The organism is Xanthobacter aminoxidans (genome assembly GCF_023571765.1).
Taxonomy (GTDB): domain Bacteria; phylum Pseudomonadota; class Alphaproteobacteria; order Rhizobiales; family Xanthobacteraceae; genus Xanthobacter; species Xanthobacter aminoxidans.
On the sequence record NZ_JAMJXC010000021.1, the window covers coordinates 1 to 55,914 of the forward strand.

Here is a 55,914-nt window from a genome sequence, read left to right on the forward strand (position 1 = left end):
CCGCAGGAAAACCACCAAAGCTCGCACTCGTCGCCATCGCCAGACGCATCGTCGTCACCGCAAACGCCCTCCTACGCGACAACGTCACCTTCCAAACCTGACCAGCCCTCAACACAGTTGCCGGCTCTCCTTCCACTGCGCTCCCGCTCCGTTCCAGTCGGCCGGGGCGCGAGGGAGAACATGGTCTTGTCCCACGCCATCACCCGGCTGCCCGACGAGCAGATCGCCCCGCTGATCGCCCATTACGATGCGGCGGTGCGGGCGCGGCGGCGGCATACGCTGATCATGTTCGGCGTGATCGCCGTGTGCACCGTGCTCGCCGCCTGGATGGGCGAGGTGAAGCCGGACGTGTTCTTCGCCCACGCGGACCGGTTGCCCAACTATTTCTGGAGCATCACGCCGGTCCTGCACTGGAACACCCTCGGCGCCGATCTGTCCGAGTGGTACTGGAACCTCGACCACTGGCTGAAGCTGCTGCTGGATACGATCCTGATCGCCTATCTCGGCACGCTCATCGGCGCCATCGGCGGCTTCTGCCTGTGCTTCCTCGCCAGCGCCAATCTGGTGAAGAGCCCGTGGATCCGCCTCGGCGCCCGCCGCTTCCTGGAATTCTGCCGCACGGTGCCGGAGCTGGTGTTCGCGCTGCTGTTCGTGGTCGCCTTCGGGCTCGGCCCGCTGCCGGGCGTGCTGGCGCTGGCCATCCACACCATGGGCGCGCTGGGCAAGCTGTTCGCCGAGGTGGTGGAGAACATCGACATGAAGCCGGTGGAAGGCGCCACCGCCTCCGGCGCCTCCTGGCTCACCACCGTGCGCTTCGCCGTGGTGCCGCAGGTGCTCTCCAACTTCGCCTCCTACGGCCTGCTGCGCTTCGAGATCAACGTGCGCGAAGCCTCCATCATGGGCTTCGTCGGTGCCGGCGGCATCGGACAGGACCTCGTGGAGGCCATCCGCAAGTTCTATTACTCCGATGTCTCCGCCATCCTCCTCCTCATCATCGCGGCGGTGATGATCATCGATCTCGTCACCGAGCAGGTCCGCCACCGCCTCCTCGGCTTCGGAGCGCAGCGATGAGCCGGGCCCGCATCCACCTTTCCGGAGACGAGCGCGCACGCCTTGCCGCCGCCCATCCGCACCTCGTCGCGCCGCCCATCAACACGCGGGTCCGCGTCGGCATGATCATCGCGGTGTTCGCCGGCATCGCGGCCTTCGGCTTCTGGCAGCTCGGCTTCAATTTCGATCGGCTTGGCAGCGGCATCGCGCAGCTCGCGCATTTCGTCACGCTGATGATGCCGCCCGATCCCGGCACGCAGCTGCCGCTCTACATGCACGCGCTCGGCGAGACGCTGGCCATCGCCTTCCTCGGCACGCTGGGCGGCGCCATCGTCGCCTTTCCCTTCGGCTTCCTCGCCGCGAAGAACGTCATTCCCAACATCTTCGCCCATTTCGCCGTCCGCCGCGTGCTGGACACCGTGCGCGGCGTGGACCGGCTGATCTGGGCGCTGATCTATGTGACGGTGGTGGGCCTCGGCCCATTCGCCGGCATCCTCGCCATCGCCACCGCGAGCTTCGCCGAGCTGGGCAAATTGTTCTCGGAGGCCGTGGAGGCGCTGGACCGGAAGCCCGTGGAGGGCGTCGTCTCCACCGGCGGCTCACCCGTGGAGGCGGTGCGCTTCGGCATGCTGCCGCAGGTGCTGCCGGTGCTGGCGAGCCAGCTGCTCTATTACTTCGAATCCAACGCCCGCCAGTCCACCATCGTCGGCATCGTCGGCGCCGGCGGCCTCGGCCTGCACCTCGCCGAGCAGATCCGCGTGCTGGAATGGCAGAAGGTGTCGTTCCTCGTCCTGATGATGCTCATCATGGTGGCGGTGATCGACTTCATCTCCTCCCGCCTGCGCTTCGCCATCATCGGCAAATCCCGCATCGGGTGAACGCGCGGGCAGATCGCCTTGGGACGGACCCGGGCCCTTTGCTCCGCTCCCCCGCCCTCTCCGCAGTCATCCCCCGCCTTGTGCGGGGGATCCACTTTGCAGCCGAAGCGGTGTGCGGTTGTTCAGACACCCGGCTCGGCGGAGGGGTGGATGCCCCGGACAAGCCGGGGCATGACAACCTGACAAGAAGCGGCGGCGCCTCAGTACAGAATCTCCCGATAGCGCGCGACCATCTGCTCCTGGCTCTCCGGCGCCTCAATTGCGAAGGACGAGGCGGCGCCGGCGGCGTCCTTGGCGGCGATCTGGTCGCGCAGCATCTCGCCCATGGTGGGCAGTTGGGTGCGCTCCACCTGCGCCTCCGGCTCCCACAGGCGCGAGCGCATGAAGGCCTTGGCGCAGTGCAGATAGGCCTCCTTCACCTCCACCCGCAGCACCGTGCGCGGCGCCTTGCCGCCGACGGTGAAGAGGCGCGTCAGCTCCTCGTCGTCATGGATGAAGGCATTGCCGTTCACCCGCAGCGTCTCGTCCACGCCGGGAATGAGGAAGAGCAGGCCGACCTGCCCGGTGGCGAGGATGTTGGTGAGGGAATCCAGCCGGTTGTTGCCCGGCCGGTCGGGAATGAGCAGGTCGCGCTCGCGCGCCGCCACGAAGCCCGGCACATCGCCGCGCGGCGAGACATCGGCAGCGCCGGAGGCATCGGCCGTAGCGATGAGCACGAACGGGCTCAGCGAGATGAAGTGCCGGCAGTGCCGGTCCAGCCGGTCCAGCTGCTTGGCGACGCTGCGTCCGGCAGCAGCACCATAGAGACGGCGCAGGGCAGCTTCATCGGCGACGACGGCCATGGGGCAGAACCTCCTTCGGATACCTATTTCTCGCGCAAACGATTGGGCTGACGCAAGCACCTAGGGCTTGAAAACCAGCTGCACCCGGTCGGCGGCGAAGGAGGAACGGCCCCATTGCAGCGGCGCGCCGTTGGCCTCCACGTCGAGCCGCTCCAGCACCATCACCGCGCGTCCGGGGGCGAGGGAGAGAATGTCCATCTCGCGCGGATTGGCGGGGCGGGCGGTGATGCGGGTCTCGCGGCGGCGGAAATCCTCGATGCCCAGTGTCGCCAGCGCCCGCGTCAGCGATCCGGTGGCTTCATAGATGAGATCGAGGTCGCGGCAGCGGGCGGCGGGAAACCAGGCCGAGCCGCAGGAGATGGGCACGCCGTCCGCCTCGTGGGTGGTCTCGATGCGCAGCACCGGCGTGCCGATGGCGAGCTGCAGCTCGCGCGCCACGTCCGCATCCGCCGCCTCCACCGTGGAGCCGCGGAACCGGCCGGACGGCTCGCGCCCGCCCGCCGCCACGATCTCGGAGAAGCGGGTGCGCGCGCCGATGGGATAGCGCAGCGGCGGCTCCTTCACGAAGGTGCCCCGCCCCGCCGTCGCCTCGATGAGCCCGGCCTCGGAGAGATGGGAGAGCGCGCGGCGCAGGGTGTGGCGATTGACGCCGAAGCGCTCGGCCAGCTCGGCCTCCACCGGCAGGCGCACGCCGGGCGCGAGCGTGCCGGCGAGGATGTCCGCCTCCAGCTTCTCGGCGATCTGCCGCCACAAAGTGACTCCGCTGCCCCGCGCGACCGAGGGCACGGCTGGCGATGCCTCGTCCTCCGTCATCGGGCTGTGACCATCGGCGGCGAGACTGCGCGGCGCACCAGACATTCCTGCCTCTCCACGTCCGCCCCAGGAAGTCACCGAGGGCGCAGATACCTTCTTGCGCATTTGTATAGACTATTATACAAATCATGTCCAGCAAGGCCCCGCGGCAGGGTTCGCCCGTTTGCGCCAGGGTCAGGGACATCTGGAGACCGCCCGTGAGGTCCGAACCGCCGCACATCACCGAGCCGCAAATCGCCGCCGTTCCCGACCCCGCCGCCGAGCAGGCCGCGCGGGAGGTGATGATGGGCCTTTATGCCCGCGCCACCCGCGCCGAGCTTCAGGCCGCCGTGGAGCGCTTCCAGCCGTTGCCGCAGCTGAAAAGGCTGCGCCCGGCGGAGGCCGGCCTCATCATGGTGCAGGGCCGTACCGGCGGCGACGGCGCCCCCTTCAATCTGGGCGAGGCGACCGTGACGCGTGCCGCCGTGCAGCTCGCGGGCGGTGCCACCGGCGTCTCCTATCTGCTCGGCCGCGACCCGGCGAAGGCGGAGGCCGCCGCCATCCTCGACGCTTTGTGGCAGGACGCGGCGCTGCGCCTCGCCGTCACCGACGCGCTTACCCCCGTGCGGCGCCGCCTCGCGGTGGAAGCGGCGCGGGCGGCGGAGGAGACGGAGGCCACCAAGGTCAATTTCTTCACCATGGCGCGGGGAGAAGACTGATGGCCATCCCTGCCCTCGCCGTCCCCGCCCTCGCCGCCGGCTTCGCCGATCCGGTGCACGACGCCCAGCGCAGCTTTGCGGCCGTGATGCGCGCCATGTCCGAGCCGGGCCTTCCCGTGCCGCTGGCGAGCGACCTCGACCCGCCCGCGCCGCTCTCCCGCGAGGCCGCCGCCTGCGCCCTCGCGCTGCTCGATTACGAGACGCCCGTCTTCCTTGACGCGGCGCTCTCCGCCGCGCCGGCCGTGGCCGCCTTCCTGCGCTTCCACACCGGCGCGCCGGTGGTGGATGACCCCGCCGCCGCCCGCTTCGCGTTCATCGCCGACGCGGCGGCGCTGCCCGATTTCGGCGCCTTCGCGCAGGGCGAACCGGACTATCCCGATCGCTCGGCGACGCTCATCGTGCAGGTCAGCGATTTCGGCACCGGCGCGATCGTCCTCGAAGGCCCCGGCATCAAGGGCCGCCGGAGCTTTTCCGCTGCGCCGCTGCCGTCCGACCTGCCGGCGCGGCTTGCCGCCAACCGGGCGCTGTACCCGCTCGGCATCGACCTCATCCTCACTGCGCCGGGGGGCGTTCTGGGCCTGCCGCGCACGGTGAAGCCCGTGATGGAGGACTGATCCATGTACGTGGCCGTCAAGGGCGGCGAGGCCGCCATCCGCAATGCCCACGCATTGCTCGCCAAGAAGCGGCGCGGCGAGGAAAGCGTGCCGGAGATCGGGCTCGACCAGATCGCCGGCCAGCTCTCCCTCGCCGTGGACCGGGTGATGGCCGAGGGCTCCCTCTATGACCGGGAGCTGGCGGCCCTCGCCATCAAGCAGGCGCGGGGCGACCTGATCGAGGCCATCTTCCTCGCCCGCGCCTTCCGCACCACCCTGCCCCGCTTCGGCGCTTCGGTGCCGGTGGATACGGGCGCCATGCGCATCGAACGGCGCATCTCCGCCACCTTCAAGGACCTGCCCGGCGGGCAGGTGCTCGGCCCCACCTTCGACTACACCCACCGCCTGATGGACGAGCGGCTGGCGACACACGCGAGCGATGCCGACGCGCCGCGCCAGCTCGCCCCCTCTCCCCGCGCGGGAGAGGGCTGGGGTAAGGGGGAGGAGCGCCGGGAAGCCGACGCCACTCCGGCCGCTCCCATGCCCCGCGTCACCGATCTGCTCGGCGGCGAAGGCCTCATCGAGCCCTCCCCGGCCGATGACGGCACGCCCCCGCGCGACCTCACCCGCGAGCCGCTCTCCTTCCCCGCCGACCGGCCGCTGCGCCTGCAGGCGCTGGCGCGGGGCGACGAGGGTTTCCTGCTGGCGCTCGGCTATTCCACCCAGCGCGGCTATGCCCGCACCCATCCCTTCGTGGGCGAGATCCGCTTCGGCACGGTGGAGGTGAGCCTTCCCGTGGAAGAGCTGGGCTTTGCGGTGCCGCTGGGTGACATCGCCGTCACCGAGTGCCAGAGCGTGAACCAGTTCAAGGGCTCGGCCACCGAGCCGCCCCAGTTCACCCGCGGCTATGGCCTCGTGTTCGGCCAGTCCGAGCGCAAGGCCATGTCCATGGCGCTGGTGGACCGCGCGCTGCGCTTCAAGGAGCTGGGCGAGGAGAAGAGCGCCCCGTCGCAGGACGAGGAATTCGTCCTCTCCCATTGCGACAACGTGCAGGCCACCGGCTTCGTGGAGCACCTGAAGCTGCCCCACTACGTGGACTTCCAGGCCGAACTCGACCTCATCCGCCGCATGCGCGCGGAGGCCGAAGCCCCTGACGAGATGAAGGAGGCCGCCGAATGAACGCGCCCGTCACCGCCTCTTCCATGCCGGCCATCACCTACAATTTCGCCTATCTCGACGAGCAGACGAAACGGATGATCCGCCGGGCCATCCTGAAGGCCATCGCCATTCCCGGCTATCAGGTGCCCTTCGCCTCGCGCGAGATGCCCATGCCCTACGGCTGGGGCACCGGCGGCGTGCAGGTGACGGCGGCCATCCTCGGCGCGGACGACGTGCTGAAGGTGATCGACCAGGGCTCGGACGACACCACCAATGCGGTGGCCATCCGCACCTTCTTCGAGACCACGGCCGGCGTCGCCACCACCACGCGCACGCAGGACGCCACCATCATCCAGACCCGCCACCGCATCCCGGAGGCGGAGCTGAAGGCGGGGCAGACCATCGTCTTCCAGGTGCCCATCCCCGAGCCGCTGCGCTATTTGGAGCCGCGAGAGACCGAGACGCGCCGCCTGCATGCGCTGGCCGATTACGGCCTGATGCAGGTGAAGCTCTACGAGGACATCGCCCGCCACGGCCACATCGCCACCACCTATGCCTATCCGGTGAAGGTGGAGGGCCGCTACGTGATGGACCCCTCCCCCATCCCGAAGTTCGACAATCCCAAGATGAACGACAGCCCGGCCCTGCAATTGTTCGGCGCCGGGCGCGAGAAGCGCATCTATGCCATCCCGCCCCACACGCAGGTGGTCTCGCTGGATTTCGAGGACCATCCCTTCAAGGTGCAGGCCTTCAAGGAACCCTGCGCCTTGTGCGGGGCAACCGGCGTCTATCTCGACGAGGTGATCCTCGACGACAAGGGCGGGCGCATGTTCGTCTGCTCCGACACCGACCATTGCTCCACCCGGCAGGCGGAAGGGCACACGGGGACCATGAGCGCGCCTTACCAGGAGGCTGCCCATGACTGACGCGCCGCTTCTCACCGCCCGCGGCCTCGCCAAATATTACGGCCACCGCCTCGGCTGCCGCGACGTGGACCTGACCCTGCACGAGGGCGAGGTGCTCGCCATCGTCGGGGAAAGCGGCTCCGGCAAGTCCACCCTGCTCGGCCTCCTCTCCACCGAGCTGGCCCCCTCCGCCGGCAGCGTCACCTACCGGATGCGGGACGGCGCCACGCGTGATCTCGCCTCCCTCTCGGAGGCCGAGCGCCGGCTGCTGCTGCGCACCGACTGGGGCTTCGTGCGCCAGCATGCCGAGCAGGGGCTGCGCATGGCGGTCTCGGCCGGCGGAAACGTGGGCGAGCGGCTGATGGCCGTGGGCTGGCGCCATTATGAGAACATCCGCAGCGAGGCCACCGACTGGCTTTCGCGCGTGGAAATCGCCGCCGAGCGCATCGACGACGACCCGCGCACCTTCTCCGGCGGCATGCGCCAGCGCCTGCAGATCGCCCGCAACCTCGTCACCCGCCCCCGCCTCGTCTTCATGGACGAGCCGACCTCGGGCCTCGACGTCTCGGTGCAGGCGCGCCTGCTCGATCTCATTCGCCAGCTGGTGGAGGAATTCGGCCTCGCGGTGGTCATCGTCACCCATGATCTCGCGGTGGCGCGGCTGCTCTCCCACCGCATCATGGTGATGAAGTCCGGCCGCGTGATCGAACAGGGCCTCACCGACCAGGTGCTCGACGACCCGCGCGAGCCCTACACCCAGCTCCTCGTCTCCTCGGTGCTTGCGGCATGATGAACGAGACTTCCGTGTCCCGGCCAAGTGCAGCGCCACCTGTGGCGCGGAACGCGAGCCGAGACCCAGCGCAACATTCCGCCGAAGGCGCTTCCATGCCAACCACCGCTCAAGCTTTGCCTGCTGCGCAGGAGTCCTGCGCTGGGTCCCGGCTCGGCGCTCCGGCTACGCCGTCGCTGGTCCGGGACACGCAGGACCTCCTCCTCCGCGTCGAAAACCTCGCCAAGAGCTTCACCCTGCACCTGCGCGGCGGGCTCACCCTTCCCGTGGTCTCCGGCGTCACCTTCGACGTCCACGCCGGCGAGTGCGTGGCGCTGGGCGGGCCATCGGGGGCGGGGAAAAGCTCCATCCTCAAGATGGTCTATGGCAATTACCGCATCGACACCGGCTCCGTGCGCATCGCCGATGGCGACGCGTTCGCCGAGGTGGCCGACGCCGCGCCGCGACAGATGCTGGCACTCCGGCGTGCCCGCGTCGGCTATGTCAGCCAGTTCCTGCGGGTCATCCCCCGCGTCCCCACCCTCGACGTGGTGGCGGCGCCCCTGCGGGCCGAGGGCGTGGACGAAGAGACCGCCAAGGCCCGTGCCGGCACGCTCCTCGCCCGCCTGAACCTGCCGGAGCGCCTGTGGTCGCTGCCGCCGGCCACCTTCTCCGGCGGCGAGCAGCAGCGCGTGAACGTGGCGCGCGGCTTCATCGGCTCCCAGCCGCTTCTGCTGCTGGACGAGCCCACCGCCTCGCTGGACGCCGCCAACCGGCAGGTGGTCATCGACCTCATCCGCGAGAAGAAGGCGGCGGGCGTTGGCCTGCTCGGCATTTTCCACGATGCCGAGACCCGCGAGGCCGTCGCCGACCGGGTGGTGGACGTCACCCGCTTCGAAGCCTGATCCACACGCCCGCGAGCCCGGCTCGCGGGTCGAGCCCGCGCGGCGCCTGAGCGCCCCCTCGGCGCCGGTCCAAGACCGGGGCCGCTGGACTGATCCCGGAGCCCCTTTCATGAGACAGGTTTTCGCCAACGCCCGCCTCGTCCTCGCCGACGAGATCGTGTCCGGCCACGTGAGTGTCACGGACGGCGTCATCTCCGCCATCGGAAGCGGCGTGGTGCCGGCCGGCGCCGAGGACATGGAGGGCGACTATCTCCTCCCCGGCCTCGTGGAGCTGCACACGGACCATGTGGAGGGCCACCTCGCCCCCCGCCCCAAGGTGCGCTGGAACCCCCTTGCCGCCATGCTGGCCCACGACGCGCAGATCGCCGCCTCGGGCATCACCACCGTGTTCGACTCGCTGCGGGTGTGGCCGGACAAGAAGGCGGTGGGCATGGACGGCGACGCGCCGCTCCTCATCGCCGCCCTGGAGGCGGCCCGCGCCGCCGATGCGCTGCGCGCAGACCATTTCATCCACCTCAGGTGCGAGGTGCCCACCGACACGGTGGTTCAGGACGCCGAAGCGATCCTGAAGAAGACGCCCGTGCACCTGATCTCGCTCATGGACCACACGCCGGGCCAGCGGCAGTTTGCGACCATCGACCAGTTCCGCTCCTATTACATGAAGAAGAGCGGCATCAGCGCCGAGGAGATGGACGTGATCGTCTCATCACGGCTCGACTTCCACGAACGCTACGCCCGCGAGAACCGCGCGGGTCTGGTGGCCCTCGCCCACGCCCACCGCTGCGTGGTCGCAAGCCATGATGACGGCACCCCCGAGCATGTGGCCGAGGCCGTCGGCGACGGCGTCGCCATCGCCGAATTCCCCACCACCGAGGAAGCCGCGCGCCTCTCCCACGAAGCCGGCATCCGCGTGCTGATGGGCGCGCCGAACCTGGTGCGCGGCGGCTCCCACACCGGCAACGTCTCGGCGGAATCGCTGGCGCGGGGCGGGCGGCTGGATATCCTCTCGTCGGACTATGTGCCCTCGTCCCTTCTCTGGGCGGCGTTCGACCTCACCCGCCGGGTGCCCTCCATCCAATTGCCCGAAGCGGTGCGGATGATCACCAAGACCCCGGCCGAGGTGGCGGGCCTTGCCGATCGCGGCGAGATCACGGCTGGCCGCCGCGCCGACCTCGTGCGGGTGGCGCTGGCCGGCGAGATGCCGGTGGTGAAGGGCGTGTGGCGGGAAGGGCGGCGCGTGGCATGACGAAAGATGCGGCCGGCGCAAAGGCTGGCGACACATTCGGCCCCGGCACCCTGCTCCTCGTGGTCGGCCCCTCCGGCGCCGGCAAGGACACCCTCATCGACATCGCCCGCGCGCGCTTTTCCAGCGACCCGCGGGTGCTGTTCGCCCGCCGCCTCGTCACCCGGCCTTCGGGCACGGGAGAGGCGCACGGCACGCTGTCGGAAGCCGAGTTCGACGCGCTGCTCGCCGAGGGGCGCTTTCCCCTGTTCTGGCGGGCGCACGGCCTTTCCTATGCGCTCGGCCCGGAGGTGGCGGAGGTGATCGCCCAGGGCGGCGTCGTGGTGGCCAACGGCTCCCGCGCCACCTTGCCGGAAGCCCGCCGCCGCTTCGCGCGGGTCAGGGTGGTGCATGTGACGGCGCCGGTGCCGGTGCGCGCCGCCCGCCTCGCCATGCGCGGACGCGAAAGCGCCGACGACATCGCCGAACGCCTCGCCCGCGCGCCGGAACTGGACGTGGCCCCTGACCTCAGCATCGACAATGTGGGCACGCCCGCCGAGGGTGGGGCGCGCCTCGTGGACTTCATCGCCGAGGAGCTTGCCGCGGTCGCCTGACCGCGGCCGACTTCCTCACCGCCGCTCGCCGGCCGGCAGATAGGGCTGGAGCGCGTGGGCGAGCTTGGACGGGGTGAGCGACTGGAGCCACACCGTGCCGGGGCCGGCAAGGCGGGCGAGGAAGAGGCCATCGCCTCCGAACAGCATGTTCTTCACGCCCCGCACGGTGGTGATCTCGAAGGAAACGCTGTCCTCGAACATGCCCACATGGCCGGGATGCACCAGAAGATCCTGCCCCGGCTGCAGCGTGTAGCTGACGATCTCCCCGCCCAGCTCGATGAAGGCCGAGCCCTCGCCCGTGAGGTGCTGCAGGATGAAGCCATCGCCGCCGAACACGCCGGCCCCCAGCGTCTGCTGCACCCCGACGCCGAGGGAGAGCGTCGGCGCCCCGGCGAGGAAACCGTGGCGGTGGACGAGATAGCCGCGCCCCGGCGCCACCTGCATCTCGAAGATGCTGCCGGGCACCGTGGCGGCGAACGCCACCAGCGCCTCCCCGCCCTCGGCCGTGAACTCCGTCATGAACAGCCCGCCGCCGCCCAATGCGCGGCCGATGGCACCGAAGAAGCCGGTGGAGCCGCCGGTGGCCGTGGTGGTGCGCATGGCGACGTTGGACGTCATCCAGGAGAGGCGGTCCGTCTCGGCCAGCACGGTCTCGCCCGGCGCCAGCGTGAAGGTGAGCACGGGCAGCGTTGTTCCGGAAATCTCGTGGCGCATGTTATCTCTCCCGGTAAGGCCGCACCGAGATTAGGGTGAGGAAAGGCCCACGCAAGCAAGCCTTCCGGCCAAGCCTGAAACAAGCTGAGGAAAAGCCCATGCGCGCCGCAACGCTCCTTCTCCTCTCGCTGATTGCGACCCCCGCTCTCGCGCAGCAGCCCGCCGTCCTGCCCTATCTGAACGCCCCGGCCGAGGGCGCGCCCATCCTGCGCCCGCCGACGCTCTCGCTCTCCATCAATGGCGGGCCGGCGCGCCGCGCGATCATGGATACCGGCTCCACCGGCGTGGTGGTCTCGGCCAGCGCCATCCCCGGCTTCGACCAGCTGACGCCCCTCGGCCCGGGCGAACTCACCTACACCTCCTCCGGCCGCATCATGCGCGGGGTGAACGTGATGGTGCCGGTGACGGTGGCCGGGGCGGACGGCACCAGCGTCACCACCCAGCCCATCCCGGTGCTGGCGGTGACGCGGATCGACTGCCTGCGCAATGCCCGCAGATGCCGGCCCATGGATGCGCCGCGCCGCGTCTCCATGCTCGGCATCGGCTTCGCCCGCGCCAAGGACCGCCAGCCGGGCGCGGGGCCGGGGCGCAACCCCTTCCTCAACGTGACCGGCATGGGGCAGGCAGGGATGGGCACGGCCGATTTCAAGCGCGGCTATGTGGTGACGCGGCGCGGCGTGCAGGTGGGGCTGGCGAAGGACACCGGCGCGGGCTTTCAGAAGGTGAAGCTCGCCAGCGACCCCGCCACCGGCGACTGGCAGCCCATCACCGCCTGTCTCGCCCTCAACGCCCGCGCCCCCGCCGCCTGCGGCACGCTGCTGCTCGATACCGGGGTGTCCATCATGTACCTGACCCTGCCGCCGGCGCAGACGGACGGCCTCGCCGTGCCGGGCCTGCGCGGCGGGCGCGTGGTGGCGGACGGCGCCAGCCTCGCCATCTCCCCCGGCACGGGCCAGCCGGCCCCGGCCTACAGCTTCACGGTGGGGGATCGCGGCAATCCGGTGACGCCGGAACGCGTCATCCTCGTCGGCCGCGGCGACCGTCCGCCCTTCGTCAACACCACCGTGCGGGCGCTGAACGCCTTCGACTATCTCTTCGATGCAGACGCCGGGGAGGCCGGGTTCCGGACGGTCGGGCGATAGGGGAGCGAACAAAGCCGGAAGACCGGGCGGCGTCCGATTCGGTCACGCCCTGTTCGTGCTGTGTGCGCGGGGTGGGATATCGATCGTCCGATTCTGGGACACATGCACGCGCCGTATCACCGTCATGGCCGGGCTTGTCCCGGCCATCCACGTCGGGCCGAGAGGACACCGTGCGAAGGCAGGTTCCCAGCCGCTCCACGTGGATGCCCGGGACAAGCCCGGGCATGACGGCCTGCAAAGTCAGGAGGTGACAGCCAGCACAGAAAGGGACGAACAAATCCCGAAAACCGGCCGCTGCCTGATTCGGTCATGGCCCGTTCCCGCTCCATCCCTGCCCCGCCGGACGCCCCGTCCCGTTCCGGGACAGGCTCACGGCTTCAGATAGAGCGCGAGCCGCGTGGCGGCGTTGCGCAGGTGCTCCTCGGCGGCCGCGCGGGCGGCGGGGGCGTCCTGCCGCTCGATGGCGGAGAAGATGGCCACGTGCTCGTCCTGAACCGCCTGGGCGAGGCCGCCGAGGCGGGCGGTGTTGGCGCGGGCGGTGCGGATGAAATGGCGCACCCGGTGGTCGAGGAACTGGGACAGGTCGCGGAAATAGGGATTGCCCGTGGCCTCCACGATGGCGCGGTGGAAGGCCATGTCCTCGTCCACCCCCGGCTCGCCGCGAAACACCGCCGCCTGCATGGCGTCGAGCTGGGTCTGGATGCGGCCGAGGTCTTCCTTCGTGCGGCGCACGGCGGCGTGGGCGGTGGCGTTGGCCTCCACCGCCATCAGCAGCTCCACGATGGCACTCATCTCTGCACGGTCGCTGAGATCGGCGATTTCCAGCCGGAAGGAGGAGGCGGCGCCGGGATCGGCGACGAAGGCCCCCGCCCCCTGCCGGCTGGTCACGAGGCCGTCGTGCTTCAGCCGGCCCACCGCCTCGCGGACGATGGGGCGGCTGACGCCATAGGTCTCGGACATCTTGTGCTCGGTGGGCAGCTTCTCGCCGGGCTGGAGACGGCCGGAGGCGATTTCCTCGCGCAGGCGCTGGGCCAGCGTGTCGGCGAGCGAGGGCGCGCGGCCGAGAATGTCGCGGGGCATCGCGCGGGGCGTTTCGCGGGGGTCCGCCATCCTGTGTTCCTCACCTCCGGCGGCCGTGTGTTGTTGTTGCGCCCGCTGCTGGTGCGGCGCCCCACGGCTCAGCTAGCAATATAAAGACCACCGTTCACATGCACTGTCTCGCCTGTGACGAAGCTCGCCCAATCGGACGCGAGAAAGGCGACGACCCGCGCCACCTCCTCCGCCGTGCCCAGCCGCTTCAGCGGCGTACTGGCGAGCAGCGCCCCGCCATTGGCCGCCATCAGCGGGCGCACCATGGGCGTGTCGATGAGGCCGGGCGACACTGCATTCACCCGCACCTTCGGCGCCAGCTCCTGGGCCAGCGTGCGCGAGAAATTCAGCACCGCGCCCTTGGCCGCCGCATAGTCCGCGTGGCCGACGCTGCCCCTGTGCCCGGCCATGGAGGCGACGTTGACGATGGACGCCCCCTCGGCGAAATGCGGGATGGCGGCGCGGCAGGTGTAGAACACCCCGTCCAGATTCACCGCGATGCCGGTCCGCCAATAGTCGTCCGTCATCTCCGCCACCCGCCGCTCGCGGTAGAGGCCGGCCGAGGTGACGAGCACGTCCAGCGTGCCGAACTTTTCCGCCAGCGCCTTGAGCGCGGCATCCGCCTCCTCGGGCTTCGCCGCGTCCTGCCGGAGCGGGAGGACGCGGGCGCCGGTGGGGTCCAGCTCCGCCGCGAAGGCGGAGACGCCCGCATGGTCGAGATCGGTGAGCACGCAATTGGCGCCGAGGTCGAAGAACACCCGCGCGATGGCGCGGGAGATGCCGCCGTTGGCGCCGGTCATCAGCAGGGTCTTGCCGGTGAAGTCGATCATCACGCGCCTCAGGTCATCAGCCAGCCGCCGGCCACGTCCACCACCTGCCCGGTGACGAAAGCGGAGGCGTCGGAGGTGAGGAACACGCAGGTCGCCGCCACCTCCTCCGGCTGGCCGAGACGGCGCAGCGGGGTGGAGAGACGCACCGCCTCGTTGGCGGTGGAGGCGGTGCCGCGCATCATGGGCGTGTCGATGCGCCCGGGGGCGATGGCGTTCACCGTGATGCCGTAGGGGCCGAGCTCGCCCGCCAGATGCTTGGTGAAGCCGATGAGGGCGGCCTTGGAGGCGGCATAGTGGACGCCCACGATGTCGCAATAGGTGCGCCCCGCCACCGAGGCGATGTTGACGATGCGGCCCCGCCCCTGCGCCTTCATGCCGGGCGAGAGCGCCCGCACGCAGTTGAAGGCGCCGGTGAGGTTCACGTCGATCACCCGCCGCCATTCCTCCGGCGGCATCTCCCAGGCTTCGGAGCGGCGGCCGTCCGCCCCGCTCTTGGGCGAGATGCCGGCATTGTTCACCAGCACCTCCACCGGCCCGAGCGCCGCAGTTGCGGCCTCGGCGGCGGCCGCGACGGCGGCATAGTCGGAGACATCGGCGGCAAGGCCGATGGCGGCGATGCCGCGAGCGACGGCGGCTTCCGCGGCCTCGTTCGCCAGCGCCGCATCATGGTCCACATAGGCGACGGCGAGGCCCGCATCGGCCAGCGCATCCGCCTGGGCGCGGCCGATCCCTCGGCCGGCGCCCGTGACGAAAGCAACCCGCGCGCTCACCGGCCGGTCTCCAGCATGATCTTGCCGAGATGCGCGCTCGATTCCATCAGCGCATGGGCCTCGCGCGCCTGCTCCAGCGGGAAGGTGGCGTGGATGAAGGGCTTCACCTTGCCCGCGTCCAGCAGCGGCCATACGTCCCGCATGAGGGCGTCGGCGATGGCCTTCTTCAGCGCCACCGGGCGGGCGCGGAGCGTGGAGCCGGTGAAGGTCAGGCGCTTCAGCATGACAGGCATGAGGTCGATGGTGACTTCGCTCGGCTGGAGGAAGGCGATCTGCACGAGGCGCCCTTCCACCGCGAGGGCCTGGAGGTTGCGCGCCACATAGGGGCCGCCCACCATGTCGAGGATTTCCTCGACGCCCTTGCCGTCGGTGAGCGCCTTCACCTCGGCGACGAAATCCGTGTCGCGATAGTTGATGGCCGCGTCGGCCCCCAGCGAGAGGCAGAAGTCGCACTTCTCCTTGGAGCCCGCGGTGGCGATGACGCGCGCGCCGGCATGGTGCGCGAGCTGGATGGCGGTGGAACCGATGCCGCTCGATCCGCCATGGATGAGGATGGTCTCACCCGCCTTCAGCCCGCCGCGGGTGAAGACGTTGTCGTAGACGGTGTAATAGTTCTCCGGCAGTCCGGCGGCTTCCAGAAGCGACAGTGGCTTCGGGATCGGCAGGCAGAGCGGCGCTTCGGCGATGCAGTATTCCGCATAGCCGCCGGAGATCACCAGCGCGCAGATCTCGTCGCCGATCTTCGGCGAGGTGACGCCCTCGCCCAGCGCAACCACGCGGCCCGCGATCTCAAGGCCGGGCACGTCAGTGGCACCGGGGGGCGGGGGATAATTGCCGGCGCGCTGCAGGCAGTCGGGGCGATTCACGCCCGCCGCCACCACTTCCACCAGCACCTGCCCGGGGCCGGGACGCGGCACGTCCGCCGTCTCGACCGTCACCACCTCGGGACCGCCAGCGCCCGCAAAACGGACCTGTCGCATGGTCTTGGAAATCTCTGCCACCGGCTTCCTCCCTTGCGCCTTCTGCGAGGCTTTCCGGCACCTGTCGGCGGCGGTCCTTGCGGCCGCGCCCGGTCCCGGCGGCGCCCTCATCACGGCGCGTTCTGGTCGGCGAGGAAAATACATAGGTCGTACTTGTCAGGCAACTTGGTTATCTGCATTATCCGCCTCGCCAGACGGACCGGCCACCACGCCGGACCGCAGCCGAAGGGCACGAAAACCGTGCCCGAGCAACGGTTTGAATCGCCCGGCCCGAACCGGGGTCGGCGGAGGGAGGAAACCATGAAGTTGTTTGCGCGGGCGGCGATCGCCGCCGCAATGCTTGCTGCCGTGCCGCTGGCTGCGACCCAGCCCGCAGCGGCCCAGGGCACCGTGAAGTTCGGCGCTCTCTATCCCTTCTCCGGCACCCTCGCGCTGCTCGGCGACGAGAGCTTCCGCGGCTTCGAGCTGGCGGTGGAAGAGCGCAACGCGGCCGGCGGCCTCAACGGCCAGAAGATCGAGTTCATCAAGGGCGACGCGGTTGATCCCAACCAGGCGGTCGGCGAGGCGCGGCGCCTCACCTCGGTGGACAAGGTCTCGGCCATCTTCGGCACCTATTCCTCGTCTTTGTCGCTGGCGGCGACGCAGGTGACGGAACTCGCCAACATTCCCTATTTCGAGCTGGGCGCGATCTCCGATCCCATCACCGAGCGCGGCTTCAAGTACGTGTTCCGCACCAACGCCACGGCGCGCGACTTCGCCAACCGCATGGTCGATTCGATCATCGAGGCCATCGCCCCGGCACTCAACACCAAGCCCGGCGATCTCAAGATCGGCATCATCCACGAGGACAGCCTCTACGGCCAGACCGTCTCCGGCTATCAGAAGGCCCGCGCCAAGGAGAAGGGCCTCAACGTGGTCGAGGTGCTGCCCTATTCGGCGAAGTCGGTGGACCTCACCCCGGTCATCCTGCGCCTGAAGTCCGCGGGTGCCGACGTGGTGCTCCAGACCTCCTACCAGAACGACACCGTGCTGTTCTTCCGCCAGATGAAGGACCAGGGCTACAAGCCCAAGGCGGTGATGGGCGCCGGCGGCGGCTATTCCACCCGTGACACCATGCAGGCCGTGGGCGCGGAGAACATGGAAGGCGCCCTCGACGTGGACTTCACCCAGTACAACACCAACCCCAAGGCGGCGCCCGGCATCACCGAGTTCGCGGCGAAGTACAAGGCCAAGTACGGCATCGATCCGCGCTCCGGCCACTCGCTCGCCAACTACATGGGCGCCAAGGTGTTCTTCGACGCCATCGCCAGCGCCAAGAGCACGGATGCCGACAAGGTGCGCGCCGCCGTCCTCGCGGTGGACATCCCGGTGGGCCAGACCGCGACCGGCTGGGGCGCCAAGTTCTCCGAGCAGGGCCAGAACACCCGCGCCGTGCCCTTCCTGATGCAGTGGCAGGGCGGCAACCTCGTCACCGTGTTCCCGACCGACGCCGCTGTCGCCAAGATGAAGACCGGCATCGGCGCCAACTGAGCATCAAACTGAGGCGGCGGACCTCCCGCGCCGCCCTGCCCCGCCCGGTCTGGCTCCGGGCGGGGCCCTTCGACACCGGACCGGCGCAGCCCGCTGCGCCCTCGGCCGAAGCCGCGCCCCTGCCCCGGCGCGGCGCCGGTTCGCTGCGCCCCGACGGCACGCCTCACCCACCTGCGCACTGGAGCCAAGCGCGATGGACGTTCTTATCCAGCTGGTGCTCAACGGCATATTGCTCGGCAGCATGTATGCCATCATCAGCGTCGGCCTCACCCTGATCTTCGGCATCGTGCGGGTGGTGAACTTCGCCCATGGCGAGTTCCTGATGGTGGGCATGTATGCCGCCTATCTGCTGGCCGCGAAGTTCGGCCTGCACCCCTATGCCGCCGCGGTGCCCATCGTGATCCTGCTGTTCGCCATCGGCGCGGCGGTGCAGCGTTTCCTCATCCAGCCGCTGCTGGGGGCCGAGGAGCACATCCAGATCTTCGCCACCGTCGGCCTCTCCACCGCGCTGGTGAACCTCGCGCTGCTGGTGTTCGGCGCCGACCTCTATTCCATCCCCCCGTCGGCCGCGCAGGGCTCGGTGATGGTAGGCGGCTTCTCCCTGGTGAAGGGACAGCTCGTGATGTTCGTGTGCGCCCTGGCGCTGGTCGCCGGGCTGCACCTGTTCATGCAGTCCACCGCGCTCGGCCGCGCCATCCGCGCCACCGCGCAGAACCGCAATGCGGCGCTGCTGATGGGCGTGAAGGTGGACCAGATCTACGTCATCGCCTTCGGCATCGGCGCCGGCTGCGTGGGCCTCGCCGCGGCGCTGGTGATGCCGCTCTATCCGGTGACGCCCACCATCGGCACCTACTTCGTGCTCACCGCCTTCGTGGTGGTGGTGCTGGGCGGCATGCGGTCCATGTACGGCGCCTTCTTCGGCGCCATGATCATCGGCCTCGTGGACAGCCTCTCCGGCTACTACATCGCCCCCGACCTGAAGGAAGTCGTCTATTTCGCGCTCTTCCTCGCCATTCTCATCTTCAAGCCCACCGGCCTGTTCGGCCTCGGCCGCGGCACGGAGTGATCCGATGAGCCTTCAAGACTCCTCGCCCGCCTCCACCGCCGGGAAGTCCTCGCCGGCGGCCTCCGGCGGCCCTTCCCTGCTCGCGCGTCTCGCCAATCCGCGGGTCTATTGCGCGCTCCTCGCGCTCTCCCTGCTGGTCATCATCCCGGCCTGGTCGGGCTCGACCTTCGTGATCCACGTCTTCGTCACCATCTGCGTGTTCGGGGCGCTGGCGACCGCGTGGAACATCCTCGGCGGCTATGCCGGCCAGCTCTCGCTGGGCCACACGGTGTTCTACGGCATCGGCGGCTATACGGCGGCGCTGCTTTTGGACAGCTTCGGCCTCTCGCCCTGGATCGGCATGATCGGCGGCGCGGCGCTGGCGGCGCTGGTCTCCGTCGGCATCGGCTATCCCTGCTTCCGGCTGCGCGGGCCGTTCTTCTCGCTGGCGACCATCGCCTTCCTTGAGGTGGTGCGGCTGCTCGCCATCCATTTCAACGGCCTCACCGGCGGCTCGGCCGGCCTCGTGGTGCCGCTCCAGATCGGCTGGCCGTGGATGATCTTCCGCGAGAAGATCAACTATCTCTACATCGCCTTCGGCCTGCTGCTCCTGTCGCTCGCGGTCAGCTACGCCATCCGCAACTCGCGGCTCGGCTATGCCCTCACCGCCGTGCGCGAACGCGACAGCGCGGCCCAGGCGGCGGGCATCAACATCAACGGCGTCAAGCTGTGGGCCATCGCCATCTCGGCAGCGCTCACGGCGACGGTCGGCACCTTCCACGCCATGTACATGACGTTCCTGGAGCCGGCGACGCTGTTCTCTCTCGCCACCGCCATCGAGATCGCCATGTTCGCCCTGATCGGCGGCCTCGGGACGGTGGCGGGGCCACTCCTCGGGACGGTTCTCGTCGTACCATTGGCGGAACTCGCCCGCGGCTGGCTCGGGGCCTCGGCCAACGGCCTGCACGGCTTCGTCTACGGCACCGTGCTGGTCGTCATCACCCTGACCCTGCCCGGCGGGCTGGTGGGCACCTTCGGCCCGTTCGTCACCCGTCTCATCGACCGGCTGCCCGGCGGCGGGCGAACCCGGCCGGAGACCGTCGCTCCCGCGGCCAAGCTGGTGGGCGGCACGGTCGGCGAGCCGGTGCTGAAGGCGACCAACCTCGTGAAGCGCTTCGGCGGTCTGGTGGCCACCGACAACGTGTCCCTCACCCTGAAGCGCGGCGAGATCCTCGGTGTCATCGGCCCCAACGGCGCCGGCAAGACCACCGTCTTCGCCCAGCTCTCCGGCTTCCTCGCGCCCAATGCGGGCACGGTGGAACTCTTGGGACAGGACGGCAAATGGCACCAGCCGAAGACGCCGGACGCCTTCGCCCGCCTCGGCATAGGCCGCACCTTCCAGATCGTCCAGCCGTTCGGCAAGCTGACGGTGCTGGAGAACATCATGATCGGCGCCTTCCTGCGCCACCGCTCGGTGGATGACGCCCGCGCCGTGGCGCTGCGCGTGGCCCGCACCGTCGGGCTCTACGAACTGAAGGACGTGGAAGCGGGCACCCTGCCCATCGGCGGCCTGAAGCGGCTGGAAGTGGCGCGCACGCTCGCCACCGAACCCACCATCCTCCTCCTCGATGAGGTGATGGCCGGCCAGAGCCAGTCCGACACGCTGAAGATGGTGGAGCTGGTGCGCGCCATCCGCGACAGCGGCGTGAGCGTGATCGCCATCGAGCACAACATGCAGGCCATCATGAGCCTCTCGGACCGCATCGTCGTCATCGACAGCGGCAAGGTGATCGCCGAGGGCGCGCCGGAGACCGTCGTGCGCGAGCGCCGGGTGATCGAGGCCTATCTCGGGGAGGATTTCGTCCATGCTCAAGGTCTCTGACGTGACCGCCGGCTACGGCCGGACCGTCATCCTCCAGGGCCTCTCGCTGAACGTGGGGCGGGGCGAGGTGGTCACCATCATCGGCTCCAACGGCGCCGGCAAGACGACGCTCCTGCGCACCATCTCCGGCCTGGTGAAGCCCACCTCCGGCTCCATCGAGTTCGACGGCAAGCGCATCGACCGCATGAGCCCGGACGAGATCGTCGGCTCCGGCCTCATCATGGTGCCGGAGGCGCGCCAGCTCTTCCCTGTCATGACCGTGCGCGACAACGTGCTGATGGGCGGCTACCACCCGAACGTCCGCGCCGGGATGATGGAGCGCTTCGAGGAAGTGTTGGACATCTTCCCCCGCGTCCGCGAGCGCCTCTCCCAGCTCGCCGGCTCCCTCTCCGGCGGCGAGCAGCAGATGGTGGCCATCGCCCGCGGGCTGATGGCGAAGCCGAAGCTCCTGATGCTGGACGAGCCCTCCCTCGGCCTCGCGCCCATCATCGTCGGGCAGATGTTCGACGTCATCGACCGCATCTGCAAGAGCGGCACCACGGTTCTCCTCGTGGAGCAGAAGGCGTTCCACGCGCTGAAGATCGCCGACCGCGCCTATGTGATCGAGAACGGCGAGATCGCCATCGAGAACACCGGCGCGGGCCTGCTCGCCGACCCGCACATCAAGACCGCCTATCTCGGCATCTGAGACCGGACCTTTGCCCATGACCGCGTCGACCACCGCCCCGACATCCCGCGAGATTTCCGGCCTCACCAAGGTCTACGGCATCCTCGCGGACCCCATCCATCACGTGAAGACACCGCAGATGCTCAACGCGCTCATGGCGCGCGAGGGCCGCGACGGCGTGATGGTGCCGTTCCACGTCTCCTCCGAGGAACTGCCCCGCCTCGTGGACGGGCTGAAGGCCATGAAGAGCCTCGGCGGCTTCGTGGTGACGGTGCCGCACAAGACCGCCATCGTGGACCTTCTGGACGAGGTCTCCGACAGCGCCCGCCGCATCGGCGCCTGCAACGTGGTGCGCCGGGAGGAAGACGGGCGGCTCATCGGCGACATGCTGGACGGCAAGGGCTTCGTCGGCGGGCTCATCGCGGCCGGTATCGATCCGAAGGGCAAGAGCGTCTATCTCGCCGGCGCCGGCGGGGCGGCCAATGCCATCGCCTTCGCCTTCGTGGAAGCCGGCGTCGCCCGCCTCACCATCGCCAACCGTACGCGGGCGAAGGCGGAAGACCTCGCCCAGCGCCTCGCCGAGGCCTTCCCAGGCGCCCCGGTGGAGATCGGCACCGCCGACCCCTCGGGTCACGACATCGTCGCCAACGCCACCTCGCTGGGGCTGAAGGCGGGCGATGCCCTGCCCCTTGATGCGTCCCGGCTGACGAGCGACCAGATCGTCGCCGAGGTCATCATGCAGCCGGAGGAAACCGCCATCCTCGCCGCCGCCAAAGCGAAGGGCTGCCGCACCCATCCCGGCAAGCCCATGCTGGTGTGCCAGCTCGATCTGATGGCCGACTTCCTCGGCATGCGCGCGCTCATCTCGCATTCCTCGGGAGCAGCCTCGTGACCGGCGCGCTGGCGGGCCGCTGTGCCCTCATCACCGGCGGCGCCTCGGGCATCGGCCTTGCCGTGGCGCGGGCCTTCCGGGCGGAGGGCGCCTCCCTCGTATTGCTCGACCTCGATCCCGCCGCCGCGTCCGTCGCGGAAGAGCTGGGCGAGACCCTCGCCGTCAAGGGCTCGGTGACGCGCAAGGCCGATATCGTGGCCGCTTTCGACGCCGCCGAGGTGCGGTTCGGGCCGGTGGACATCTGCCTCGCCAATGCCGGCGTCTCGCAGAATGCCCCCACCCTCTCGGTGAGCGAGGAGGAGTGGGAGCGGGTCATCTCCATCAACCTCACCGGCGTGTTCCTCACCGCGCAGGAAGCTGGCCGGCGGATGATCGCCCAGGGCGGCGGCTCGCTGCTGCTCATGGCCTCCATGTACGGCATCGTCGCCGCGCCGGAGCGCATCGGCTACTGCGCCTCCAAGGCCGGCGTTGCCATGATGGCCAAGGCGCTCTCCTGCGAATGGGCACGCGAGGGCGTGCGGGTGAATGCCCTCGCCCCCGGCTACGTGCGCACCCCCTTCCTCGACGACCTCGCGCAGCGCGGCCGCCTCGACCTCGACAGGCTCAAGGCTCGCACCCCCATGGGCCGGCTGATCGAGACCGAGGAGGTGGCCCGCATGGCCGTTTTCCTCGCCTCTGACCAGGCAAGCGCCGTGACCGGTCAGGTCATGGCCGTCGATGGCGGCTGGACCGCCTACGGCTACCTCTGAACACGTCTGCGGCGGGTGCCGCAGGCGTACTGAACACAGCTCCCGGCAGGTGCCGGAAGCATCGAAATGAAACGTTTTAATTGACGGTCCCGACGCCACTCCGAGCGCAGGAGGACGCCGCGGCACGGAGACAAGATATGCCCGAGACCATTGCCCTTCATCCCGCCGCGCCCTGGGTCGAACTGAAGTCCACGGAGGCCGATTGGGCCGCCGCCGACCCGGCTTTGCTGAAGGAGCTGCTGGCACAGATGGCGCTCATCCGCGCCTTCGAGGAGAAGGTGCTTGAGCTGGCCGGCGAAGGCCTCGTGCACGGCCCGGCCCATTCCTCCATCGGCCAGGAGGGCGGCGCGGCCGGCTCCATCGTGGGCCTGCGCCCCACCGATCAGGTCAACGGCTCCCATCGCGGCCATCACCAGTTCCTCGCCAAGGCGCTTGCTTATGTGGCGCCCGGGCTCGATCCCACCGCGCCGCTCAGCGACGACACCCACGCCCTGTTCCACCGCTCGCTCGCCGAGATCCTCGGCCTCGAGCCCGGCTTCGGCCACGGGCGCGGCGGCTCCATGCATCTGCGCTGGGGTGAGGCGGGGGCCATCGGCACCAATGCCATCGTCGGCGGCGGCGTGCCGCTGGCGGCGGGTGCCGCCTTCGCCCACAAGCGCGCGGGCACGGGGGATGTGGCCATCTCCTATTTCGGCGACGGCGCGGTGAACATCGGCGCGGTTCTGGAGACCATGAATCTCGCCGCCGCGTGGGATTTGCCGCTGCTCTTCTTCATCGAGAACAACGGCTACGCGGTCGCCACCACCGTGGAGGAGGCGACCCGCGAGACGCGCCTCTCCGGTCGCGGCACCGGCTTCGGCATTCCCTCCTGGAAGGTGGACGGCATGGACCCGCTGGCGGTCCATCTCGCCACGCAGGAAGCGCTGAAGATCATGCGCGCGGGCAAGGGCCCGGCGGTGATCGAGGCAGACGTCTACCGCTATTTCCACCAGAACGGCGCCTTGCCCGGCTCCGCCTTCGGCTATCGCACCAAGGAGGAAGAGGCTTCCTGGCGCGCCCGCGATCCCATCAAGCGCACCGGCGCGGCGCTGGTGGCGCGCGGCGTGCTCACGCAGGATGATCTCGACGCCCTCACCGAACGCGCGCAGGCCGCCATGGCGGACGCCGCCGCGCAGCTCGTCGAGACCGTGGGCAACAAGCGCCGGGTGATGCCCGGCATGTGGCCGGACGTGTCCTTCGTGGACGAGGGCATCCGCGGTGATCTCTCCGAACTCTCGGGCAAGCGCGCCGAGGAGGAGGCGACCTATCGCGGCCGCCTTTCCGAGCGCAAGTTCGTGGACGCCATCGCCGACGTGCTCCACCGCCGCTTCGAGACGGACGAGCGCTTCGTCATCATGGGCGAGGACATCCACAAGCTGAAGGGCGGCACCAACGGCGCCACGCGCGGCCTCGCCGCCGCCTTCCCGGACCGCTGCCTCGGCACGCCCATCTCCGAAGGCGCGTTCGCGGGCCTTGCCGGCGGCATCGCCATGGACCGGCGCTACCGGCCCATCATCGAGTTCATGTATCCCGACTTCATGTGGGTCGCCGCCGACCCGGTGTTCAACCAGATCGGCAAGGCGCGGCACATGTTCGGGGCAGATGTTCCGGTGCCGCTGGTGCTGCGCACCAAGATCGCCATGGGCACGGGCTACGGCTCCCAGCATTCGCTGGACCCGGCGGGCGTGTTCGCCACCTCCCCCGGCTGGCGCATCGTGGCGCCCTCCACCCCGTTTGACTACGTGGGCCTGATGAATGCCGCGCTGACCTGCGAGGACCCCGTGCTCGTGATCGAGCATGTGGACCTCTACCAGACCTCCGGCGCCATTCCCGACGGCGACCTCGACTACATCATCCCCTTCGGCAAGGCGAAGGTGGTGCGGCCCGGGGCCGAACTCACCATCCTCACCTATTCCGCCATGGTCCACCGCAGCCGCGAGGCGGTGGAGGAACTGGGGCTCGACGCCGAGATCATCGACCTGCGCTCTCTCGACCGGGCCGGGCTCGACTGGGACACCATCGGCGAGAGCATCCGCAAAACCAACAACGTGCTGATCGTGGAGCAGGGCTCCCTCTCCACCTCCTACGGCGGCTTCCTCTCCGACGAGATCCAGCGCCGCTATCTCGACTGGCTTGACCAGCCGGTGCAGCGCGTGACCGGCAAGATCGCCTCGCCCACCATCTCCAAGGTGCTTGAGCGCGCCGCCTTCGCCGGCAAGGAAGAGGTCATCGCGGGCCTCGCCGTCACCATGGCCGCGAAAGGCACGCCGCTGCCGGGGATGCCCGGCGCCGCCCTCTAGTCCCATTCGGATCGAAGACGATGGACAGTTTCGATTACATCGTGGTGGGTGGCGGCACCGCAGGGTGCATCCTCGCCGCCCGGCTCTCGGAAGACCCGCGCCGGCGCGTGCTGCTGCTGGAGGCGGGCGGCACGGACAAGGGCTTCTGGGTGCCCATCCCGGCCGGCTTCTCCAAGCTTTTGTCGGGCAGCGCCTTCAACTGGCGCTTCAACACCGAGCCCGAGCCCAACACCTACGACCGCCCCATCGTGGTGCCGCGCGGCAAGGGGCTCGGCGGCTCCACGCTCATCAACGGCATGATTTTCGTGCGCGGGCAGAAGCAGGATTTCGACGGCTGGGCCCAGCGCGGCGCCACCGGCTGGGGCTATGACGACGTCCTGCCCTATTTCAAGAAGTTCGAGCGCTTCGACGAGCCGGATGCGGACCCCAGCGTGCGCGGCACGGACGGCCCCATCAGCATCGTGCGCGTGACGGAGCGGCCGGTGCTCTCCGAGGCCTTCCTCTCGGCGGCTGAAGAGGCCGGCTTTCCCCGCAATCCCGATTACAACGGGAAGGATCAGGAAGGCTTCGGCTATTATCAGGTGAACCAGCGCGGCGGCCGGCGCTGGACCGTGGTGGACGGCTATCTGCGTCCTGCCCTCTCCCGCCCCAACCTCAAGGTCGTCACCCACGCGCAGGCCCTGCGGCTGGTGCTGGACGGCCGACGGGTGACGGGGGTGGTGTATCGGCGAAATGGGAAGGAAGAGACGGCGTTCACGGCCGGCGAGGTGCTGCTCACCGCAGGCGCGGTGCAGTCACCCCATCTCATGGAACTCTCCGGCATCGGCCATCCGGACGTGCTGAAGGCAGCGGGCATCCCCGTGGTCCATGCGCTGCCGGGCGTCGGCAACAATTATCAGGACCATTTCGCCACCCGCATGAACTGGCGGGTGAAGGAGCCCATCACCCTCAACGAGCAGACGCGCGGCATCGCCCTCGCCAAGGCGGTGGCGCAGTATTTCCTCACCCGCAAGGGCATCCTCACGCTGGGCACAGGCCTCGCCCATGGCTTCGTGAAGACCCGGCCGGGCCTCGCCGGGCCGGACGTGCAGTACTTCTTCATGCACGCGAGCTACGCCAACGCCGCCGACCGGGCGCTGGACCATCTGCCGGGCATGACCATCGGCGTCACCCAGTTGCGGCCCCACTCGGTGGGCTCGATCCATGCGAAGAGCGCCGACCCGCTGACGCCGCCGGCCATCCGGCCGAACTTCCTCGCCGTGGAGGAAGACCGCGCCTGTCTTGCCGCAGGCATGCGGATCGCCCGCGACATCGTCGGGCAGACGGCGATGGACCCTTACCGCGCCTTCGAGATGAACCCCGGGCCGGACTGCCGGAGCGACGCCGACTTCGTGGAGTTCGCCCGCCGCACCGGGCAGACCATCTACCATCCCGTCGGCACCTGCAGCATGGGCACCGGGCCGCAGGCGGTGGTGGACCCGCACCTGCGCGTCGTCGGCCTTTCCGGCCTGCGCGTGGTGGACGCCTCGGTGATGCCGACGCTGGTCTCCGCCAACACGGCGGCGGCGGTGATGATGGTCGCGGAGAAGGCGGCCGATCTCATCAAGGCCGACGGCAGGGCCTAGTCAGCGGCTGCGCTACGTCAAACGCCAAAAGCCGGCGCGGGGATTTTCCCCGGCCGGCGCCGAACGCCCTGTCCGCGATCCCGAGGGATCAGCGGCGGCGGAAATTCTGCTGACGGCGTGCGCCGGGCGGCGGGGCGTTGCCCTCGGCCTTGTGGCGGAAGTTGATCCGGCCGCGATCGAGATCGTAAGGCGACATCTCCACCACCACGCGGTCGCCCTCGATGGTGCGGATGCGGTTCTTCTTCATCTTGCCGGCCGCATAGGCCAGGATCTGGTGGTCGTTGTCGAGCCGGACCCGGAAATTGCCGTCCGGCAGCACTTCGGTCACAGTCCCCTCGAACTCCAGCAGTTCTTCCTTCGCCATATAGTCGTCTCCAGCTGTCCCGCGACGCGGGACGAATTTGGCGGGCTTATCTCACAAAATCGCCCGATTTCCCATAGGTGGGACACGCCGGCCCGGGAAAAAGACCCGGCGTGTCCTGTTCAACGCAGTGTGACGCGCGAGCGGATGCTCAGTTCACAGGCCGCTTGGCACCGGCGGGGCGGCCCGCAGGACGCTCGCCCCGGTTGGACACCGCTTTCATGAAGCCGAGGCCGCCGAGATCGTTGCCGGGACGCGAACCACGCTCACCGCCACGATCGCCCGCCCGCTCGCCGCCACGGCCTTCGCCCTGGGGACGCGCGCCACGGCCTTCACCGCTGCGGTTCTGGCCGTCGCGACGGCCGGCGCCGTTGCCGGCTCCCTGGGCGTTGCGATGACCCTCGGCGGCACGCTCGGCACGCGGCTGGGCGGCACGGGCCGGACGGCCCTCGCCGGCCGGACGCTCACCGCGCGGCTCACGCTGCTCGCGACCTTCGGCGCGCTGGCCCTGGCCACGACCGCCCTCGGGACGCGGACCGCGCGAACGCTGGGGACCACGCTGGCCGGGACGGCCGCCGCGACCACCGATGAAATCGTTGCGCTCGGCGGTCTCGTCACGCTCCTCCAGCTCGATCGGCGGCGCATCGGGAATGTTGAAGCGCATGCCTGCGCCACGACGGTCGGTGGCCGGGATCTGCAGCTTGATGAGCCGCTCGATGGACTTGAGATACGCCCTCTCCTCGTGATCGCAGAAGGAGATGGCGATGCCCTCGCGGCCGGCGCGCGCGGTGCGGCCGATGCGGTGCACGTAGCTCTCGGGCACGTTGGGCAGGTCGTAATTGATGACGTGGCTGACGCCGGTCACGTCGATGCCGCGGGCGGCGATGTCCGTGGCGATCAGGGTGCGGATCTTGCCTTCGCGGAAGGCGAGGAGCACGCGGTCGCGCTGGTTCTGCGACTTGTTGCCGTGGATCGCCTCGGCGGCGATGCCGCACTTGGCGAGCACGCGCACCACCTTGTCCGCGCCGTGCTTGGTGCGGGCGAAGACGAGGGCGCGGTCGATATCCTCGGTGGACAGCACCTCGGCGAGAAGCTGGCCCTTGTTGGGCTTGTCCACGTGGATGACGCGCTGCTCCACCCGGTCGGCGGTCTTGGCCACCGGGGTGACGGCGACGCGCACGGGATCATGCAGCATGCCGCCCGCCAGCTCGGCGATGGCCGGCGGCATGGTGGCGGAGAAGAACAGCGAGTGCCGCTTGTGCGGCAGCCGGCGCACGATGGCGCGGATGGCATGGACGAAGCCCATGTCCAGCATCTGGTCGGCCTCGTCGAGGACGAGCACCTCGACCTGATCCAGCTTCACCGCGTGGTTTTCCACGAGGTCCATGAGCCGGCCGGGGGTGGCCACAAGCACGTCGACGCCGCGGGCGAGGGCCCGGATCTGCCGGCCCATGGGCACGCCGCCGATGGCGAGCGTGACCGAGATGTTGGCGTGGCGGCCGAACTTCTCGAAATTGTCCACGATCTGGCCGGACAATTCGCGGGTCGGCGAGAGCACCAGCGCACGGACGGACTTGGGGTCCGGACGGCGGGGATGGCGTACGAGGCGATCGAGGATGGGAAGGGCGAAGGCAGCGGTCTTGCCGGTGCCGGTCTGGGCGATGCCGATCAGGTCGCGGCCGTTGAGGACCTGCGGGATGGCTTCAGCCTGGATGGGGGTGGGAGTGACGTGATTCGCTTCGGTAAGGGCGCGAACGATGGGCTCGGCAAGGCCGAGGCTCGAAAAAGAGGTCAAGCTCTGACTTTCATATGCGAGCGGCACCGGCGCAGCCTTTTGGGCGCGGCGCGGCTCGCGGGATTTCGACATCCCGCGTGGCCAGGGGTGTCCAGGGCAAAAGATGATATCGGGCAAAGCCGCTTGCGATGCCTCACCGACGAAACGCCATGTCACGGCGTCGTCCAGATCGAAGCTCCAGCGGTCTCCGCTACGCGGCCCGAGCGCGCTAAGGGGAGGAAAGCAACTGCCTCCATCGGCGCGATGCACCGCATATGGACGAGACCCGTGACGATTTCAAGGCGAATGGTTGGGCAGGCGCAGCTTTGTCGGCTGCCGGATGCGCCCCGTGGCGCCATTTCGCCCGAATGTGCGTCCAGAAGGTAAGGAACCAGCAGGCGCCGCGGGAGTAGAATGCGGCGGGGCCTTGGGCCCGGAAGCCGCGACACCGATCCTTGCGGCAGGAGAAGACATGTTCGATCTGTCCGCCATCGTCGCCACCACCACCGCCTTCGTCGAGCAGCACCATTATCTCGCGCCGGCCGTGGTGTTCGGGCTCGCCTTCGGGGAATCGCTGGCGCTGATCTCCTTCTTCATTCCCGCCACCGTTCTGCTGCTCGCCATCGGCGCGCTGATCGAGGCCGCGGGGCTGCACTTCTTCCCCATCTGGCTCGCCGCCGCCGCAGGCGCGGCGCTGGGCGACGCGGTCTCCTACTGGTTCGGCTTCCACTACAAGGAGCGTGCGAAGGACTTCTGGCCGCTCTCGCGCCGGCCGGACCTCGTGGCCCGCGCCGAGGACTTCTTCCAGCGTTTCGGCATTTGGGGCGTCGCCATCGGCCGCTTCTTCGGCCCCCTGCGCGCCGTGGTGCCGCTGATCGCGGGCGTGCTGGCCATGCGCCAGACCCACTTCCAGGTGGCCAACGTCGCGAGCGCCGGCCTGTGGGCCTTCGCCATGCTCGCACCCGGCGCCGCCGCGCTGAAGCTGATGGGCTTCTGAGCGCGCCACGGCCTGTGCGCGGCTTCATGCCGCACTGCAGCAAAGACGATCCCACGCCAGCGCCTTGGCGGTATCCGGAACCGCTTTCGGCCCGTAGGTGCCCCTTCGGGAGGGGCGAGCCTATTGTCTCGCAGCGGCATCCTGTATATCGATGGACATATCACAGGCCCATTGCCGAGGTGCCATTGCCATGTCCGGATTTCCCGCCTCCTTTCTTGCCTCCCGCCGCCTGATCGTTGGTCTCGTCCTCTCGGCGTTTGCCGCCGCGCCGCTGCCCGCGGCCGCGCAGGAGACCGTGACCGTGTTCGCCGCCGCGAGCCTCACCAACGCGATGCAGGACATCGCCAAGGCCTATGAGGCCAAGGGCAGCAAGGACGCCATCAAGTTCTCCTTCGCCGCCTCCTCGGCGCTGGCCAAGCAGATGGAGGCCGGCGCGCCCGCCAACATCTTCGCCTCTGCCGACTTGAAGTGGATGGACTATACCGACGGCAAGGGCCTGACCCTGCCCGCCACCCGCGTGAAGCTGCTCGGCAACGAGCTGGTGCTGGTCGCCCCCGCCGACAAGGCAAAGCCGGTGACCATCTCCAAGAGCCTCGACGTGGACGCCCTCCTCGGCCCCAACGGCCGCATCGCCACCGGCCTCACCGACAGCGTCCCGGTGGGCGTCTACACCAAGCAGGCCTTCACCAATCTCGGCCTGTGGGACAAGATCGCCCCTCGCATCGTCGGTGCCGAGAGCGTGCGCGCGGCGCTGGCGCTGGTGGAGCGCGGCGAGGTGCCCTACGGCGTCGTCTATGCCACCGATGCCGCCATCGCCAAGAACGTGAAGGTGGTCGCGACCTTCCCGGCCGACAGCTATCCGCCCGTCGATTACCCCTTCGCCCTCGTGAAGGGCCAGGACACCCCCGCCGCCAAGGCCTTCTTCGCCTTCATCCAGAGCCCCGAGGCCAAGGCCATCTTCAAGAAGTACGGCTTCTCGGTGAACTGATCCGCCCGGCGCGCGGCAGCGCGCAGCGGAACGGGAATTGCTTATTGGGGGCAAAAGACCGAGCCTGATCTGGAGCGAGGCGAGGCCTTTTCGCAGGCGGATTTGTTCGAGATGTTGCTCACTCCCGAAGAATGGACGGCCGTGCGGCTGAGCCTGGAGGTGGCCTTCTGGGCCACCCTCTGCAGCCTGCCGCCGGCCATTCTCATTGGCTGGGTGCTCGCCCGGTTCGAATTCCCCGGCAAGGGCATCTTCGACGGCATCGTTCATTTGCCCCTCGTGCTGCCCAAGGTGGTGGTGGGCTATCTGCTGCTCATCGTCCTCGGCAATCGCGGCTATCTCGGCCAGTATCTCCACGAGTGGTTCGGCATCTCGCTGATCTTCTCCACCGCCGGCGCCACCGTGGCGGCGGCGGTGGTGAGCTTCCCGCTCACGGTCAACGCCATCCGCCTCGCCATCGGCGGCATCGACAAGGGCATCGAGACCGCGGCGCGCACGCTGGGCGCCACCAGGCTCGATGCCTTCTTCACCGTGACCTTGCCGCTGATGATGCCCGGCGTGCTCTCCGGCTGCCTGATCTCGCTGGCCTCGGCACTGGGCGAGTTCGGCGCCACCATCACCTTCGTCTCCAATGTGGAAGGCCAGACGCGGACCATCCCGCTCGCCATCTACAGCGCCACCCACATGCCCGACGGCGACGCCATGGCCCTGCGCCTCACCGTGGTGTCGGTGATCCTCGCCCTCGGCTCCCTCATGCTGGCGGAGATGGCGGACAAGCGCATCCGCGTGGCGCTGGGCCAGATATGATCGAGATCGACGTTTCCCTCGCCCGCTCCACCGGCTTTCACCTGAAGGCGGATCTCCGGGCGCCCGAGAGGGGCGTGACGGCCCTCTTCGGCCGCTCCGGCTGTGGCAAGACCACGATCATCCAGATGGTCGCCGGCTCGCTGACGCCGGACAGCGGGCACATCCGCGTCGGCGACACGGTGTTCTACGACCGGCAGGCGGGCATCAACCTGCCCATGGAGCAGCGCGCAGTCGGCTACGTGTTCCAGGACGCGCGGCTGTTCCCGCACATGACCATCGAGAACAACCTGCGCTACGGCGAGCGCCGCACCCGGCGGCCGCGCACCATCCAGTTCGATGCCGTGGTGGAGATGCTGGGCGTCGGCCACCTGCTGAAGCGCCGGCCGCACACCCTCTCCGGCGGCGAGAAGCAGCGCATCGCCATCGGCCGCGCGCTCCTGTCCCAGCCCCGCCTCCTGCTGATGGACGAGCCCCTCGCCTCGCTGGACGAGATGCGCAAGGGCGAGATCCTGCCCTATCTGGAGCGGCTTCGGGACGAGCTGAACCTGCCCATCCTCTATGTCAGCCACTCCATCGAGGAGGTGCTGCGCCTCGCGGACGCGGTGGCGGCGCTTTCGGACGGCAAGGTCATCGCCTGCGGCCCCCTCGCCGACGTGCTGTCGCGGCCCGAGCTGCTGCCGGTGATCGGCCGCTTCGACATCGGCACCATCCTCGACTGCACGGTGACGGCGCACGACCCCGACCTCGGCCTCTCCACCGTCTCGTTCGCCGATGGTGAATTGCGGGTGCCGCTGGTGGGCCGCCCGGTGGGGGCACCGGCGCGGGCGCGCATCCGCTCCCGTGACGTGTCCCTGTCCCTGTCGCGGCCCATGGACGTGTCGGTGACGAACCGGATTTCCGGCACCATCTCCGCCATCACCCGGGCGGAAGGCCCGTTCTCCGAGGTGGAACTGGCGCTGTCCGCCGGCCGCCTCAGCTCGCTGGTGACGCAGGAAAGCGTGCTGCGCCTTGGCCTTGAGCCCGGCATGCAGGTATGGGCGATGATCAAGGCGGTGACGGTGGATAGCCGGCCGATGGGCTTCCACTCACCGGGCGCGGAGATCGTCAGCCCGCCTGCTTCACGGCCGGCCCGGCCAGCGGCGAATCCGCCTCAGGATCCCCCGGCTCTGCGTCTGATTTCGGGTGGTAATCCGCCGCAAGTGCAGACGTAAGCTCGTCGAGCGCCCCGCTGGTGGCCTTCGCCGCCTGCCGCTCCATGGCGCGATAGAGCGCGATCACCCGCTCGCCGAAGGCCGTGACCTCGGTGCCGGCGCCCCGGCGACCAGGGAAGGTGACGATCACGCGCTGCTCGAACATGCGGTCCAGTTCGTCCACCAGCAGCCAGGCGCGACGATAGCTCATGCCGATGGCCTTGGCGGCGGCCAGGATAGAGTGGTGCTCGCGGATCGCCTCCAGCAGCTTGATCTTGCCCGGCCCGAGGCGCCGGCCGTCGGCGAAGTCCACGCGCAGGAACAGGCGGGTGCCGTCACGCCCCTGTCCGGCCTTGGCGCGGCTTTCCTTGCTGCTCGTTCCGCCGCTCATGTGCTTCTCCTCGGATGCCGCCCGGCGTTCCGCCTGCGCCGCGTGTCCCGGAGCCCGGAACATCGCGCGTCAGCATACCGGAAGCCGGAGACCGCGGAAACGCCGGCGGGCACCGGAAAGCGCGTCGAGCACTCAGGCGCGGGAAACGTGGCCGCCGGCCGAGCGGCCGGCGCTCTGGCGGCGCGGAGCCGACGCGAGGCGGCCGTTGACGATGGCCGACAGGCCGAGGATGACCGCCACCGTCGCCACATAGGCGATCACCTGCATGCCCGTGGGCTCGGCGCGGTAACCGATGAGCGTGCGCAGCACGCGGCCCAGCGCGCTGTCGTCCGCCAGCAGCCAGCTCGAATTCCACACCGGCTCCGCCAGCGACTGGATGAAGCCGGCATCCTGCAGGATGCCCACCACCTGCGCGGCAAGGCCGGCGGCGAGAAGCGTGATGAGGACGGACGTGACCTTGAACAGATGCTTGAGCGGGATCGCCACGAGGCCGCGATAGAGCAGCAGCGAGAGGGCAGCACCCGCCGCCAGACCGCCAAGACCGCCGAGCACGATCGCACCGGGCGAATCGGCGCCCGTGCTGGCGATGCCATAGAGGAAGAGCACGATCTCCACGCCCTCGCGCAGCACGGCCATGCCGACGACGATGGCCAGCGCGGCGAGCGGCTTGCGCCCCTCCTTCACGTCGCGGCCGACCTCCCGCATCTCCATGACCATGTGCTTGCCGTGGCTCGCCATCCAGACGACCGTCCACACCAGCATGACCACCGCGACGGAAAGGATGGCGGCATTCAGGATGTCCTGCCCGGAGCCGTCGAAGGTGGAGGCGATGGTATCGGCGAAGAGGGCGAGGACCGCAGAGCCGGCGATGCCGCCGAGAATGCCGAGGCTGATCCACAGGCCGCGATGGCGGATGCCCTCGGAGGCGGCGAGCACCACGCCGGTGACGATGCCGGCCTCGAGGACTTCACGAAAAACGATCAGAAGCGCGGCAATCATCGCGGCCTGTCCTTTTTGTCCCCGACGGCCGCTGCCGGCACGCACGAGCGGGCATAAACGCTGCCCTCGTGGCCTTCGCCCTTCGGGAGAGATCGCCGTCGGCGACGAAAACCAATTGAATATGACGAAACCTTATCACCCGCCGGCAGGCCCTGTCACCGCAACGGCAGAGGTTTGGAATTGTTCAAATGAAAAGCTGGGCGCCCGCTCGGTGGCCCTTGAGACTATAGTTCAAGGGCGTCGGCATCCGGCCCGCGAGCCCGTCGTGTCCAGCGTTTGCAGCCGGGCGCGACGAAACGGCCCGAGGACGCACGGATACAGAGTGACGTAACGTCTTCTACTAAGGGGTGCGTCGCTTTGACTTGGGAGAGACAAGTCGAGGCCCCGCACTCTGGACATGGAACAATTCCATTATTGTCTCAAGCGCTTGCCCGCCATCGGCCCGGCTCATACTCTCCGCCGCGATGGGGCAATGGCCCCGGTTCCGGTTTTCGAATTTCAAGGAGAGAAGGTCGATGCGCGCGCATTTTCTCGGCGCCGTCATCGCGTCAGTCGCAGCCTTCGCGAGCCCCGTGCTCGCGGATGCGCCGAAGCCGCGTGATGTGATTGTCCACTACGCCGACCTCGCCGAGGTGATGTACGGCTCGTCCGCCGCCACGGCCAAGGACATGCAGAAGGCCATCGACGCCTTCCTCGCCGCCCCCAGCGCCGACAGCCTGGGCAAGGCGCGCGATGCGTGGAAGGCGGCCCGCGTCTACTACCAGCAGACCGAGGCCTTCCGCTTCGGCAACAAGATCATCGACGAATGGGAAGGCAATGTGAATGCCTGGCCGCTCGACGAAGGCCTCATCGATTACGTGGACAAGAAGAGCTACGGCGAGAAGTCCGACGAGAACCCGCTCTACACCGCCAATGTGATCGCCTCAAAGTCCATCCGCATCGGCAAGAAGACGGTGGACGTCACCAAGATCACGCCCAAGCTGCTGCACGAGCTGAATTCGGCCGGCGGCGTCGAGGCGAACGTGGGCTCCGGCTGGCACGCCATCGAATTCCTGCTGTGGGGCCAGAACCTCCACAATGCGACGCCCAGCCAGGGCCAGCGCCCCTACACCGACTATGACCTGAAGAACTGCACCAACGGCAATTGTGACCGACGCGGCGAGTATCTCAAGGTCGCCACCCAGACGCTGGTCGCCGATCTCGACGAGATGACCGGCCTGTGGGGCGCCAAGGGCAAGGCCCGCGCCGCGCTCATCAAGAAGAACGACAAGGCCGGCCTTGCCACCATCTTCACCGGCCTCGGCTCCCTCTCCTACGGCGAGCTCGCCGGCGAGCGCATGAAGCTCGGCCTCATCCTCCATGATCCGGAGGAGGCGCACGACTGCTTCTCCAACAACACCCAGAACGCGCACTATTACGACGAAGTGGGCATCCGCGACGTCTATTACGGCACCTTCGTGAAGCCGGACGGCTCCAAGGTCACCGGCCCCTCGGTCGCCGACCTCATCCGCGCCGCCGACCCGAAGATCGCCGACGAGATCGACGCCAAGTCGGATGCCGCCCTCGCCGCTCTCAAGGCCCTGAAGGACGTGGCGGATTCCGGCGAGATCACCTACGACAAGATGCTGGAAGAGGGGAATACCAAGGGCGCCAAGCTGATCCAGGACGGCGTGGACGCCCTCGTGGCCCAGGCCCACGCCATCGAGCGCGGCGTCTCGGCCCTCAAGCTCCAGATCAAGATGGAAGGCTCCAAGAGCCTGGACGACCCGAAGAACGTGAAGAAGAAGTGAGACCATGACGATGGGACGGACGCGATGATCTCGCGTCGGGCGCTGCTGGCCGGCGCGGCGGCTGCGGGGGCGGTGGGGTTCGCCCCCTCCGCCCTCGGCCGCGTGCCGGCCTCCGTGGACACCCTGCCGAAGAGCGCGCCGGTGCGCCGGCTCGCCCTCTCGGCGGCGGAAATGGAAATGCCGCTGCTGGGGCCGGGCAAGCCGGTGACGAAGGGCTTCTGCGCCTATAACGGCACGCCCTTCCTCACCCTGCGCGCGCCGGTGGGCACGCGGCTGATGGTGGATTTCGAGAACCGCCTGCCGGACCTCACCACCGTCCACTGGCACGGCGTGCGCGTGCCCTATCTCTCGGATGGCGTCTCGCCCATCACCCAGGCGCCGATCCCCGCGGGCAGCACCTTCACCTACAATGTGCCGCTGCCCGATCCGGGCTTCTATTTCTTCCATCCCCATTGCGACGAGACGGGCCAGGTGGGCCGCGGGCTCGTCGGCCTGCTCGTGGTGGATGATCCGGCCGAGGCGAAGCTCGGCTTCGATGCCGAGCATTTCATCGTGGTCAAGGACTGGCGGCTCGACGAGACCGACGGCCGCTGGCTGGAGATGTTTACCGATGAGGGCGCCTCCACCGCCGGCACCTTCGGCACGGTGCGCGCCACCAACGGCTCCATCATACCGCCCCGCGTCGAGGCGCCGGCCTATGGGGACGTGCGGCTCAGGGTGATCGTCGCCGATTCCACCCGCACCATCGATTTCGGCTGCGAGACGGAAGATGCGGCCATCATCGCCATCGACGGTCAGGCGCTGACACCCCTCCCCTTCTCCAAGCTGCCGAACGAAATCTGGCGCATGGGCCCGGCCATGCGGATCGACGTGCATGTGCGCATGCCCGGTCCCGGCGAGGAGGTGAAGGTCTACGACTATCGCACCGCCGAGCCCTATCTGCTCACCACCTTGGTCGGCGTGGACGCTCCCGGGAGCAAGCCGGGCCGCAAGAAGACCGCCTTCCGCCCCAAGGCGCTGCCCCCCGCCAAGGTGCCGCTGCCGGACGTGAAGCGCGCCAGCCGCATCGACTATCTCGTGCAGACCGCCGCCGGCCCCATCGTAAGCGGCGATCCCCTGCCGCCGGACGATCCGCTGGCCAAGGCGCTGATCGCTTCCGCCTGCGTCGGCAGCAAGACCTTCTGGGCCATCAACCGCAATTCCTGGGGCGCCGGCGCGGACCTACGCTTGCCGCCGCCGCTGGCGACGCTGAAGGACGGGGCGAGCTACATCGTCTCCATCACCAACGTCACCAAGCACGTCCACCCCATGCACCTGCACGGGCACGTCTTCCGCGTGCTGTCCTCCTCCAAGAAGAAGGACATCCCGCCCTATCTCGCCGACACGGTCATGACCGAGCCCAACGAGACGGTGGAGATCGCCTTCCGCGCCACCAGCGGCGACTGGGTGTTCCACTGCCACATCCTGGAGCACATGGATTCCGGTCTCATGGGCTGGATCAGGGTGGTGTGAGGATGCGCGTGCGTCTTCTCCTCGCGCTGCTCGCCGCCCTCTCCGCGACGCCGGCCGCTGCCGAGCCCCTGGACAAGCTGGACCTCGCCATCGGCAAGGCCCTGTTCAAGCGCCCCTGGGTGCCCGCCCCCGCCTCGACGCGTGGCGATGACGGTCTTGGCCCCCTGTTCGATGCCCGCTCCTGCGCCACCTGCCACCCCGCCGACCGCCGCGCCCCCGCGCGTCTGGAGAACGGCACGGCGGAGCGCGGCTTCGTGCTGATGATCGGACGGCCGGACGGCAGCGGTGATCCCGTCTATGGCCGCCGGTTCCAGATCGATGCGGTGCCCGGCATTCCCAGCGAGGGCATGATCGGCGTCACCGACACCCCGCTGCCGGACGGACGCATCGCCCGCAAGCCCCACCCCGAGGCGCTGGGCTATGGCCCGCTCGATCCCGCGAGCGGCCTGTCTCTCCGCGTCGGGCCGGACCTCAAGGGCCGCGGGGCGCTCGCCGCCGTGCCCGATGCCGCCATCCTCGCGGTGGAGCGGGAACAGGCGAAGGGCAAAGACGGCGTGAAGGGCATGGCGCGGCGTGTGGCGCAGGCCGACGGCAGCAAAGCCATCGGCCGCTTCGGCTGGAAGGCCTCGCAGCCGACCCTCGCCGGCCAGTCGGCGGAGGCCTTCTTCCTCGATCTCGGCCTCTCCAACCGCTTCCATCCCGAGCCGTGGGGCGATTGCACGCCCACCCAGACCGCCTGCCGGCAGGCCCTCCACGGCAATGCCAATGCCACCTCCGGGGATGCGGACGACGAACTGGAAATCGGCTCGGCGGTGCTCGACCGGGTGGTGGCCTATGTCGCCTCCCTGCCCCAGCCCGAGCCCGAAGACCTGCCCAGGGCCGAGGCCAAGCGCGGCGCGGCGCTCTTCACCTCCACCGGCTGCGCCCAGTGCCACCGGCCGTCTTTGCCCACTGCCGACGGCGAAGCGCGCATGTACACCGATCTTCTGCTGCACGAGATGGGGCCGGACCTCAGCGATACCATGCCGGAGCCCGGTGTGGGCGCCTCGCAATGGCGCACTGCGCCCCTCGCCGGCCTCTCCGATGCGCTCGCCGCCAACACCGGCCTGCTGCACGATGGCCGCGCGCGGACGGTGGAGGAGGCGATTGCCTGGCACGGCGGCGAGGCGGCCACCGCGCAGCGGCGCTTCGGCGCGCTTCCGCCCAAGGACAGGGCGGCGCTGGTGCGGTACGTTTCGTCCCTGTGATTTTTGCCGGCCGCAGCCGGTGTGGGCCTGATATTGCGGATCGACGTCATGATTGAAGCCACGCGCCGTTCTTCCTTCCGCCTTGCTGGCGCGGCCCTCGCCGCCATGCTCGCTTTTGGGACAGGCCCGGCCGTTGCGGCCGATCCGAAGCTCGATCCCGTGCCGCTCATCGAGGGCTGGCTTTTGCCGCGCTACGATGCGCTCGCCGCCGCCACCGCCGCGCAGGCGAAGGCCTGGGCCGCCTTCTGCCCCGCCCCCTCGGCGGCCGGCGTGGCGCCGCTCAAGGAGGCCTACGGCAAGGCCGCAGATGCGTGGAACGCGGTGGAGTTTGTCACCTTCGGCCCCATCACCCTGTCGCTCCGGGCCGACCGCATCTCCTTCTTCCCGGACCGGCGCAACGGCATCAGCCGCGGGCTGTCCGAGATCATCGCCGACAGCGATCCCGCCCGCCTCGCGCCCGAGCGCTTCATGCAGTCGAGCGCGGCAGTGCAGGGCCTGCCGGCGCTGGAGCGGCTGCTCTATGAGGAAGGCGCCGCCGAGGCGCTGGTCGCAGGCCCCGAGGCGGCACGGCGCTGCGCGCTCGGCACCGCCATCGCCAACAATCTCGCCACCATCACGGGCGAAATCCGCACCGCTTGGGGCGACACATCCACGGGCGCGCTGGGCGCCATCGTCTCCGGCAAGGGCGATCCCGCCCTGTTCCCGGATGTGGGCGCCCTGCCCGGCATGATCCTCACCGACCTGTCCGGCGCCTACCAGCGCGTGACCGACACCAAGCTGCTGCCTGTGCTCGGCGCCGGCCCTGCGGACGCCAAGCCGACGGTCGCAGACAGCTGGCGCTCCGGCCGTTCCGGCCGCGTCGCCGCGAACATGATCCACAGCGCCGACGCCCTCCTCGTCGCCGTGGGCACGCAGATGCCGAGCCGGCCGCAATTCGTGGTCAACAAAGCCGCCACCGCCGCCGATGCCGCCGCCGACAAGCTGCCTGCCGACATCGGCGCCGCAGCCGCCACCGCATCGGGCGCGCAGGGCATCCACGCGACCATCAAGACCTTCAAGGCGGCGCAGCTCGCCGTCTACAAGCCCATCGCTTCCTATTTCGGCATCTCGCTGGGCTTCAACGCCCTCGATGGCGACTGAGGCCATGGCGACGAACATGCGCGCCCGCCTCGACCATCCCCCGCTCATCGGCCGGCGCGGCCTGCTGCTCGGCGGCGCCGCGCTCCTCGCCGCCTCCGCCTTGCCGGGCGGCCTGCGCGCCGCCGAACTGGATGAGGGCTGGCTGGCGACCGCGGGCGTGGGCGAGGGCTTCGCCGCAGTCGGCCTCGACACCAGCTTCGCGGCCACACCGGAGGCCCCCTCCGACGCCCGGCTGCATGGCATCGAGGCGAGCCCCGTCGGCCTGCTCGCGGTGGCGGTGGGGCGGCGGCCGGGGCGCATCGCCCTCGTGTTCGACCGCCGCAAGGGCGGCGTGGTCGCGCGCTTTGGGCCGGGCGAGGGCCGCGTCTTCTCCGGCCATGGCCGCTTCACGGCGGACGGCCGGCTGCTCCTGACCAACGAGATCGAGCATCCCGCGGACGGCGTTCGCGCCATGGGCCGGGGCGTTGTCGCCGTGCGCGCGGTGGATGGCGGCTTTGCCATCCGCGACGAATGGCCGAGCGGCGGCGACGGCCCGCATGATCTCATGCGCTCGGGCGCTGCCCTGGTCATCGCCAATGGCGGCATCGAGCCCAACACGCCGGAGGCGCGCGACGCCGAGGTGACGGGCTCCGGCGTCACCCTCGTCGATCCCACAACCGGCGCGGTGCGCGGCGAAGGCAAGCTCTCCGCCGACCTCGCCAGCCTGTCGCTCCGCCACCTCGCCCGCGATGGCAATGGCGGCACGGTAGTGGCGGCGCAGGACCTCTTGAAGGACGGCGAGGCCCGCCCCCTCCTCTTCCGCATCGCCGCCGATGGCGCGCTCACCCCCTTCGACGCGCCGGACGAGGCGTGGCGGGCGCTGCGCGGCTATGTGGGATCGGTGGCCTATGACCCCTCCGGCCGCTTCGTCGCCTGCGCCACCCCGCGCGGCAACCAGGTCGCCGTCTGGCAGGCGGACGGCCGCTATATCGGCGCGGTGCCCCTCACCGATGGCTGCGGCCTCGCGGCCGGAGCGGAGGCGGGGACGTTCGTGGCTGCGTCCGGCTATGGCGAAGTGATCGTGGTGAAGGCCGCGCCCGAGGGCGTCGCCATCACCGCGCGGCGCACCGGCGGGCCGCGCTACGACAACCACATGGTGCGGATCAGCTGAATTTCACCGGTGGTTTTCACCTGGGCTCACGCAACCTTCCCGGTTTTGCGCCATTATCCCCGGCGAGCCCATGGCGGGCAGCGGGAGAATGGCGATGAACTGGGTCGTGCTTGTCGGCAGCGTTCGCAAGGGGTCCCTCAATGCCGCGCTCGCCCGCGCACTGGCCGGCATCGCGCCGGAGGGGACGACGCTCACGATTCTGCCCTCCATCGCGGAATTCCCCATCTATGACGGGGACATCGAGGCGGAAGGCTTTCCCGCCCAGGTGACGGCCATGGGGGAGACGGTGGCTGCGGCGGATGCGCTGGTGATCGTCACGCCGGAATACAATTACTCGGTTCCGGGCGGCCTCAAGAATGCGATCGACTGGCTCTCGCGCCTGAAGCCGCAGCCGCTCGCCGGCAAGCCCACCCTCATCATGTCGGCCTCGCCCAGCACCATGGGCGGAGGGCGCGCGCAATATCACCTGCGGCAGGTGCTGGTGGCGCTCAACGCCCACGTCATGAACGTGCCGGAGGTGATGGTCGCCCAGGCCCACACCAAGATCGCCGACGGCATCGTCACCGACCAGGGCACGCTGGACTTCGTGAAGAAGCAGCTTGCCGCCTTCGCGACCTTCGTGAAGAAGGCGCAGGCGGGGGATGCGGCGGGCTGAGGCCCGCTCAGCCCTCCGAATATTCCGCGTAGGACATGGGCGTCTCGTAGACCCGCACGGACGCGAGCGTGGGCAGGAGCGGCTTCATCCGCGTCCAGATCCACGCCGCGATGATCTCGGCGGTGGGATTTTCCAGCCCTTCGACGTCGTTGAGGCAATAATGGTCCAGCTGCTTCAGCAGCGGGCCGAAGGCGTTCTCCACATCGAAGAAGTCCACCACGAAGCCGGTCACGGGGTCCACCGGCCCCTCCAGCGCGAGGTCCACGCGATAGGAATGGCCGTGCACGCGCCGGCAGCGGTGGGTTTCCGGCACGTTGGGCAGAAAGTGCGCGGCCTCGAAGGTGAAGCCCTGGGTGATCCGCACGCGGCCGGGCAGCGCCGCCGGGGTGTCAGGGGTGGTCATGGAATTCCGATCATCTTGTGGGTCTGGACGGACAGGCGCCAGCGCGGATTGGCGAGGCAATAGGCCACCGCCGCATCGGTGTTCGCGCGGCGATCCGGCCCGTCCATGGGCTGGAGGAAGAAATTGGCGAAGGGGAGGCCCGCAACCTCGGCGGGATCGAGCCCGGCCTGCGGGAAGACGAGCTTCAGCTCGTGCCCGGCGCGCTGCTTCAGCTCGGTGCCGGCCTTGGGGCTGACGCAGATCCAGTCGAGCCCCTCCGGCGCGGCAACCGTGCCGTTGGTCTCGACGGCGATCTCGAAGCCCCGCGCATGCACCGCCGCGATGGCCGCGGGGTCGAGCTGAAGCAATGGCTCCCCACCGGTGAAGACGACGAACCGGCGCTCGGCGCCGGCCTGCCCCCACACGGAAGCGATGGCGTCCGCAAGGGCCGCGGCATCGGCAAAGCGGCCACCGCCCTCGCCATCCAGGCCGACGAAATCCGTGTCGCAGAAACGGCATTGGGCGGCGGCGCGATCCTCCTCCCGCCCGGACCACAGGTTGCACCCCGCGAACCGGCAGAAGACGGCAGCACGCCCCGCCTGCGCCCCCTCCCCCTGCAGGGTGAGGAACATTTCCTTGACTGAATAGGCCATGAGGCGACGCCTTTAGACCGAACGCGCCCGCGAGGGAAGCGCCGGCCCGGCATGGCACATCCGCGAAAGGCTCGCCGGCCTGGCCCTATTGCGCCGGGGCAGGGGCCGGCTGGGCGGTGGCCGGCAGCGCAGGGCCGGCCGACTGTGCTGCCCGCGCCGGATCGAGCCCGGTGATGCGCACGCCCTGCAATTGCACGGTATCGGCGGTCGCGGTGCCCTTGGCGCCGGCAATGGCGCTCTGCAACTGCGGCGCCATCGCCGCGAGTTGCGCGAACTTGCCGTGGTTGAAGCTGTCGAGTGCCTCCACGTTGGTCATGTCCACCACGACGGCGCCCAGACCAACGAGCTCGGTGTCGTTAGCGTATTCGCCGAGCCGCGGCTTCTTGCCGGCGAGGAAGTCGGAAAAGCCGAGCGCCTTGTCGTCTCGGGAGACGACGACGACGAACGGCTTCGGCGGCTTGCCGAAGCGCCGGAGCTGGGTCTTGAACACGTCCACATCGATGTCCGGCGCGGCGAGGATGATGTCGCCGATCTTGTTGAGCGGCAGGGTCTTGCCGGAGATGCGGATCTGGCGGAGGGCCTCCACCGTCAGCCAGTTGCCCATGGAATGGGCGAGGATGCTCACCTGTTCCGCGCCGCTGCCGAAGGCGAGGCGGATGGTCTCTTCCAGCTGGTCGCGGGCGGCGGTGGCGCTGTTGTTGTCATAGACATAGCCCTCGGTGGTCGCCCGCGAGGCCCAGGTGAAGAGGACGGGAACGGCCGACGCATCGGAATCCGTCGCCATCTGCGCGAGGCGGTAGAGCGCCTCGGAGAACATGGTGTTGTAGCCATGCACGAAGATGAAGACCTTGCGCTTGCCGGCAGGCCGGCGGGCCAGCTCGCTCTTCAGGTCGCGCAGGAACTCGCCTTGCGTGTCGCGATAGACGGCCTCCCGCACCACCATGTCGGTGGCGGGATTGCCGAGGCCGTTCTTGGGCCACTCGATCTCACCCGGCTTGTGCGTGGGCGGAACCGAGAGGTCGATCTTCGCGAAATTGAGCTGGGCGGAGCGCTCGCCGTTGAAGAAGACGCCGGGCCGCGGATCGCGCTCGCGGGTGGAGGCGACGAGGATCACCTGCTCGCGCGCGCCCTCAGCCAGCGGAGCGGAGACCGGGATGAGCGCATCGATACCGGGGCGGTCGGAGCAGCCGGCGACGAGCATCACCACCGTCGCAGCCGCCACGAGGCGCAGAACCAGATTGCGCTGCGTCATGCGCCACATCCCCCGAAATCTGCCGCTCGCAAGTGCATGCCCCCCGCATGGAGGACTTTCTTGGCACAAACAATGAGGCGGATGAACGGCGATCTCGGGAAATGCTGAACACCGGTGAAATGGTGCCATCGCGGCCACGCTCCCGGTTACCACAAATTGCATGAGAGAGGCGACCGAGCCCTATTCCATCCAATCGACTTGCAAATTGGCAAGCCCAGATTGCGCCCGTGGTTCTCGTACCGGAGCGGCTGTCCGCCTATCTCTGGCGCCAGACAGATACGAGGCTCCGCACGCCGGAGGAGGACACCATGCAGAACACCACCGAGACCACCGGGCCGCTCACCGGACTTCACCACGTCACGGCTATCACGGCCGACGCGCCCTACAACCATCGCTTCTACACCCAGACGCTCGGCATGCGCCTCGCGAAGAAGACGGTGAATCAGGACGACGTGTCCGCCTATCACCTCTTCTATGCCGATGGGGAAGCCAACCCCGGCACCGACCTTACCTTCTTCGACTGGCCGGTGCCGCGCGAGCGCCGGGGCAGCCATGCGGCCGTGCGCACCTCGCTGCGGGTGCGGGACGAGGCGGCGCTGGAATACTGGGCCGCGCGCCTCACCGACGCGGGCGTTTCCCATGCCGGCATCGAGACCCGCGACGACCGCCACCAGCTTCCGTTCGAGGACCGCGAAGGCCAGCGCCTCGCCTTGATCGTGGATGACGGCAAGGGGCCGGGCGTGCCCTGGGCGAAGAGCCCGGTGCCTGAGGCGCACCAGATCCGTGGCCTCGGCCCGATCCTGATCTCGGTGCCAGACCTTGCGCCCACCGCCGCCGTGCTTCTCCACGTGATGGGCATGAAGGAAGTGCGCACCTACGCCGCCGAGGACGGCCGCGCCATCCATGTGTTCGAGATGGGCGCGGGCGGCCCCGCCGCCGAGGTGCATGTGAAGGTGGAGCCGGGCCTGTCCCCCGCGGGGCAGGGCGCGGGCGCGGTGCACCATGTGGCTTTCCGCGTCACCACCTTCGACCAGTACGAGGAATGGGCGCGGCGGCTGAAGGAGCTGCGCATCCCCAACAGCGGCATGGTGGATCGCTTCTACTTCCGCTCGCTCTATTTCCGCGAGCCCAACGGTGTGCTGTTCGAACTGGCCACCGACGGTCCGGGATTTGCCGCCGACGAAGACGCCGCCCATCTGGGCGAACGCCTCGCCCTGCCGCCCTTCCTGGAAGGCCGCCGCAGCGCCATCGAGGCCGGCCTCAAGCCGCTCTGAGGGCAGCTCCAAACGCAAAAAAGGCCGGCCGGACGGGGAGATCCCGTCCGGCCGGCCTTTTGTTTGCGTCTCAGGCGGGCGTCAGGCCCGCTCTTCCAGCGGGTGCGTGCGCAGCCGCATGGGATCGTAGAAGGGGGTGCGCACCACGTTGGCCTCGAAGCTCTCGTCCCCGTCCACCACGGTGAGCGCGGTGCCGAGCGCGGTGACGTCGGGCCGCAGCGAGACCAGCGCCAGCGACTTCATGAGGTGGCGGCTGTAGGTGGTGGAATTCACCACGCCCACCTCGGCGCCATCCTTGAAGATCTTCGCGCCGGGCGTGATCGCCTTGGCCGCCAGCACCTCGAGGCCGGCCTGGTGGGTGCGCTCCGTGCCCTTGCGGGCGAGGAGGGCCGCCTTGCCGCGGAAGTCCGGCTTGGAGAGGTCCACGGACCAGTCCATCAGCACCTCGAAGGGCGTGGTGTCCTTGTGCGGCATGTCGAAGGGGAAGAACAGCAGGGAGCCTTCCACCCGCACGATGTCGAGGCAATCCCACGACACGGGCATGGCGCCGAAGGGCTTTCCGACCTCGAGGATCTTGTCCCAGAGGAACACCGCATCCTTCGCCGCGCAGAAGACTTCATAGCCGCGCTCGGCCGAGTAGCCGCCGCGCGCCAGCGACACCGGGATGCCGAACAGGGTGGTCTTGCCATGCCCGAAATAGGGCAGGTCCTTCAGCACCATGGGGGTGTGGGGGGAGAGGATGTCGAGGGCGAGGGGGCCCTGCAGGGAGAGGATGTGGACGTCGTTGTCGCGGGAGAACGTGACATCAAAGCCCTGCGCCACCACCGGCAGCGCCTCTTCCAGCGCGCCGCCGCCGTGGGAGAGGCGGAACTTGCCGTCGCCGTCCACATAGACGAGCACGTCGTCGATAAGCCCGCCTTCATCGTCGACGATGGACGAGATCATGGAGCGGCCGGCCGGGATCTTGGAGATATCGGCGGTGAGAAGCTTGTTGAGGAAGGCGAGAGAGTCCGGCCCCGAGAGGTCGATGATCTTCAGCGCGGACACATCGAAGAGGCCGGCGCGGGTCCGCACCGTCTCCGTCTCCATATAGGGATCGGTCGCGTAGTGCTGGGGGATCGCCATGTCGTTCCAGGATTCCTCGAGCTTGGAGCCGAGTTCCCGGTGACGGTCGTTGAGGATCGATTGGCGCAGAATGGTCGCGCTGGTCATGTGCCCTCTCTTGAAGGATGCCGGCCCGTAGCCGGGCCCGTCGTTAAGGCGGGCGGCTCAGGCGGCCTCAAGGCCAGCCATGCGCGCCGCGACGACCGCATCCTGATGGCGGGCCAACACTCCTGTCAATTACTTTTCCTCAGAAGAAATTTCTTTGGTAGCATGGCGCGAAAGGCGGCAAAGGAAAGCGAGGTGGACCCATGCGTCGCCCAGATCGTGGTCATCCTGCGGGCCTCAAACGCCCAACTAATGGGCTTGCACCAAAACTGGCCCGTGGCACTCTCGTTTCTACCGCGTCAAAAAAGTTCACTGAGGGGAACAGGCGCGCCACCGCGTGATCGCAAATGGCAGGGACGGCCGCGGGGACTGCCCGCGCGCCGGCCCGGGCGGAGCTTGAGACATGTCCGAGACGAAGATGTGGGGCAAGGAAGAGTTCTGGGGGCTCGGCTTCGAGTGGGACCCCCAGTGGCTGCTGAGCGCCGAGCAGAAGGATCTGCAGGCAAAGCTCATCGCCTTGTGCGAGACCACGCTGCGCGCGAACGCCGTGGAGAGCGATGCCAACTACATCTACCCCCGCAAGAATTTCGAGGCGCTGGCCACCCTCGGCCTGCTCTCGCTGAACGTGCCGAAGGAATTGGGCGGCCTCGGCCAGAACCATGTCTGCGCCGCCATGGTCGTGGAGACCATCGCCCGCTACGGCTGCCCCTCCACCGCCATGTGCTACACCATGCACCTTGGCGCCGTGGCCGCCGCGCTGCTGCGGCACCACGACAATCCGCTGCTCACCGACATCCTGAAGCGGCTGGACAAGGACGTGCTCATCGGCACCCTCTCCTATTCCGATCCCGAGACCGGCTCGCACTTCTGGTATCCCATCTCCTCCAAGGCCGAGGCCCATGGAGAAGGCTGGAAGGTCACCAAGAAGGCCTCCTGGACCACCTCCGGCGGCTTCGCCGACTGGTACATCGTCCAGACCACCAGCCCCGGCTTCTCCGGCGATTATTCCGACCTCTCCTGCTTCCTCGTCACCAAGGACGAGGTGAAGGCCAACCCCTCCGAGTGGGACGGCCTCGGCCTGCGCGGCAACCAGTCCGGCCCCATCGTGGTGGAGAATGCGGTGCTGCCGAAGGAGGCCCTCGTCGGCCCCATCGGCGACGGCGCCAAGTCCAACGACGAGGTGGTGGACCCCTTCTTCCTCACCTGCTCGTCGGCCTGCTGGAACGGCATCTCGCTGGCGGTCATCGACATCGCCAAGCGCCACACCACCCGCAAGACCCACAATGACGTGGGCATGCGCGTCGCCGACTACCCCACCATCCAGGACTATGTGGGCGAGGCGATCATGGACACCAATTCCTGCCGCGCCTTCGACTACCAGATGGCGCAGGCGCTGGATTCGGTGACCAACAATTGCGACTGGTCGATCCACAAGGACATCGATGCCCTGCCCCGTTCCTCCCTGCTCCACTGGCTGTGGCAGGTGAAGTTCGAGGCGGCCAAGAACGTCGCCCACGTGGTGGACAAGATGCTCCACGCCACCGGCGGCACGGGCTTCCGCCCAGCGCTCCAGATCGAGCGCTATCTGCGCGACGGCAAGGCCGGCTGGGTGATGGGCCCCACCAACGAGGTGCTGCGCCAGTTCGTGGGCAAGGCCGCGCTGCTCGGCTTCGGCTCGCTGGACTACTGGAACAAGTCGATCAACGAGCGCGTGCTCAACAACGAGATCAAGAAGATGGACGAGGCGGAGAAGCGCGCCTTCGCCGAAAAGCTGCTGGCCGAGCTTCAGCCGGCCAAGGTGGCGTGAAGCGGGACGCCACCACGCGGAGCCTTCGTCCCTCTCCGTCGCTCAGGAGAGGGGCGAAGGCCCGCGCGCCCGCCATCGAAGGGGATTATCATGGACGGGCTGTCGCATTTCAGGAAGTACCTTGCCATGACGACCATTGATCTCGACGCCCGTTTTGATCCGCGCGAACTGCGCAACGCCCTCGGCCGCTTCGCCACCGGCATCGCCGTGGTGATGGCGCAGGACGAGGACGGCCCCATCGGCGTGACGGTGAATTCCTTCTCCTCCGTCTCGCTGGACCCGCCACTGATTCTCTTCTCCATGGCCCGCTCGCTGCACTCGCTGGCGCGGCTGGAGAAGGCCAAGGCCTATTCGGTCAACATCCTCATGGAGAGCCAGCAGGACATCTCCAACCGCTTCGCCCGTGCCGGCGAGGACAAGTTCTCCGCCACGCCCTGGGAGGTCGGTCCCTCCGGTGCGCCGCGCCTCGTGCCTGCCCATGCCACCTTTGAATGCGTGCCCTATGCCCATTACGACGGCGGCGACCATGTGATCTTCGTCGGCCGCGTGGTGCACCTGCACGCCGAGGGCGAGGGCGATCCGCTGCTTTATTACCGCGGCAGCTACCGTCTGCTCGCCTCCATCGCTCAAGAGGGGTGAATGGACGCCTCCCTGCTTCCGCCCGGTCCTTCCCCGACCACCGCCGCCCGAGAGCGGGTGGTGGTGCGCGGCGGCGGCATGGCCGCCGTCACGCTCGGCGCCGGGGACCGGCTGACCGTGCTGGACCCGGAAGGGCTCCAGCCGGCGCTGGTCTTCGTCACCGATGGAGATGCGGTGGAGGATTGGGAGGGCGCCGGCGTGGAGACGCTGCCGGCGTTGCTGGACCAGGGGGGAGAGGGCAGCGCAGAGGTCGCCCGGCTGCTGGCGGAAAACGGCTGCGCGCCGGCCTCGCTGGCGGGACGGGCGTTGCTGTCGCGGGACGGCGGCGCGGGCGCGACGGCGGAGATCGCGGCGCGGGCCGATGTGCTCGTGGTGGTCGCAGCCCCCGGCGGCCCCATGTCGCCGGATGCGCAGGACGCACCCACCGACCTCATCGTGACTGTGACCCGCGCCCGGGGCCGCGGCCGGCCCCTTCCCGCCCCGCTCGCGCCGCCGAAGCTCGATGTGCGCGTGCCCGCGGCCGAGGCCCGCGCCTATACGGTGAAGGCGGGCGACTACATCCAGATCATCGACGTGGACGGCCGCCAGTGCGCGGACTTCCTCGCCTTCGACGCCGCCGCGCTCGAGGCCGGCGAGGAGTTCGGCCTCGACGCCACCACCACCCGCACCCTCATGGGCGCCGCCTATCCGGGGCCGGGGCTCCATTCCAAATATTACGACGAGCGCCAGCTGCCGCTGGTGGAGGTGATCCGCGACACGGTGGGCCGCCACGACACCTTCGCCCTCGCCTGCTCGGCGAAATATTACGAGGACATGGGCTATCCCGGCCACGCCAATTGCACGGACAATTTCAACGCCGTGCTCTCACCTTACGGCATAAGGGAGCGGGCCGGCTGGCCGGCCATCAATTTCTTCTACAATACGGCCGTGGACCACACCAACGCGATCACCATGGACGAGCCATGGTCGCGGCCCGGCGACTATGTGCTGCTGCGGGCGCTCACCGATCTCGTATGCGCCACGTCCTCCTGCGCCGACGACATCGACCCCGCCAATGGCTGGGAGCCCACCGACATCCATGTGCGCGTCTATGACGGTGCCGAAAACTTCTCCAAGGGGATCGCGTTCCGCATGAGTGCCGACGCCGAACCGCGCCTGACGCGCGAGAGCGCCTTCCACCAGAGCCTTGCCGCCCACACGCGCAACGTCGTGGAGTATCGCGGCTTCTGGCTGCCCACCTGCTTCACCGGCGAGGGGCCGATTGCCGAATACTGGGCCTGCCGCGAAAAGGCGGCAGTGATGGACCTGTCTCCCCTGCGCAAGTTCGAGGTGACAGGGCCGGACGCCGAGATCCTGCTCCAGCGCACGGTGACGCGCGACATGCGCAAGCTGGCGGTGGGCCAGGTGGTCTATACCGCGCTCTGCTACGACCACGGCGGCATGATCGACGATGCCACCATCTTCCGCCTGTCGCCGACCAATTTCCGGGTGGTGTGCGGCGAGGAATTCACCGGCGCCTGGCTGCGCACCAAGGCGGCGGAGTGGGGCCTCAACGTGCATGTGCGATCGTCCACGGACCAGTTGCACAACATCGCCGTGCAGGGGCCGCTGTCGCGGGAGATTCTCGCCGAGGTGATCTGGACCGGGGCCACCCAGCCCGCCATCACCGAGCTGAAGTGGTTCCGCTTCGCGGTCGCGCGCCTCGGGGGGCCGACCGGGCCGGCGCTGGTCGTCTCGCGAACCGGCTATACGGGCGAACTGGGTTTCGAGATCTGGTGCCATCCCAAGGATGGAAAGGCGCTGTTTGATGCGGTGTGGGCGGCGGGCGCGCCAAAGGGCATGAAGCCGCTCGGGCTTTCCGCGCTGGACATGCTGCGCATCGAGGCCGGGCTGGTCTTCGCCGGCTACGACTTCTGCGACCAGACCGACCCCTTTGAGGCCGGCATCGGCTTCGCCGTGGCGGAAAAGGACGAGGATTTCGTGGGGAAGGCGGCGCTGGCGCGGCGCAAGGCGAACCCGGCGCGGAAGCTCGTGGGGCTCGTGATCGAGGGCAACGACGCGGTGGGCCATGGCGACCCGCTCTTCGTCGGCCGGGCGCAGGTGGGTGTCGTCACCAGCGCCACGCGCTCGCCCATCCTGAAAGCCCAGATCGCCCTTGCCCGCATCGATGTCGCCCATGCCGCGACCGGCACGGGCATCGAGATCGGCAAGCTGGACGGGCACAGGAAGCGCATCGGCGCCGAGATCGTGCCCTTCCCCCATTTCGACCCGCAGAAGACGAGGGTGAGAGCCTGACCTGTCATCGCCCTGCGATGGCGCCTTGGTCCTTGTAGAAACAGCCCGGCCCCGCGCGTTGCGCCGCGGGGCCGAAGGCATTTCTTTCCCTAACGACAGAATGCTCATGCATTGGGCGGGGGATGCGTGCAAATTGAGCCGCTTTTACCGTCCAGTCGGCCAATTTATACATTGACAAAAAAGTTTCTTCTCCGGAAACTCCCCTCATAATTCGAGGGGAAAAACAATGAGTATCGCAGCAACCAACGAGGCGGTCGCCGCGCCTGAGGCCGGCTCGCTTCAACGCAAGATCAGCTGGACCGGCGCCTTCTGGATCGCGAGCGGCGTGCCCGCCCTCGTGCTCTTCTCCATCGGCGCCATCGGAGCCACCGTGGGCGCGCCGGCCTGGTTCGTGTGGATCCTGTCCATCATCTTCGGTTTCATCCAGGCCTTTTCCTACGCCGAAATCGCCGGCCTGTTCCCGCACAAGTCGGGCGGCGCCTCGGTCTATGGAGCCATCGCCTGGGTGCGCTACGGCAAGCTGCTCGCGCCGTTCTCGGTGTGGTGCAACTGGCTGGCGTGGTCGCCGGTGCTGTCCATCGGCTCCGGCCTCGCGGCGGGCTACGTGCTCTCCATCCTTTTCGCGCCGGATGCCGCCATCAACACCTGGCAGCTCACGCTGGTGGATCTCGGCTGGCTGAAGGCGGGCCTCGCGCTGCGCATCAACGCCACCTTCGTCCTCGGCGCCGTGCTGCTGCTCATCGCCTTCGCCATCCAGCATCGCGGCATCAGCCAGACCGCCAAGGTGCAGGTCATCCTCGGTGTCGTGGCGCTGCTGCCGCTGATCCTCATCGGCCTCGTGCCGCTGTTCACCGGCGACGTGCTCGCCGCCCATCTCGGGCCGTTTGCCCCGCTCGCCAAGGACGAGGCCGGCCGGGTGATCGCCGGCGAATGGAACATGGCGGGCCTCACCCTGATGGCCGGCGGCCTGTTCATCGCCGCGTGGTCCACCTACGGCTTCGAGACCGCCGTCTGCTACACGCGCGAGTTCCGCGACCCGAAGAAGGATACCTTCAAGGCCATCCTCTATTCCGGGCTCCTGTGCATCTTCGTCTTCACCATCGTGCCCATCTCCTTCCAGGGCGTGCTCGGCCTCGGCCAGCTCGTGACCCCGGCGGTGGTGGACGCCTCCGGCACCGTGACCACGCCGGCGGTCTACGACGGCATCCTCTCCGCCGACATCTATTCCGGCATGGGCGTCGCCAGCGCCATGGCGGGTATGCTCAAGGGCGGCCCGCTGGTGCACAACATCATCGTGGTGATGCTGATCCTCGCGCTCATGCTCGCCATCATCACCTCCATGGCCGGCTCCTCGCGCACGCTCTACCAGGCCTCGGTGGACGGCTGGTTGCCCAAGTACCTCAGCCACGTGAACGAGAACGGCGCCCCCACCCGCGCCATGTGGACGGACCTTGGCTTCAACCTCATCCTGCTGATGATGTCGGACTATGTGTTCATCCTCGCCATCTCCAACGTCTGCTACATCCTCTTCAACTTCCTGAACCTCAATTCCGCCTGGATGCACCGCATCGACCGTCCGGCCTGGGATCGCCCCTTCAAGGCCCCCATCTGGCTCATCGGCATGGGTACGGTGCTGGCCTACGTGAACCTGTTCCTGCTCGGCATGGGTGCCGACATCTGGGGCGCGGGCACGCTGGTCACCGGGCTCATCGTATCGGCCGCCATCATCCCGGTGTTCCTGTTCCGGCACTATGTGACGGACAAGGGTCAGTTCCCGGCGGCGATGATGGAGGACATGCACCTCAAGGCCGAACCCGGTGCCGGCACGCGAGCGGGGATGCTGCCCTACCTCGCTCTCGTGCTTGGCGCCGTTGTCATCATCGTGGCCCGCAGCATTGCGGTCTATTGAACGGAGACGAAATGAGCGACCAGGGTATGAAGAGCCGCCCGACGTACGCCCCGCTGGCCCCGGACCCGTCCGGACGGCACCACCTGCTGGTGGTCGAGGCGGCCGAGGTTCCGGCTGAGGCACTGGCGGAGGGGGTTGTCCCCTCCGCCTTCGAGGTCTGGACGGTGGCCCGGCGCAGCGCCGTGCCCTCCGCCCCGGCCATGGAGGAGGCGCCGGGCAGCGTCGCCATCTTCCGGTCCGTGACGCACCTCTTCTCCGCGCTGGAGGAGCGGCTCGCCCGCGAGACCATGGGGCTGCGCCTCTATGCGGCGGGTGCCGAGCCGTTCCTGTGGGACGTGTGGGGCCGCGCCGAGAAGGCCGGCCTCAGCCGGCAGGAGACGGCGTTCGCCGAGGTCGGCCCGAAGGCGCGGCGCATTTATTGCGTCCACTGCCGGACGGTGACCGAGGGTGTCACCACCTCCATCTTCACCTGCCCGGGCTGCGGCGCATCCTTGTTCGTGCGCGATCATTTCTCACGGCGGCTCGCCGCCTTCATGGGCGTCCAGGTGGATGCCGAGGTGCCGGGTGAGGTGCCTGAGGCCGAGGAGCTCTACGCATGACCGCCGCCCAGCCCTTCAATGTGCGCGTGCGCGAAATCGTCGAGCTCGCGCCGAGCCTCAAGCGCTTCTCCTTCGAGCCCGTCCATGGCGGCGTGTTCCCCACCCCGCCGGCGGGCGGGCATGTCCTCCTCACCCTGCGCGACGGCGCCCGGGTGATGAAGAACGCCTATTCCCTCGTCTCCCCGCCCTCCGAGCGGAGCCGCTACGACATCATCGTGCGCCTCGTCGCCCAGTCGCGCGGCGGCTCCTCCCATCTCCACCGCAAGGTCGCCCCCGGCGACGTGCTGGAGATGGCCAATCCGGTGAGCCTCTTCCCGCTCATTTCCACCGCGAAGAAGCACCTGCTCATCGGCGGCGGCATCGGCATCACGCCGATGCTCTCCTTCCTGCCGGAGCTGAAGGCGCGCGGGGCCCGCTTCGAGCTGCACCAGCTTGCGACGCTGGAGGAAGTCCCGGTGTTCGAGCGCCTGCTCGCGCCTTATGCGGCGGGTGAGGAAATCCGCGTGCATGGCGGCGGTCGAGCCGCCTTCGATCTCGCCGGCCTGCTGGCGCGCCAGCCGCTCGGCACCCATGTCTATGTCTGCGGGCCGCACAGCCTGATGGAGGCGGTCGCCTCCACCGCCGCGGCCCTCGGCTGGCCCAAGACCAAGGTGCACAAGGAGAGCTTCGGCGGTGACATCACCGGCCTGCCCTTCCGCGCCGTGCTCCGCAAGTCCGGCATCGAGGTGGAAGTGGGCGAGAGCCAGAGCCTGCTCGAGGCCATCGAGGCGGCCGGCGTCGAGGCCCCGTGCCTGTGCCGTGGCGGAGCCTGCGGCCAGTGCGCCACCCCCCTCGTCGAGGGCGAGGCGGAACACCGCGACGACTTCCTCTCCGCGGAGGAGAAGGCGGCCGGCACCCTCATCATGACCTGCGTGTCGCGCGCCCGCGGCCCGCGCATCGTCATCGACCTGTGATCCCGGGAGGTCCCATGACCGTTCAGTTCAAGCCCGCAGAGACCTTCCGCGACACCTTCACCTACAAGAAGTCGCCCGAGGATCTCCTGCGCTTCCCCTTCCCGTTCCCCGAAGACAGCTACATGTACTCGGTGAACATCGAGCCGCACGTGCGCGGTGGCCCCACGGCCGCCTTCCAGGCGCAGTTCGACGTCGACGAGCACTATATCGCCGAATGCAAGGAGCGCGCCCGCATCCTCGCCGAGGACCCCAAGCGCTGTCAGGTGCTGCCGCACATGATGACGGCGGAGTGGGACAGCCTCGAGATGATCATGGAGAACCTCGCGGCCGACTATCCCGAGCACTTCACCCTGTCGAAGGACGGCGACGCCTGGACCTGGGTGAACCGGCCGCTCGGCATCCAGCAGAGCTTCATCTTCGGCAAGGCGGAGACGCTGCCCTGCGGGCCGTTCGAGTACATCACCCGGCAGGCGCAGGGAGATTTCACCCTTCAGGACCAGCGCGAGGACAACCTCTTCGTGGACGGCGGCATGGTAACGAGCCAGGCCGACTGGTCGCTGGAATTCGATATCGGCATGAGCTTCCAGGAGTGGCACGGCCCGGTGCCGCTGGCGCATGAGAAGGGCGTGTTCGACCGCGCCCTGAAGTATCTCCTGCGCCTCCAGTACGGCCAGCCGGTGCGCCGCCTCAACTGGACCATGACGGTGAACCCACGCCTCGACACCTCGCCGGAGAATTATCCCGTGTGGGGGCCGGACAAGGCGTCGGTGACGCCCGAGAACGTGGCGGAGAAGGTGCATCTGCGCGTGGAGCTGCAGACGCTCTATCGCCTGCCCCGCTCCAACGCCATCCTGTTCGGCATCCGCTGCTATCTCACCAGCGTCGCCGACATCGCCAAGGTGCCGAAGTGGCGCCGGCGGCTGCACCGGGTGCTGCGCGACCTGCATCCGGACATCGCCGCCTACAAGGGCATCCCGCGCTATCAGCAGATGGTGGTGGACTATCTGGCGCCGCTGGATGACGGCTCGGCCACCTCGCCCGGCATCGCCCCGGATATGGAGAAGATCGAGGCCTGATCCTCAGGCCCCGCGACAACCAGCCTGCCGCCGCTCAGATCGGCGGCAGGTTGAGCCATTTCTGGAAGGCGTTGAGCACCAGATTGACCGAGAAGGCGGCGAGCAGGATGCCCATGATCCGCCGCAGCAGGCTCGCTCCGCCCTCCCCCAGCACCTTGGCGATGTAG

At 68.8% G+C, this 55,914-nt stretch carries 53 protein-coding genes (1 of these 53 only partly in view); 37 read left to right on the forward strand and 16 right to left on the reverse strand.

Features of this window, described 5'->3' with window-relative positions; genetic code table 11:
- The first annotated feature begins 186 nt into the window (after positions 1–186).
- Positions 187–1,071 carry a phosphonate ABC transporter, permease protein PhnE gene (gene phnE / locus EJ105_RS23160; RefSeq protein WP_250168243.1) on the forward strand — a complete coding sequence of 295 codons (885 nt, stop codon included), beginning with the start codon at positions 187–189 and terminating at the stop codon, positions 1,069–1,071.
- The gene (phnE, locus tag EJ105_RS23165; RefSeq protein ID WP_250168185.1) at positions 1,068–1,928 is read left to right on the forward strand and encodes a phosphonate ABC transporter, permease protein PhnE; all 861 of its coding nucleotides are present in this window, start codon (positions 1,068–1,070) and stop codon (positions 1,926–1,928) included. Before phnE (EJ105_RS23160) ends, phnE (EJ105_RS23165) begins: the two co-directional genes overlap by 4 nt.
- 200 nt (positions 1,929–2,128) lie before the next feature.
- Here phnE (EJ105_RS23165) and EJ105_RS23170 read toward each other — a convergent pair whose 3' ends face one another.
- Together EJ105_RS23170 and phnF are read right to left on the reverse strand one after the other, a co-directional pair.
- A complete protein-coding gene (locus EJ105_RS23170) occupies positions 2,129–2,770 on the reverse strand; it encodes a pyridoxamine 5'-phosphate oxidase family protein (RefSeq protein WP_250168186.1) in 642 nt (213 codons plus the stop codon).
- A 60-nt stretch (positions 2,771–2,830) separates the two neighbouring features.
- Entirely contained in the window at positions 2,831–3,628 is a 798-nt protein-coding gene (phnF, locus tag EJ105_RS23175; protein ID WP_250168187.1) for a phosphonate metabolism transcriptional regulator PhnF, read from the reverse strand.
- Positions 3,629–3,780: 152 nt separating this feature from the next.
- On the opposite strand from phnF, the gene phnG reads away from it, so the two are divergent.
- The 8 genes from phnG (at position 3,781) to phnN (ending at position 10,447) form a co-directional block, all read left to right on the forward strand.
- Positions 3,781–4,281, forward strand: a complete 501-nt coding sequence (gene phnG, locus EJ105_RS23180; RefSeq protein ID WP_280938438.1) for a phosphonate C-P lyase system protein PhnG — start codon at positions 3,781–3,783, stop codon at positions 4,279–4,281.
- Positions 4,281–4,895: a phosphonate C-P lyase system protein PhnH gene (gene phnH, locus EJ105_RS23185; RefSeq protein ID WP_250168188.1), complete on the forward strand. Its 615-nt coding sequence runs from the start codon at positions 4,281–4,283 to the stop codon at positions 4,893–4,895. The genes phnG and phnH overlap by 1 nt, the downstream gene beginning before the upstream one ends.
- 3 nt (positions 4,896–4,898) lie before the next feature.
- On the forward strand, positions 4,899–6,053 hold the full coding sequence (locus EJ105_RS23190; RefSeq protein WP_250168189.1) for a carbon-phosphorus lyase complex subunit: 1,155 nt from the start codon (positions 4,899–4,901) through the stop codon (positions 6,051–6,053).
- Positions 6,054–6,076: 23 nt separating this feature from the next.
- Complete coding sequence (locus EJ105_RS23195; protein ID WP_029555069.1) at positions 6,077–6,958, forward strand: alpha-D-ribose 1-methylphosphonate 5-phosphate C-P-lyase PhnJ; 882 nt, start codon at positions 6,077–6,079, stop codon at positions 6,956–6,958.
- Positions 6,951–7,727 carry a phosphonate C-P lyase system protein PhnK gene (gene phnK / locus EJ105_RS23200; RefSeq protein ID WP_250168190.1) on the forward strand — a complete coding sequence of 259 codons (777 nt, stop codon included), beginning with the start codon at positions 6,951–6,953 and terminating at the stop codon, positions 7,725–7,727. The genes EJ105_RS23195 and phnK overlap by 8 nt, the downstream gene beginning before the upstream one ends.
- A 95-nt stretch (positions 7,728–7,822) precedes the next feature.
- On the forward strand, positions 7,823–8,611 hold the full coding sequence (phnL, locus tag EJ105_RS23205; RefSeq protein ID WP_250168191.1) for a phosphonate C-P lyase system protein PhnL: 789 nt from the start codon (positions 7,823–7,825) through the stop codon (positions 8,609–8,611).
- Positions 8,612–8,720: 109 nt separating this feature from the next.
- Positions 8,721–9,857, forward strand: a complete 1,137-nt coding sequence (locus EJ105_RS23210; protein ID WP_250168192.1) for an alpha-D-ribose 1-methylphosphonate 5-triphosphate diphosphatase — start codon at positions 8,721–8,723, stop codon at positions 9,855–9,857.
- Positions 9,854–10,447, forward strand: a complete 594-nt coding sequence (phnN, locus tag EJ105_RS23215) for a phosphonate metabolism protein/1,5-bisphosphokinase (PRPP-forming) PhnN (protein ID WP_250168193.1) — start codon at positions 9,854–9,856, stop codon at positions 10,445–10,447. Before EJ105_RS23210 ends, phnN begins: the two co-directional genes overlap by 4 nt.
- A 15-nt stretch (positions 10,448–10,462) precedes the next feature.
- Here phnN and EJ105_RS23220 read toward each other — a convergent pair whose 3' ends face one another.
- Positions 10,463–11,161, reverse strand: coding sequence for a TIGR00266 family protein (locus EJ105_RS23220; protein ID WP_250168194.1), 699 nt, complete (start codon positions 11,159–11,161; stop codon positions 10,463–10,465).
- 98 nt (positions 11,162–11,259) lie between these two features.
- Between EJ105_RS23220 and EJ105_RS23225 the strand changes: the two genes are divergently transcribed.
- Positions 11,260–12,303 (forward strand): hypothetical protein, encoded by a 1,044-nt coding sequence (locus EJ105_RS23225; RefSeq protein ID WP_250168195.1) that lies wholly within the window; start codon positions 11,260–11,262, stop codon positions 12,301–12,303.
- Between the two features lie 369 nt (positions 12,304–12,672).
- Here the strand turns inward: EJ105_RS23225 and EJ105_RS23230 are convergent, their stop codons facing one another.
- From EJ105_RS23230 to EJ105_RS23245, 4 genes are all read right to left on the reverse strand, one after another.
- The gene (locus tag EJ105_RS23230; RefSeq protein ID WP_250168196.1) at positions 12,673–13,413 is read right to left on the reverse strand and encodes a FadR/GntR family transcriptional regulator; all 741 of its coding nucleotides are present in this window, start codon (positions 13,411–13,413) and stop codon (positions 12,673–12,675) included.
- Positions 13,414–13,481: 68 nt separating this feature from the next.
- Entirely contained in the window at positions 13,482–14,222 is a 741-nt protein-coding gene (locus EJ105_RS23235) for an SDR family NAD(P)-dependent oxidoreductase (protein WP_250168197.1), read from the reverse strand.
- Between the two features lie 8 nt (positions 14,223–14,230).
- Positions 14,231–14,992 (reverse strand): SDR family oxidoreductase, encoded by a 762-nt coding sequence (locus tag EJ105_RS23240; RefSeq protein ID WP_250168198.1) that lies wholly within the window; start codon positions 14,990–14,992, stop codon positions 14,231–14,233.
- Entirely contained in the window at positions 14,989–15,972 is a 984-nt protein-coding gene (locus tag EJ105_RS23245; RefSeq protein WP_250168244.1) for an NAD(P)H-quinone oxidoreductase, read from the reverse strand. The genes EJ105_RS23240 and EJ105_RS23245 overlap by 4 nt, the downstream gene beginning before the upstream one ends.
- Positions 15,973–16,272: 300 nt before the next feature.
- Here EJ105_RS23245 and EJ105_RS23250 point away from each other — a divergent pair, with 300 nt between their 5' ends.
- The 8 genes from EJ105_RS23250 to EJ105_RS23285 all read left to right on the forward strand — a co-directional run bounded on the left by EJ105_RS23250 (position 16,273) and on the right by EJ105_RS23285 (position 26,701).
- Entirely contained in the window at positions 16,273–17,502 is a 1,230-nt protein-coding gene (locus EJ105_RS23250; protein ID WP_029555080.1) for an ABC transporter substrate-binding protein, read from the forward strand.
- A gap of 193 nt (positions 17,503–17,695) precedes the next feature.
- Positions 17,696–18,568 carry a branched-chain amino acid ABC transporter permease gene (locus tag EJ105_RS23255; protein WP_024277925.1) on the forward strand — a complete coding sequence of 291 codons (873 nt, stop codon included), beginning with the start codon at positions 17,696–17,698 and terminating at the stop codon, positions 18,566–18,568.
- A gap of 4 nt (positions 18,569–18,572) precedes the next feature.
- The gene (locus EJ105_RS23260) at positions 18,573–20,429 is read left to right on the forward strand and encodes a branched-chain amino acid ABC transporter ATP-binding protein/permease (RefSeq protein WP_250168199.1); all 1,857 of its coding nucleotides are present in this window, start codon (positions 18,573–18,575) and stop codon (positions 20,427–20,429) included.
- Positions 20,413–21,117 carry an ABC transporter ATP-binding protein gene (locus EJ105_RS23265; RefSeq protein ID WP_024277923.1) on the forward strand — a complete coding sequence of 235 codons (705 nt, stop codon included), beginning with the start codon at positions 20,413–20,415 and terminating at the stop codon, positions 21,115–21,117. Before EJ105_RS23260 ends, EJ105_RS23265 begins: the two co-directional genes overlap by 17 nt.
- Before the next feature lie 16 nt (positions 21,118–21,133).
- Complete coding sequence (locus EJ105_RS23270; protein ID WP_250168200.1) at positions 21,134–21,988, forward strand: shikimate dehydrogenase family protein; 855 nt, start codon at positions 21,134–21,136, stop codon at positions 21,986–21,988.
- Positions 21,985–22,737, forward strand: coding sequence for an SDR family NAD(P)-dependent oxidoreductase (locus EJ105_RS23275; protein ID WP_250168201.1), 753 nt, complete (start codon positions 21,985–21,987; stop codon positions 22,735–22,737). The genes EJ105_RS23270 and EJ105_RS23275 overlap by 4 nt, the downstream gene beginning before the upstream one ends.
- A 137-nt stretch (positions 22,738–22,874) precedes the next feature.
- Positions 22,875–25,076: an alpha-ketoacid dehydrogenase subunit alpha/beta gene (locus EJ105_RS23280; RefSeq protein ID WP_250168202.1), complete on the forward strand. Its 2,202-nt coding sequence runs from the start codon at positions 22,875–22,877 to the stop codon at positions 25,074–25,076.
- A gap of 20 nt (positions 25,077–25,096) precedes the next feature.
- A complete protein-coding gene (locus tag EJ105_RS23285) occupies positions 25,097–26,701 on the forward strand; it encodes a GMC family oxidoreductase (protein WP_250168203.1) in 1,605 nt (534 codons plus the stop codon).
- A gap of 88 nt (positions 26,702–26,789) precedes the next feature.
- Here EJ105_RS23285 and infA read toward each other — a convergent pair whose 3' ends face one another.
- Together infA and EJ105_RS23295 are read right to left on the reverse strand one after the other, a co-directional pair.
- Positions 26,790–27,065 (reverse strand): translation initiation factor IF-1, encoded by a 276-nt coding sequence (gene infA, locus EJ105_RS23290; protein ID WP_012115181.1) that lies wholly within the window; start codon positions 27,063–27,065, stop codon positions 26,790–26,792.
- A 148-nt stretch (positions 27,066–27,213) separates the two neighbouring features.
- Positions 27,214–28,857, reverse strand: coding sequence for a DEAD/DEAH box helicase (locus tag EJ105_RS23295; RefSeq protein WP_250168204.1), 1,644 nt, complete (start codon positions 28,855–28,857; stop codon positions 27,214–27,216).
- A gap of 451 nt (positions 28,858–29,308) precedes the next feature.
- On the opposite strand from EJ105_RS23295, the gene EJ105_RS23300 reads away from it, so the two are divergent.
- From EJ105_RS23300 to modC, 4 genes are all read left to right on the forward strand, one after another.
- Positions 29,309–29,833: a DedA family protein gene (locus EJ105_RS23300; protein WP_029555087.1), complete on the forward strand. Its 525-nt coding sequence runs from the start codon at positions 29,309–29,311 to the stop codon at positions 29,831–29,833.
- A 190-nt stretch (positions 29,834–30,023) separates the two neighbouring features.
- Positions 30,024–30,821 (forward strand): molybdate ABC transporter substrate-binding protein, encoded by a 798-nt coding sequence (gene modA, locus EJ105_RS23305; RefSeq protein ID WP_029555088.1) that lies wholly within the window; start codon positions 30,024–30,026, stop codon positions 30,819–30,821.
- Positions 30,822–30,932: 111 nt separating this feature from the next.
- On the forward strand, positions 30,933–31,625 hold the full coding sequence (gene modB / locus EJ105_RS23310; protein WP_250168205.1) for a molybdate ABC transporter permease subunit: 693 nt from the start codon (positions 30,933–30,935) through the stop codon (positions 31,623–31,625).
- Positions 31,622–32,836, forward strand: coding sequence for a molybdenum ABC transporter ATP-binding protein (gene modC, locus EJ105_RS23315; protein ID WP_250168206.1), 1,215 nt, complete (start codon positions 31,622–31,624; stop codon positions 32,834–32,836). Before modB ends, modC begins: the two co-directional genes overlap by 4 nt.
- Here the strand turns inward: modC and EJ105_RS23320 are convergent.
- Both EJ105_RS23320 and EJ105_RS23325 read right to left on the reverse strand, forming a co-directional pair.
- Positions 32,730–33,206 (reverse strand): winged helix-turn-helix domain-containing protein, encoded by a 477-nt coding sequence (locus EJ105_RS23320; RefSeq protein WP_051678720.1) that lies wholly within the window; start codon positions 33,204–33,206, stop codon positions 32,730–32,732. The two genes, modC and EJ105_RS23320, sit on opposite strands and share 107 nt — an antisense overlap.
- 132 nt (positions 33,207–33,338) lie before the next feature.
- Positions 33,339–34,205 (reverse strand): FTR1 family iron permease, encoded by an 867-nt coding sequence (locus EJ105_RS23325; RefSeq protein ID WP_250168207.1) that lies wholly within the window; start codon positions 34,203–34,205, stop codon positions 33,339–33,341.
- 515 nt (positions 34,206–34,720) lie between these two features.
- Between EJ105_RS23325 and EJ105_RS23330 the strand changes: the two genes are divergently transcribed.
- The 6 genes from EJ105_RS23330 (at position 34,721) to EJ105_RS23355 (ending at position 41,699) form a co-directional block, all read left to right on the forward strand.
- Positions 34,721–35,995, forward strand: a complete 1,275-nt coding sequence (locus EJ105_RS23330) for an imelysin family protein (RefSeq protein ID WP_250168208.1) — start codon at positions 34,721–34,723, stop codon at positions 35,993–35,995.
- A 24-nt stretch (positions 35,996–36,019) separates the two neighbouring features.
- The gene (locus EJ105_RS23335) at positions 36,020–37,507 is read left to right on the forward strand and encodes a multicopper oxidase family protein (protein WP_250168209.1); all 1,488 of its coding nucleotides are present in this window, start codon (positions 36,020–36,022) and stop codon (positions 37,505–37,507) included.
- Positions 37,508–37,509: 2 nt separating this feature from the next.
- Positions 37,510–38,754: a di-heme oxidoredictase family protein gene (locus EJ105_RS23340; protein ID WP_250168210.1), complete on the forward strand. Its 1,245-nt coding sequence runs from the start codon at positions 37,510–37,512 to the stop codon at positions 38,752–38,754.
- A gap of 48 nt (positions 38,755–38,802) precedes the next feature.
- Positions 38,803–39,894, forward strand: a complete 1,092-nt coding sequence (locus tag EJ105_RS23345) for an imelysin family protein (RefSeq protein WP_250168211.1) — start codon at positions 38,803–38,805, stop codon at positions 39,892–39,894.
- Between the two features lie 4 nt (positions 39,895–39,898).
- Entirely contained in the window at positions 39,899–41,044 is a 1,146-nt protein-coding gene (locus tag EJ105_RS23350) for a DUF1513 domain-containing protein (RefSeq protein WP_250168212.1), read from the forward strand.
- Positions 41,045–41,138: 94 nt separating this feature from the next.
- Entirely contained in the window at positions 41,139–41,699 is a 561-nt protein-coding gene (locus EJ105_RS23355; protein ID WP_250168213.1) for an NADPH-dependent FMN reductase, read from the forward strand.
- A 7-nt stretch (positions 41,700–41,706) separates the two neighbouring features.
- On the opposite strand, the gene queD is transcribed toward EJ105_RS23355, so the two are convergent.
- The 3 genes from queD to EJ105_RS23370 all read right to left on the reverse strand — a co-directional run bounded on the left by queD (position 41,707) and on the right by EJ105_RS23370 (position 43,986).
- Positions 41,707–42,063: a 6-carboxytetrahydropterin synthase QueD gene (gene queD, locus EJ105_RS23360; RefSeq protein WP_029555099.1), complete on the reverse strand. Its 357-nt coding sequence runs from the start codon at positions 42,061–42,063 to the stop codon at positions 41,707–41,709.
- A 35-nt stretch (positions 42,064–42,098) separates the two neighbouring features.
- On the reverse strand, positions 42,099–42,734 hold the full coding sequence (queE, locus tag EJ105_RS23365; RefSeq protein WP_250168214.1) for a 7-carboxy-7-deazaguanine synthase: 636 nt from the start codon (positions 42,732–42,734) through the stop codon (positions 42,099–42,101).
- An 85-nt stretch (positions 42,735–42,819) separates the two neighbouring features.
- A complete protein-coding gene (locus tag EJ105_RS23370) occupies positions 42,820–43,986 on the reverse strand; it encodes an alpha/beta hydrolase (protein WP_250168215.1) in 1,167 nt (388 codons plus the stop codon).
- A gap of 308 nt (positions 43,987–44,294) precedes the next feature.
- On the opposite strand from EJ105_RS23370, the gene EJ105_RS23375 reads away from it, so the two are divergent.
- On the forward strand, positions 44,295–45,260 hold the full coding sequence (locus tag EJ105_RS23375) for a ring-cleaving dioxygenase (protein WP_250168216.1): 966 nt from the start codon (positions 44,295–44,297) through the stop codon (positions 45,258–45,260).
- An 81-nt stretch (positions 45,261–45,341) separates the two neighbouring features.
- Here EJ105_RS23375 and EJ105_RS23380 read toward each other — a convergent pair whose 3' ends face one another.
- The gene (locus tag EJ105_RS23380) at positions 45,342–46,472 is read right to left on the reverse strand and encodes an aminomethyl transferase family protein (RefSeq protein WP_250168217.1); all 1,131 of its coding nucleotides are present in this window, start codon (positions 46,470–46,472) and stop codon (positions 45,342–45,344) included.
- A 400-nt stretch (positions 46,473–46,872) separates the two neighbouring features.
- On the opposite strand from EJ105_RS23380, the gene EJ105_RS23385 reads away from it, so the two are divergent.
- The 7 genes from EJ105_RS23385 (at position 46,873) to EJ105_RS23415 (ending at position 55,747) form a co-directional block, all read left to right on the forward strand.
- Positions 46,873–48,276 (forward strand): acyl-CoA dehydrogenase family protein, encoded by a 1,404-nt coding sequence (locus tag EJ105_RS23385; RefSeq protein ID WP_250168218.1) that lies wholly within the window; start codon positions 46,873–46,875, stop codon positions 48,274–48,276.
- 126 nt (positions 48,277–48,402) lie between these two features.
- Positions 48,403–48,915, forward strand: coding sequence for a flavin reductase family protein (locus tag EJ105_RS23390; RefSeq protein WP_029555105.1), 513 nt, complete (start codon positions 48,403–48,405; stop codon positions 48,913–48,915).
- Positions 48,916–51,210, forward strand: coding sequence for a trimethylamine N-oxide demethylase (locus tag EJ105_RS23395; RefSeq protein ID WP_250168219.1), 2,295 nt, complete (start codon positions 48,916–48,918; stop codon positions 51,208–51,210).
- A 226-nt stretch (positions 51,211–51,436) separates the two neighbouring features.
- Positions 51,437–53,119, forward strand: a complete 1,683-nt coding sequence (locus EJ105_RS23400) for an APC family permease (RefSeq protein WP_250168220.1) — start codon at positions 51,437–51,439, stop codon at positions 53,117–53,119.
- An 11-nt stretch (positions 53,120–53,130) separates the two neighbouring features.
- Entirely contained in the window at positions 53,131–53,718 is a 588-nt protein-coding gene (locus tag EJ105_RS23405; protein WP_250168221.1) for a dimethylamine monooxygenase subunit DmmA family protein, read from the forward strand.
- Positions 53,715–54,671 carry a PDR/VanB family oxidoreductase gene (locus tag EJ105_RS23410; RefSeq protein WP_250168222.1) on the forward strand — a complete coding sequence of 319 codons (957 nt, stop codon included), beginning with the start codon at positions 53,715–53,717 and terminating at the stop codon, positions 54,669–54,671. The genes EJ105_RS23405 and EJ105_RS23410 overlap by 4 nt, the downstream gene beginning before the upstream one ends.
- Positions 54,672–54,685: 14 nt before the next feature.
- A complete protein-coding gene (locus tag EJ105_RS23415) occupies positions 54,686–55,747 on the forward strand; it encodes a heme-dependent oxidative N-demethylase family protein (protein ID WP_029555109.1) in 1,062 nt (353 codons plus the stop codon).
- A 34-nt stretch (positions 55,748–55,781) separates the two neighbouring features.
- Here EJ105_RS23415 and EJ105_RS23420 read toward each other — a convergent pair whose 3' ends face one another.
- On the reverse strand, positions 55,782–55,914 hold the 3' end of the coding sequence (locus EJ105_RS23420; RefSeq protein ID WP_250168223.1) for a MarC family protein. It continues 503 nt past the right edge of the window; 133 of the gene's 636 nt are visible here — the last part of the coding sequence; the start codon falls outside the window, past its right edge; it ends in the stop codon at positions 55,782–55,784.

Bases quoted from the DNA above. Each gene is read 5' to 3' on its own strand.
- EJ105_RS23385 (WP_250168218.1), top strand. From the start codon at position 46,873: ATGTCCGAGACGAAGATGTGGGGCAAGGAAGAGTTCTGGGGGCTCGGC.
- EJ105_RS23270 (WP_250168200.1), top strand. From the start codon at position 21,134: ATGACCGCGTCGACCACCGCCCCGACATCCCGCGAGATTTCCGGCCTC.
- queE (WP_250168214.1), bottom strand. From the start codon at position 42,734: ATGGCCTATTCAGTCAAGGAAATGTTCCTCACCCTGCAGGGGGAGGGG.
- EJ105_RS23245 (WP_250168244.1), bottom strand. From the start codon at position 15,972: ATGCGACAGGTCCGTTTTGCGGGCGCTGGCGGTCCCGAGGTGGTGACG.
- EJ105_RS23170 (WP_250168186.1), bottom strand. From the start codon at position 2,770: ATGGCCGTCGTCGCCGATGAAGCTGCCCTGCGCCGTCTCTATGGTGCT.
- EJ105_RS23325 (WP_250168207.1), bottom strand. From the start codon at position 34,205: ATGATTGCCGCGCTTCTGATCGTTTTTCGTGAAGTCCTCGAGGCCGGC.
- EJ105_RS23300 (WP_029555087.1), top strand. From the start codon at position 29,309: ATGTTCGATCTGTCCGCCATCGTCGCCACCACCACCGCCTTCGTCGAG.
- EJ105_RS23390 (WP_029555105.1), top strand. From the start codon at position 48,403: ATGACGACCATTGATCTCGACGCCCGTTTTGATCCGCGCGAACTGCGC.
- EJ105_RS23280 (WP_250168202.1), top strand. From the start codon at position 22,875: ATGCCCGAGACCATTGCCCTTCATCCCGCCGCGCCCTGGGTCGAACTG.
- modA (WP_029555088.1), top strand. From the start codon at position 30,024: ATGTCCGGATTTCCCGCCTCCTTTCTTGCCTCCCGCCGCCTGATCGTT.
- phnN (WP_250168193.1), top strand. From the start codon at position 9,854: ATGACGAAAGATGCGGCCGGCGCAAAGGCTGGCGACACATTCGGCCCC.
- EJ105_RS23335 (WP_250168209.1), top strand. From the start codon at position 36,020: ATGATCTCGCGTCGGGCGCTGCTGGCCGGCGCGGCGGCTGCGGGGGCG.
- EJ105_RS23350 (WP_250168212.1), top strand. From the start codon at position 39,899: ATGGCGACGAACATGCGCGCCCGCCTCGACCATCCCCCGCTCATCGGC.
- EJ105_RS23355 (WP_250168213.1), top strand. From the start codon at position 41,139: ATGAACTGGGTCGTGCTTGTCGGCAGCGTTCGCAAGGGGTCCCTCAAT.
- phnH (WP_250168188.1), top strand. From the start codon at position 4,281: ATGGCCATCCCTGCCCTCGCCGTCCCCGCCCTCGCCGCCGGCTTCGCC.
- phnL (WP_250168191.1), top strand. From the start codon at position 7,823: ATGCCAACCACCGCTCAAGCTTTGCCTGCTGCGCAGGAGTCCTGCGCT.
- EJ105_RS23345 (WP_250168211.1), top strand. From the start codon at position 38,803: ATGATTGAAGCCACGCGCCGTTCTTCCTTCCGCCTTGCTGGCGCGGCC.
- EJ105_RS23255 (WP_024277925.1), top strand. From the start codon at position 17,696: ATGGACGTTCTTATCCAGCTGGTGCTCAACGGCATATTGCTCGGCAGC.
- EJ105_RS23370 (WP_250168215.1), bottom strand. From the start codon at position 43,986: ATGACGCAGCGCAATCTGGTTCTGCGCCTCGTGGCGGCTGCGACGGTG.
- EJ105_RS23265 (WP_024277923.1), top strand. From the start codon at position 20,413: ATGCTCAAGGTCTCTGACGTGACCGCCGGCTACGGCCGGACCGTCATC.
- phnF (WP_250168187.1), bottom strand. From the start codon at position 3,628: ATGTCTGGTGCGCCGCGCAGTCTCGCCGCCGATGGTCACAGCCCGATG.
- infA (WP_012115181.1), bottom strand. From the start codon at position 27,065: ATGGCGAAGGAAGAACTGCTGGAGTTCGAGGGGACTGTGACCGAAGTG.
- EJ105_RS23260 (WP_250168199.1), top strand. From the start codon at position 18,573: ATGAGCCTTCAAGACTCCTCGCCCGCCTCCACCGCCGGGAAGTCCTCG.
- EJ105_RS23340 (WP_250168210.1), top strand. From the start codon at position 37,510: ATGCGCGTGCGTCTTCTCCTCGCGCTGCTCGCCGCCCTCTCCGCGACG.
- EJ105_RS23405 (WP_250168221.1), top strand. From the start codon at position 53,131: ATGAGCGACCAGGGTATGAAGAGCCGCCCGACGTACGCCCCGCTGGCC.
- EJ105_RS23230 (WP_250168196.1), bottom strand. From the start codon at position 13,413: ATGGCGGACCCCCGCGAAACGCCCCGCGCGATGCCCCGCGACATTCTC.
- EJ105_RS23210 (WP_250168192.1), top strand. From the start codon at position 8,721: ATGAGACAGGTTTTCGCCAACGCCCGCCTCGTCCTCGCCGACGAGATC.
- EJ105_RS23190 (WP_250168189.1), top strand. From the start codon at position 4,899: ATGTACGTGGCCGTCAAGGGCGGCGAGGCCGCCATCCGCAATGCCCAC.
- EJ105_RS23400 (WP_250168220.1), top strand. From the start codon at position 51,437: ATGAGTATCGCAGCAACCAACGAGGCGGTCGCCGCGCCTGAGGCCGGC.
- EJ105_RS23395 (WP_250168219.1), top strand. From the start codon at position 48,916: ATGGACGCCTCCCTGCTTCCGCCCGGTCCTTCCCCGACCACCGCCGCC.
- phnE (WP_250168185.1), top strand. From the start codon at position 1,068: ATGAGCCGGGCCCGCATCCACCTTTCCGGAGACGAGCGCGCACGCCTT.
- modB (WP_250168205.1), top strand. From the start codon at position 30,933: ATGTTGCTCACTCCCGAAGAATGGACGGCCGTGCGGCTGAGCCTGGAG.
- EJ105_RS23320 (WP_051678720.1), bottom strand. From the start codon at position 33,206: ATGAGCGGCGGAACGAGCAGCAAGGAAAGCCGCGCCAAGGCCGGACAG.
- EJ105_RS23375 (WP_250168216.1), top strand. From the start codon at position 44,295: ATGCAGAACACCACCGAGACCACCGGGCCGCTCACCGGACTTCACCAC.
- EJ105_RS23235 (WP_250168197.1), bottom strand. From the start codon at position 14,222: ATGATCGACTTCACCGGCAAGACCCTGCTGATGACCGGCGCCAACGGC.
- EJ105_RS23380 (WP_250168217.1), bottom strand. From the start codon at position 46,472: ATGACCAGCGCGACCATTCTGCGCCAATCGATCCTCAACGACCGTCAC.
- phnK (WP_250168190.1), top strand. From the start codon at position 6,951: ATGACTGACGCGCCGCTTCTCACCGCCCGCGGCCTCGCCAAATATTAC.
- EJ105_RS23225 (WP_250168195.1), top strand. From the start codon at position 11,260: ATGCGCGCCGCAACGCTCCTTCTCCTCTCGCTGATTGCGACCCCCGCT.
- EJ105_RS23195 (WP_029555069.1), top strand. From the start codon at position 6,077: ATGCCGGCCATCACCTACAATTTCGCCTATCTCGACGAGCAGACGAAA.
- modC (WP_250168206.1), top strand. From the start codon at position 31,622: ATGATCGAGATCGACGTTTCCCTCGCCCGCTCCACCGGCTTTCACCTG.
- EJ105_RS23410 (WP_250168222.1), top strand. From the start codon at position 53,715: ATGACCGCCGCCCAGCCCTTCAATGTGCGCGTGCGCGAAATCGTCGAG.
- EJ105_RS23250 (WP_029555080.1), top strand. From the start codon at position 16,273: ATGAAGTTGTTTGCGCGGGCGGCGATCGCCGCCGCAATGCTTGCTGCC.
- EJ105_RS23415 (WP_029555109.1), top strand. From the start codon at position 54,686: ATGACCGTTCAGTTCAAGCCCGCAGAGACCTTCCGCGACACCTTCACC.
- EJ105_RS23285 (WP_250168203.1), top strand. From the start codon at position 25,097: ATGGACAGTTTCGATTACATCGTGGTGGGTGGCGGCACCGCAGGGTGC.
- EJ105_RS23220 (WP_250168194.1), bottom strand. From the start codon at position 11,161: ATGCGCCACGAGATTTCCGGAACAACGCTGCCCGTGCTCACCTTCACG.
- EJ105_RS23330 (WP_250168208.1), top strand. From the start codon at position 34,721: ATGCGCGCGCATTTTCTCGGCGCCGTCATCGCGTCAGTCGCAGCCTTC.